The 56,323-nt window shown below is 68.7% G+C and carries 50 protein-coding genes (1 of these 50 running past the window's edge); 23 read left to right on the top strand and 27 right to left on the bottom strand.

All coding sequences use genetic code 11. The features are described 5' to 3' along the window. Nucleotides 1-165: 165 nt before the first annotated feature. The 5 genes from B7D75_RS15110 (at nt 166) to nahK (ending at nt 9,600) form a co-directional block, all read left to right on the top strand. Complete coding sequence (locus B7D75_RS15110) at nt 166-1,884, top strand: phosphoethanolamine transferase (protein WP_034082976.1); 1,719 nt, start codon at nt 166-168, stop codon at nt 1,882-1,884. Between the two features lie 76 nt (nt 1,885-1,960). Next, nucleotides 1,961-4,291: a pyrroloquinoline quinone biosynthesis protein PqqF gene (gene pqqF, locus B7D75_RS15105; RefSeq protein WP_107114179.1), complete on the top strand. Its 2,331-nt coding sequence runs from the start codon at nt 1,961-1,963 to the stop codon at nt 4,289-4,291. Between the two features lie 267 nt (nt 4,292-4,558). Further along, nucleotides 4,559-5,758 carry a porin gene (locus B7D75_RS15100; RefSeq protein ID WP_012076055.1) on the top strand — a complete coding sequence of 400 codons (1,200 nt, stop codon included), beginning with the start codon at nt 4,559-4,561 and terminating at the stop codon, nt 5,756-5,758. 103 nt (nt 5,759-5,861) lie between these two features. Next, complete coding sequence (nosP, locus tag B7D75_RS15095) at nt 5,862-7,025, top strand: nitric oxide-sensing protein NosP (RefSeq protein ID WP_058135047.1); 1,164 nt, start codon at nt 5,862-5,864, stop codon at nt 7,023-7,025. Next, nucleotides 6,955-9,600 carry a hybrid sensor histidine kinase/response regulator NahK/ErcS' gene (nahK, locus tag B7D75_RS15090; protein ID WP_107114178.1) on the top strand — a complete coding sequence of 882 codons (2,646 nt, stop codon included), beginning with the start codon at nt 6,955-6,957 and terminating at the stop codon, nt 9,598-9,600. Before nosP ends, nahK begins: the two co-directional genes overlap by 71 nt. Before the next feature lies 1 nt (nt 9,601). Here nahK and B7D75_RS15085 read toward each other — a convergent pair whose 3' ends face one another. Next, nucleotides 9,602-10,462 carry a DMT family transporter gene (locus B7D75_RS15085; RefSeq protein WP_012076053.1) on the bottom strand — a complete coding sequence of 287 codons (861 nt, stop codon included), beginning with the start codon at nt 10,460-10,462 and terminating at the stop codon, nt 9,602-9,604. A 9-nt stretch (nt 10,463-10,471) separates the two neighbouring features. Further along, nucleotides 10,472-11,137 (bottom strand): response regulator AgmR, encoded by a 666-nt coding sequence (agmR, locus tag B7D75_RS15080; RefSeq protein ID WP_012076052.1) that lies wholly within the window; start codon nt 11,135-11,137, stop codon nt 10,472-10,474. Between the two features lie 517 nt (nt 11,138-11,654). Here agmR and B7D75_RS29590 point away from each other — a divergent pair. Next, nucleotides 11,655-11,795 carry a hypothetical protein gene (locus B7D75_RS29590; protein WP_012076050.1) on the top strand — a complete coding sequence of 47 codons (141 nt, stop codon included), beginning with the start codon at nt 11,655-11,657 and terminating at the stop codon, nt 11,793-11,795. A gap of 139 nt (nt 11,796-11,934) precedes the next feature. Beyond that, nucleotides 11,935-12,612: a response regulator transcription factor gene (locus B7D75_RS15075; RefSeq protein ID WP_012076049.1), complete on the top strand. Its 678-nt coding sequence runs from the start codon at nt 11,935-11,937 to the stop codon at nt 12,610-12,612. A 26-nt stretch (nt 12,613-12,638) separates the two neighbouring features. Here the strand turns inward: B7D75_RS15075 and B7D75_RS15070 are convergent, their stop codons facing one another. Together B7D75_RS15070 and exaA are read right to left on the bottom strand one after the other, a co-directional pair. After that, nucleotides 12,639-13,292: a pentapeptide repeat-containing protein gene (locus B7D75_RS15070; RefSeq protein ID WP_058135048.1), complete on the bottom strand. Its 654-nt coding sequence runs from the start codon at nt 13,290-13,292 to the stop codon at nt 12,639-12,641. 53 nt (nt 13,293-13,345) lie between these two features. After that, complete coding sequence (exaA, locus tag B7D75_RS15065) at nt 13,346-15,217, bottom strand: quinoprotein ethanol dehydrogenase (RefSeq protein WP_034082971.1); 1,872 nt, start codon at nt 15,215-15,217, stop codon at nt 13,346-13,348. A 312-nt stretch (nt 15,218-15,529) separates the two neighbouring features. On the opposite strand from exaA, the gene pedF reads away from it, so the two are divergent. From pedF to B7D75_RS15015, 10 genes are all read left to right on the top strand, one after another. Then, a complete protein-coding gene (gene pedF / locus B7D75_RS15060; protein ID WP_003088533.1) occupies nt 15,530-15,967 on the top strand; it encodes a cytochrome c-550 PedF in 438 nt (145 codons plus the stop codon). Between the two features lie 85 nt (nt 15,968-16,052). Continuing rightward, nucleotides 16,053-17,573 (top strand): acetaldehyde dehydrogenase ExaC, encoded by a 1,521-nt coding sequence (gene exaC, locus B7D75_RS15055; protein WP_107114177.1) that lies wholly within the window; start codon nt 16,053-16,055, stop codon nt 17,571-17,573. Nucleotides 17,574-17,935: 362 nt separating this feature from the next. After that, the gene (gene pqqA, locus B7D75_RS15050; RefSeq protein WP_003106462.1) at nt 17,936-18,007 is read left to right on the top strand and encodes a pyrroloquinoline quinone precursor peptide PqqA; all 72 of its coding nucleotides are present in this window, start codon (nt 17,936-17,938) and stop codon (nt 18,005-18,007) included. A gap of 52 nt (nt 18,008-18,059) precedes the next feature. Next, entirely contained in the window at nt 18,060-18,974 is a 915-nt protein-coding gene (pqqB, locus tag B7D75_RS15045) for a pyrroloquinoline quinone biosynthesis protein PqqB (protein ID WP_034080578.1), read from the top strand. A 10-nt stretch (nt 18,975-18,984) separates the two neighbouring features. Further along, nucleotides 18,985-19,737, top strand: a complete 753-nt coding sequence (gene pqqC / locus B7D75_RS15040; RefSeq protein WP_003157535.1) for a pyrroloquinoline-quinone synthase PqqC — start codon at nt 18,985-18,987, stop codon at nt 19,735-19,737. Beyond that, complete coding sequence (gene pqqD / locus B7D75_RS15035; RefSeq protein ID WP_034080575.1) at nt 19,734-20,012, top strand: pyrroloquinoline quinone biosynthesis peptide chaperone PqqD; 279 nt, start codon at nt 19,734-19,736, stop codon at nt 20,010-20,012. Before pqqC ends, pqqD begins: the two co-directional genes overlap by 4 nt. Then, on the top strand, nt 19,984-21,129 hold the full coding sequence (pqqE, locus tag B7D75_RS15030; RefSeq protein WP_034000044.1) for a pyrroloquinoline quinone biosynthesis protein PqqE: 1,146 nt from the start codon (nt 19,984-19,986) through the stop codon (nt 21,127-21,129). Before pqqD ends, pqqE begins: the two co-directional genes overlap by 29 nt. 4 nt (nt 21,130-21,133) lie before the next feature. Beyond that, nucleotides 21,134-22,960 carry a S9 family peptidase gene (locus B7D75_RS15025; protein WP_107114176.1) on the top strand — a complete coding sequence of 609 codons (1,827 nt, stop codon included), beginning with the start codon at nt 21,134-21,136 and terminating at the stop codon, nt 22,958-22,960. 86 nt (nt 22,961-23,046) lie between these two features. Then, nucleotides 23,047-24,210 carry an alcohol dehydrogenase-like regulatory protein ErcA gene (ercA, locus tag B7D75_RS15020; protein ID WP_107114175.1) on the top strand — a complete coding sequence of 388 codons (1,164 nt, stop codon included), beginning with the start codon at nt 23,047-23,049 and terminating at the stop codon, nt 24,208-24,210. Then, entirely contained in the window at nt 24,194-25,927 is a 1,734-nt protein-coding gene (locus tag B7D75_RS15015) for a hybrid sensor histidine kinase/response regulator (protein ID WP_107114174.1), read from the top strand. Before ercA ends, B7D75_RS15015 begins: the two co-directional genes overlap by 17 nt. Here the strand turns inward: B7D75_RS15015 and B7D75_RS15010 are convergent. The 6 genes from B7D75_RS15010 to B7D75_RS14985 form a co-directional block, all read right to left on the bottom strand. Next, nucleotides 25,924-27,132, bottom strand: a complete 1,209-nt coding sequence (locus tag B7D75_RS15010; protein ID WP_043101122.1) for an MFS transporter — start codon at nt 27,130-27,132, stop codon at nt 25,924-25,926. The two genes, B7D75_RS15015 and B7D75_RS15010, sit on opposite strands and share 4 nt — an antisense overlap. Before the next feature lie 124 nt (nt 27,133-27,256). Further along, the gene (locus B7D75_RS15005) at nt 27,257-27,820 is read right to left on the bottom strand and encodes a putative glycolipid-binding domain-containing protein (RefSeq protein ID WP_034080571.1); all 564 of its coding nucleotides are present in this window, start codon (nt 27,818-27,820) and stop codon (nt 27,257-27,259) included. After that, a complete protein-coding gene (locus B7D75_RS15000; RefSeq protein ID WP_034080568.1) occupies nt 27,817-28,173 on the bottom strand; it encodes an MmcQ/YjbR family DNA-binding protein in 357 nt (118 codons plus the stop codon). The genes B7D75_RS15005 and B7D75_RS15000 overlap by 4 nt, the downstream gene beginning before the upstream one ends. A gap of 18 nt (nt 28,174-28,191) precedes the next feature. Next, nucleotides 28,192-28,470, bottom strand: coding sequence for a peptidylprolyl isomerase (locus B7D75_RS14995; protein ID WP_012076038.1), 279 nt, complete (start codon nt 28,468-28,470; stop codon nt 28,192-28,194). Between the two features lie 57 nt (nt 28,471-28,527). Then, nucleotides 28,528-30,483, bottom strand: a complete 1,956-nt coding sequence (locus tag B7D75_RS14990; protein WP_107114674.1) for an acetoacetate--CoA ligase — start codon at nt 30,481-30,483, stop codon at nt 28,528-28,530. A 67-nt stretch (nt 30,484-30,550) separates the two neighbouring features. Further along, nucleotides 30,551-31,471 carry a LysR family transcriptional regulator gene (locus tag B7D75_RS14985; protein ID WP_034080565.1) on the bottom strand — a complete coding sequence of 307 codons (921 nt, stop codon included), beginning with the start codon at nt 31,469-31,471 and terminating at the stop codon, nt 30,551-30,553. A 130-nt stretch (nt 31,472-31,601) separates the two neighbouring features. Here B7D75_RS14985 and B7D75_RS14980 point away from each other — a divergent pair, with 130 nt between their 5' ends. The 4 genes from B7D75_RS14980 to B7D75_RS14965 all read left to right on the top strand — a co-directional run bounded on the left by B7D75_RS14980 (nt 31,602) and on the right by B7D75_RS14965 (nt 35,910). After that, nucleotides 31,602-32,300 carry a CoA transferase subunit A gene (locus B7D75_RS14980; RefSeq protein ID WP_003088566.1) on the top strand — a complete coding sequence of 233 codons (699 nt, stop codon included), beginning with the start codon at nt 31,602-31,604 and terminating at the stop codon, nt 32,298-32,300. Between the two features lie 34 nt (nt 32,301-32,334). Beyond that, entirely contained in the window at nt 32,335-32,991 is a 657-nt protein-coding gene (locus tag B7D75_RS14975) for a CoA transferase subunit B (RefSeq protein WP_107114173.1), read from the top strand. A 98-nt stretch (nt 32,992-33,089) separates the two neighbouring features. Beyond that, on the top strand, nt 33,090-34,271 hold the full coding sequence (locus B7D75_RS14970; RefSeq protein ID WP_003121716.1) for an acetyl-CoA C-acetyltransferase: 1,182 nt from the start codon (nt 33,090-33,092) through the stop codon (nt 34,269-34,271). Nucleotides 34,272-34,485: 214 nt separating this feature from the next. Then, nucleotides 34,486-35,910, top strand: coding sequence for a short-chain fatty acid transporter (locus tag B7D75_RS14965; RefSeq protein ID WP_034080561.1), 1,425 nt, complete (start codon nt 34,486-34,488; stop codon nt 35,908-35,910). 199 nt (nt 35,911-36,109) lie between these two features. On the opposite strand, the gene B7D75_RS14960 is transcribed toward B7D75_RS14965, so the two are convergent. The 10 genes from B7D75_RS14960 to hmgA all read right to left on the bottom strand — a co-directional run bounded on the left by B7D75_RS14960 (nt 36,110) and on the right by hmgA (nt 46,685). Then, nucleotides 36,110-36,478, bottom strand: a complete 369-nt coding sequence (locus tag B7D75_RS14960) for a cupin domain-containing protein (protein WP_107114172.1) — start codon at nt 36,476-36,478, stop codon at nt 36,110-36,112. 31 nt (nt 36,479-36,509) lie between these two features. Further along, a complete protein-coding gene (locus B7D75_RS14955; RefSeq protein ID WP_107114171.1) occupies nt 36,510-37,043 on the bottom strand; it encodes a type 2 periplasmic-binding domain-containing protein in 534 nt (177 codons plus the stop codon). Nucleotides 37,044-37,073: 30 nt separating this feature from the next. Then, nucleotides 37,074-37,769: an RraA family protein gene (locus B7D75_RS14950; RefSeq protein WP_034080560.1), complete on the bottom strand. Its 696-nt coding sequence runs from the start codon at nt 37,767-37,769 to the stop codon at nt 37,074-37,076. Between the two features lie 272 nt (nt 37,770-38,041). Continuing rightward, nucleotides 38,042-38,812, bottom strand: coding sequence for a 3-hydroxybutyrate dehydrogenase (gene bdhA, locus B7D75_RS14945; protein WP_058175299.1), 771 nt, complete (start codon nt 38,810-38,812; stop codon nt 38,042-38,044). Nucleotides 38,813-38,845: 33 nt separating this feature from the next. Next, the gene (locus tag B7D75_RS14940) at nt 38,846-40,237 is read right to left on the bottom strand and encodes a GntP family permease (RefSeq protein WP_034080558.1); all 1,392 of its coding nucleotides are present in this window, start codon (nt 40,235-40,237) and stop codon (nt 38,846-38,848) included. Nucleotides 40,238-40,497: 260 nt separating this feature from the next. Then, a complete protein-coding gene (gene hbcR, locus B7D75_RS14935) occupies nt 40,498-41,943 on the bottom strand; it encodes a sigma-54-dependent transcriptional regulator HbcR (RefSeq protein ID WP_107114170.1) in 1,446 nt (481 codons plus the stop codon). Nucleotides 41,944-42,011: 68 nt separating this feature from the next. Beyond that, nucleotides 42,012-43,364 (bottom strand): MFS transporter, encoded by a 1,353-nt coding sequence (locus B7D75_RS14930; protein ID WP_058134817.1) that lies wholly within the window; start codon nt 43,362-43,364, stop codon nt 42,012-42,014. Nucleotides 43,365-43,448: 84 nt separating this feature from the next. Next, nucleotides 43,449-44,087 (bottom strand): maleylacetoacetate isomerase, encoded by a 639-nt coding sequence (gene maiA, locus B7D75_RS14925; RefSeq protein ID WP_107114169.1) that lies wholly within the window; start codon nt 44,085-44,087, stop codon nt 43,449-43,451. Continuing rightward, a complete protein-coding gene (gene fahA, locus B7D75_RS14920) occupies nt 44,084-45,382 on the bottom strand; it encodes a fumarylacetoacetase (protein ID WP_012076025.1) in 1,299 nt (432 codons plus the stop codon). The genes maiA and fahA overlap by 4 nt, the downstream gene beginning before the upstream one ends. A 4-nt stretch (nt 45,383-45,386) precedes the next feature. Next, nucleotides 45,387-46,685, bottom strand: coding sequence for a homogentisate 1,2-dioxygenase (gene hmgA, locus B7D75_RS14915; protein WP_058136216.1), 1,299 nt, complete (start codon nt 46,683-46,685; stop codon nt 45,387-45,389). Between the two features lie 160 nt (nt 46,686-46,845). Between hmgA and B7D75_RS14910 the strand changes: the two genes are divergently transcribed. Then, a complete protein-coding gene (locus B7D75_RS14910) occupies nt 46,846-47,649 on the top strand; it encodes an IclR family transcriptional regulator (protein ID WP_058146024.1) in 804 nt (267 codons plus the stop codon). A gap of 67 nt (nt 47,650-47,716) precedes the next feature. Here B7D75_RS14910 and liuE read toward each other — a convergent pair whose 3' ends face one another. The 6 genes from liuE to B7D75_RS14880 form a co-directional block, all read right to left on the bottom strand. After that, nucleotides 47,717-48,619, bottom strand: a complete 903-nt coding sequence (gene liuE, locus B7D75_RS14905) for a bifunctional 3-hydroxy-3-isohexenylglutaryl-CoA lyase/hydroxymethylglutaryl-CoA lyase (RefSeq protein ID WP_058175304.1) — start codon at nt 48,617-48,619, stop codon at nt 47,717-47,719. A gap of 20 nt (nt 48,620-48,639) precedes the next feature. Then, nucleotides 48,640-50,607 carry a methylcrotonyl-CoA carboxylase subunit alpha gene (liuD, locus tag B7D75_RS14900; protein ID WP_107114168.1) on the bottom strand — a complete coding sequence of 656 codons (1,968 nt, stop codon included), beginning with the start codon at nt 50,605-50,607 and terminating at the stop codon, nt 48,640-48,642. Next, complete coding sequence (locus tag B7D75_RS14895) at nt 50,604-51,401, bottom strand: gamma-carboxygeranoyl-CoA hydratase (protein ID WP_003088598.1); 798 nt, start codon at nt 51,399-51,401, stop codon at nt 50,604-50,606. The genes liuD and B7D75_RS14895 overlap by 4 nt, the downstream gene beginning before the upstream one ends. Nucleotides 51,402-51,414: 13 nt before the next feature. Next, the gene (gene liuB, locus B7D75_RS14890) at nt 51,415-53,022 is read right to left on the bottom strand and encodes a methylcrotonyl-CoA carboxylase subunit beta (protein ID WP_107114167.1); all 1,608 of its coding nucleotides are present in this window, start codon (nt 53,020-53,022) and stop codon (nt 51,415-51,417) included. A gap of 121 nt (nt 53,023-53,143) precedes the next feature. Beyond that, on the bottom strand, nt 53,144-54,307 hold the full coding sequence (gene liuA / locus B7D75_RS14885; protein ID WP_003152948.1) for an isovaleryl-CoA dehydrogenase: 1,164 nt from the start codon (nt 54,305-54,307) through the stop codon (nt 53,144-53,146). 48 nt (nt 54,308-54,355) lie between these two features. Next, nucleotides 54,356-54,760, bottom strand: a complete 405-nt coding sequence (locus B7D75_RS14880; protein WP_058130483.1) for a MerR family transcriptional regulator — start codon at nt 54,758-54,760, stop codon at nt 54,356-54,358. Nucleotides 54,761-54,948: 188 nt separating this feature from the next. Here B7D75_RS14880 and B7D75_RS14875 point away from each other — a divergent pair, with 188 nt between their 5' ends. Further along, nucleotides 54,949-55,878, top strand: a complete 930-nt coding sequence (locus B7D75_RS14875) for an SdiA-regulated domain-containing protein (RefSeq protein ID WP_003152950.1) — start codon at nt 54,949-54,951, stop codon at nt 55,876-55,878. A gap of 9 nt (nt 55,879-55,887) precedes the next feature. Here the strand turns inward: B7D75_RS14875 and oprA are convergent, their stop codons facing one another. After that, nucleotides 55,888-56,323: the final stretch of a multidrug efflux transporter outer membrane subunit OprA gene (gene oprA, locus B7D75_RS14870; RefSeq protein ID WP_012076019.1), read on the bottom strand. It continues 968 nt past the right edge of the window; only the last 436 of its 1,404 coding nucleotides appear in the window; the start codon falls outside the window, past its right edge; it ends in the stop codon at nt 55,888-55,890.

The raw sequence follows: 56,323 nt of genomic DNA, 5'->3' as shown, positions 1-56,323 counted from the left end.
AAAGCCACGGAATACGCGGGTTTCGGCGGAACGGAAGGGCCACGTTTTCTGTAGATATTCTTCACGAAAGATTGACGGATCGCCGAGCAGACTGCCGCCGTCGTCGAGTGCTGCCACGGGCGGCACCGCGCACTTCAACCCGGAAGTCAGTGAAGATCCATGCCCATGCCGAAAGCCCGCGCCGTTCGTCCCGAACTGCTGACCCTGCTGGTCAGCGTCGCCTTCCTGCTGTTCTACAACCTGCCGCTGTGGCAACGCCTGATGGCCATCACCCCGGCGGGCTGGCAGGGGCTGGGCATGATGCTGGCGGTCGGCCTGATGATCGCCGCGATCTTCAACCTGGCGCTGACCCTGCTGGCCTTCCGCTGGCTGCTCAAGCCGGCGCTGACCCTGCTGATCCTGGCCGCAGCCGGCACCACCTACTTCATGAGCCAGTACGGCGTGCTGATGGATGTCGGCATGCTGCGCAACGTCATGCAGACCAATCCGGCGGAAGTCGCCGACCTGCTTTCGCCGAAGCTCGCCGCCTACCTTCTGCTGCTAGGCGCGCTGCCGGTCTGGCTGCTGTGGCGCACGCCGGTGCGCTACCGGCCGTGGCCGCGCGAGCTGCTGAGCAAGCTGCTGGTGGCGCTCGGCTGCCTGGCGCTGCTCGGCGGGGTGGCGCTGGCCAACTACCAGGGGCTGTCCTCGCTGTTCCGCAACAACAAGGAACTGCGCCTGCAGGTCACCCCGAGCAACCTGGTCGGCGCCGCCATCAGCTACGCCAAGGGCCAGGCCCAGGCGGCCAGCCAGCCACTGCGGCCGATCGCCACCGATGCGCGGCGTGCCGCGCCCTGGCAGGGGCACCGGCGCAAGTCGCTGACCGTGCTGGTGGTGGGCGAAAGCGCGCGGGCGCAGAACTTCGCCCTGAACGGCTATGCACGGGATACCAATCCGCGCCTGAAGGCCGAGGAGGGCTTGATCAACTTCGCCAACGTGCATTCCTGCGGCACCGAGACCGCCGTATCGGTGCCCTGCATGTTCTCCAACCTCGGCCGCAGCGACTACAGCGACGCCCGCGCACGGACCCAGGAGGGCCTCCTCGATGTGTTGCAGCGCGCCGGCCTGCGGGTGCTCTGGCGCGACAACCAGTCCGGCTGCAAGGGCACCTGCGACCGGGTGGCCTTCCAGGACCTGAGCGACAGCAAGGACCCGGCGCTGTGCGCTGGCGGCGAGTGCCACGACGAGATCCTGCTGAGCGACCTGCAGGCCTTCATCGATGGGCTCGAGCAGGACACCGTGCTGGTCCTGCACCAGATGGGCAGCCACGGGCCGGCCTACTTCAAGCGCTATCCCAAGGAATACGAGAAGTTCACCCCGGTCTGCGCCAGCAACGACTTCAGCGCCTGCTCGCGGGACAGCATCATCAACGGCTACGACAACACCCTGCTGTACACCGACCACGTGCTGGCCAGCCTGATCGACCTGCTGCGCAAGAACGAAGACCGCATCGATACCGGCATGCTCTACCTGTCCGACCATGGCGAATCGCTCGGCGAGTACAACCTCTACCTGCATGGCACGCCCTACCTGCTGGCGCCGGACCAGCAGAAGCACGTCGGCATGCTGGCCTGGTTCTCGCCCGGCTACCAGAGCGCCTTCGGCCTCGACAGCGGCTGCCTGCGCCAGCGCAGCAACGAAGAGCTGTCCCAGGACAACCTGTTCCATTCCATGCTCGGCCTGCTGGAAGTGCGCACCGACGCCTACGACCCGGCGCTGGACCTGTTCGCCCCGTGCCGGGCGCCGGAGGTCCGGCAGGCGCTCAAGGCGGACGGCGGACAGGCGCTGTACTCCGGGGAAGCGTCTGGCCAGGAGCCGCCGGCGCGGCCACCGGCGGCTTCCTGACACGACCCGGCGAAAGGACTATTTCCTTCGCCTCGCGCAAGGGTAAGGTTCAGCCTCGGAACCCGCGAGGACGCCCATGGATCGCCATACCCAACGCCACCCCAGGAGCCGCGACTGCATGCTGCCCAATGGCCTGCGCCTGCACCTGGCGCATGACCCGGCGGCATCGCGCGCCGCTGCCTGGCTGCGGGTGGCGGCGGGCAGCCACGACGAGCCGACCGCGCATCCCGGCCTGGCGCACTTCCTCGAGCACCTGCTGTTCCTCGGCGGCGCGGCGTTTCCCGGCGACGAGCGCCTCATGCCGTGGTTGCAGGTGCGCGGCGGCCAGGTCAACGCCAGCACCCGGGGCAGGACCACCGACTATTTCTTCGAGGTGGCGGCGGAGCACCTCGGCGCCGGTCTGGCACGCCTGCTCGACATGCTCGTGCGACCGCTGCTGGATATCGACGCGCAACGGCGTGAGCGCGAAGTGCTGGAAGCCGAGTACCTGGCGCGCGCGGCCGACGAGCAGACCCTGATCGACGCGGCGCTGGCCCTCGGCCTGCCCGCCGGGCATCCCCTGCGGCGTTTCGTTGCCGGGCGCCGCGACAGCCTGGCGCTGGAGACCGATGCGTTCCAGCGGGCGCTGCGCGAATTCCATGCCGCCCACTATCACGCCGGCAATTGCCAGCTATGGCTGCAAGGGCCACAGGCACTGGACGAGTTGGAGAGGCTGGCGCGGCGTGCCTGCGCCGACCTGCCGGGTCGCTCGCCAGGCGCGAGTCCGTCGCCGCCGCCGTTGTCACCCTTCGCCGGCGCGGCGCTGGCGCTGCGCCTGCCGGGTCCGCCGCGGCTGGTGCTGGGCTTTGCCATCGACGCTTTGCGGGGGGCCGACGAACAGACCCTGCTGGCATTCGCCGAATTGCTCGGCGATCGCTCGCCGGGCGGGTTGCTGGCGGCACTCGGCGAACAGGGACTGGGCGAATCGGTGGCGCTGCGGGTGGTCCATCGGGACGCGCGACAGGCGCTCCTGGCGCTGACCTTCGAACTGTTCGACGGCAGCGCGGCGGCGGCGCTGGAGGAGACCTTTTTCGACTGGCTGCGCGCCCTGCGCGACGATGCCGCGAGCCTGCTGGCGGCGCGCCGGCCGTTGCTGGCGGAGCCCACTGCGCCGCTGGAGCGACTGCGCCAGCGCGTGCTTGGCCTGCCAGCGGAGATTCGCCCGGCCTGCCTGGATGCGCTGCGCGCCGAACGCTGCCTGCGGTTGCACCTGGACAGCGAACTCGACGGCGCCGAAGCGCGCTGGTCGGCGGGCTTCCGCCTGAGCGTGGCGCCCGTCGTCGCAGCGCCGCCGCTGGCAGCGCAGCGGCATGCCTGGCGCTTCGAACTGCCGCCGCCGCCGAGTGCCGCCGCCGAGGGCGCGCTGTTCCTGCGCTGGCGCTTTCCCGGCATACCCGCACGGTCACGCTTCCTGGCGCTGCGCCAGGCGTTGCGTCCGCTGTGCGGCCAGGCGCGCCTGCGGGGGGTGGAGATGGGCCTGGAAGCGCTCGGCGAAGACTGGACGCTGAGCCTGCTCGGAGCACGCGACCGCCTCGAGGCCGCCGTGCGACCGGCCCTGGCCCGGCTCCTCGCGGCGCCGGCCGACTGGCGCGCAAGCGGCGAGCGCCTGTCGTTCGCCGAGCGGCGCCGCAGCGCCACTGGCCTGCCGATCCGGCAACTGCTGGACGCCTTGCCCGGCGTACTCGGCGAGCCGCTGGCGGAGGTCGACGACGACTGGCGGCGGACGCGCTGGGACGGCCTGGTCATGCAGGCCGCGATGCCTGATCCACGATGGGTGCCCGGGCAGGCTGCCGGCAAGCGCCTTGAGCCTCTGCCAGCGATGCCCGGACGGCATCGCCGCGAGCTGGCCGTGGACGGTGAGTCGGCGTTGCTGCTGTTCTGTCCGCTGCCCGCGCCGGAGGTGCCGATGGAGGCGGCCTGGCGCCTGCTGGCGCGCCTGCACGAGCCGGCCTTCCAGCGGCGCCTGCGCGACGAGTTGCAACTGGGCTACGCGCTGTTCTGCGGCTTCCGTGAGGTCGGCGCACGGCGCGGCCTGCTGTTCGCCGCGCAATCTCCGCGTGCCTGCCCGGAACGCCTGCTGGAGCACACGGAGATCTTCCTCCAGCGTTCCGTCGAGGCGCTCGCACAACTGCCGGCGCAACGCCTGGCCGGCCTGCGCGATGCCCTCGCCGACGACCTGCGCCGGGCGCCGGGGACTTTTGCCGAGCGGGCGCGACACGCCTGGGCGGAGCATCTCGGCGGTGGCCAGGGCCGCTCCCGGCTGCTCGCCGAGGCCGCTCGCGGCCTGGGCGTCGACGATCTGCTTGCCGCCCAGGCCGCGCTGCTGGAGGCGCACGGCGGCTGGTGGGTGCTTTCCAGCCGACGCTGAAGCGAGTCGCGCCCGATCGCGAAGATAGCCTTGCCGGCTTCACTGCGGCGTTAGGACGAAAGCCGCGCTGCTTCGGTGGCGCTCCCCCCGCGACCATGGTTGCGCTACCGCCGGGGGGAGGGGGGACCCCACCTTGCGCAGCGCCACCGGCGCCCCCCGGGAAGCAGCGCCTATGCAGGCCCAAGGAAGCGTATGGCCGGGATTCCCCGGTTTCGATAATCGGCTCCGCCACGACCGGCCCGGTCGTTTCACCTCGCGGAGTGCGCCATGAACAAGAACAACACCGCCGTTCGCCGAATCCTGCCGCTGACCCTGGCCTCGCTGGGGGCTCTGGGCGGCCTGCAACCGGCCGTCGCCGACATCCTGCTCTATGACAAGGACGAGACGACCTTCTCCACCGATGGCTACTTCAACGCCTTCTACGTCAACAGCGACGTCGATCGCGAGGGCGAGACCTACGACCGCCGCCAGTCGCGGGTGAAGATGGGGTTCCTGCCGAACTATATCGGCTTCAACTTCGGCAGGAAGGTCGATGACCTGACCCTCGGCGGGCGGGCGTCGTTCTGGGTCACCATCAACGACAGCGAGACCGACGGCACCGACACCGCCATCGACGTCCGCCAGTTCTACGGCACCGTCGCCGGCGACTGGGGCGAGGTGCTGATCGGCAAGGACTTCGGCCTGTTCTCGCGCTCGAACATCTTCCTCGACGAACTGCTCGCAGGCTTCGGCAATCCCAGCGACACCCTCGGCCTGGTGGATGGCAAGGGCGTGTCCTTCGGCAACATCGGCACCGGCTACCCGTATCCGTTCCCCACCTCGCAGATCACCTACCGCAACAACAGCCTGCTGCCCGGCCTGCGCATCGCCGTGGGCATCCTCGACCCGATCGATTCCAACCAGATCGACAAGGACGCCAGCGACGGCCTGGACGACAAGGCCTACCAGGACAACCCGCGCTACGAGAGCGAGGTCAGCTACCAGTTCGACCTCGGCGGTACGCAGATCTACAGCTGGATCAACGGCGGCTACCAGACCTCGAAGAACACCAGCGACACGGTCGACAGCGTCACTTCCAAGGGTCTCGGCTACGGCGTGCAGGCGAAGTTCGGCGGTTTTTCCCTGACCGGCTCGGGGTTCACCGCCAAGGGCATCAACCCGTTCTTCACCAACAACGCCGGCGAGGCCGCGTTGCGCGAGGTGGACAGCCGCGGCGCGCTGTTGCAGGGCTCCTACAGCTGGGGCAGGAACCGCCTGGCGCTGTCCTATGGCAAGACCGTCGACGACGGCAACGGCCTGGGCTCGGCCGCCGACTACGAGAGCCGTGGCATCGCCTATTTCCGTACGATCAACGACAACCTCAAGCTGGTCGCTGAACTCAACCGCTACCGGATCGACGGCCGCGACGGCGCGGCGCTGGACGAGGACACCGACACCGTGGCCCTTGGCGCCGTGCTGAACTGGTGATCCCGCTACCTTCGGAGGACGGCGCCGCGACCCAAGTAGGATAGGGGCCGCGGCGCTCGCCTCCGTAGAATGTCGGCCAGGCAAACCGGAAGTGGACGCAGGCATGTACGACGGACACGGGGAAGGGGTCACCAGGGGCATGTCCAGCGCCCGCGACGTCGAGGCGGTGGCCCAGGACCTGGCGCGCCAGCTGATCCACCCGCACCTGGGCTTCGTGCTGTTCTTCTGTTCCGCCGAATACGACCTGCCGGCCCTCGCCGCGATGCTCGAACGCTACTTCGGCGGCATCGACCTGGTCGGCTGCACCACCGCCGGCGAGATCACCCCGCAAGGCTATGGCCGAGGTTGCGTCAGCGCGGTGGGCTTCGACCTGCGCAGCTTTGCCATCGCCAGCGTGCTGATCGACGAGATGGAGCGCTTCAGCCTGCTCGACGCCCAGCAGATGGTCGAGCGCCTGGTCGCCGATTGCCGCAGCGGCGGCCTGGCGCCGATCAAGGGCCACAGCTTCGCCCTGACCCTGCTCGACGGCCTGTCCAGTCGCGAGGAGGTGGTGCTCGCCGCGCTCAGCGCGGCCCTTGGGGCGATCCCGCACTTCGGCGGATCGGCCGGCGACGACAACCACCTGACCCATACCCACGTCTACCACCGGGGCCAGTTCCATACCGGCGCGGCGGTGGTGCTGCTGGTCAACACCTGGCTGGACTTCGAGGTCTTCACCACCCATCACGTGCTGCCGCGCGCCGAGAAGCTGGTGGTGACCCGCGCCGACAGCGGCAGCCGGCGCGTCCACGAACTCAACGCCGAACCGGCGGCACTGGAGTACGCGCGGCTGGTCGGAGTGGCGCCGGAGGCGCTGGACTTCGCCCTGTTCTCCGCCCATCCGCTGGCGGTGCGGGTCGACGACCGCTATTACGTGCGCTCGATCCAGCAGGCCAACGACGACCTCAGCCTGACCTTCTACTGCGCGGTGGAGAACGGCATCGTCCTCACCGCGATGAGCACCGGGCCGCTGCTGCCCAACCTGGAGGGGCAGTTCCGCCGGCTGCACGAACGCCTCGGACCGCCGTTGCTGACCATCGGTTGCGACTGCTTCCTGCGGCGCCTGGAGCTGGAGGTCGGCGGCGACACGGAAGCTACCGCCGCGTTTCTCCGCAGCCAGCAGGTGATCGGCTTCAACACCTACGGAGAGCAATTCAATGGCATGCATATCAACCAGACCTTCACCGGGGTCGCCATTGGCCGACCCCGCGGAGGTGTCCGTCGCTGAGCTGCAGGCGCGGGTCGTCGCCCTCGAGGAAGAGCGGCACAAGTTGCAGCGGATCAACCAGGCGCTGATCGGACGCATCGAGTCGAGCGCCGCGCAGAGCGACGATGCCTATGGCGCCTTCCAGTATTCCGTGGTGCTGGCCGAGCAGGTCCGTGAGCGCACCGACGCGCTGAGCCAGGCGATGGCCGAGCTGCGGGCCAGCAACCAGCTGCTCAGCGACGCCCGCCTGCGCGCCGAAACCGCCCACCAGCACCTGCTCGATGCCATCGAGAGCATTTCCGACGCCTTCGTCCTGTTCGACGGGCAACGCCGCATCGTCCTGTTCAACGAGCGCTTCCGCGCGCTCTGGGCCAATTCCCGCGCGCGCATCGGTCCCGGCATGCGCCAGGCCGAGCTGCGTCGGTTGGCGCGCAGCGGCGGGCTGATCGTCGAGGAGCAGCGCGGCGGCGACGAGCAGACCCTGTACCGCCTGCGCGACGAGCGCTGGCTGCGCATGAGCGAGCGGCCGACCCGCGACGGCGGGCTGGCGGTGCTCTACACCGACGTCACCGAGATCAAGCTCAGCGAAACCGCGCGTCGCGAGCAGGCTCTGGCGCAGAAGTCGCACCTGCTGCAGCGGGCGGTGGACAACCTGTCCCAGGGCGTGGCGATGGTCGGCGCCGACGGTACTCTGGAACTGTGGAACCGACGCTTCCTGGAACTCTGCGGTCTGGCCCCGATCGGCGGCCACCGGGCCTTCGCCGAAGTCATGGCGGAGAGCGAACTGCCGCTGATCACGCCGTGCAGCCGCGACGCCCAGGGCGCTCCGCGCGCGGTGCTGGAGCAGCGCCTGTTCGACGGCCGGGTGCTGGAGATCCGCACCCATGCCTTGCCCACCGGAGGCTTCGTCAACACCTTCACCGATATCACCGAACGCTATCGCCATGCCGAGACACTGCGCGCCAGCGAACGCTGGATCCGCCTGATCACCGACCAGGTGCCGGCGCTGATCGCCTATCTCAGCGACGAGCTGGTCTACGAATTCACCAACAAGGTCTACGAGCAGTGGTACCGCTGGCCGAGCGGCTCGATGCTCGGACGCAACCTGCGCGACGTGCACGGCGCCGAGCACTGCCGGCGCCTGGAGCCGTACTTCGAGCGGGCCCTGGCCGGCGAGAGCGTGACCTTCGAGATCGCCGAGACCGCGCTGTCCGGCCAGGAGCGTTACATGCAGCGTTCCTATGTGCCGAACCGCCAGGCCGACGGCAGGGTGGTCGGCCTGTTCGTGCTGGTCCGCGACATCACCGAGCGCCGGCGCACCGCCGAGGCGCTGCACCAGGCCTACCAGAACCTCGAGCAGCGGGTGCGCGAGCGCACCGCCGAGCTGACCAGCCTCAACGACCAGTTCAAGCGCGAGATCCACGAGCGCAGCCAGGTCGAGGCACGCCTGCGCGAGGCCAAGCGCGAGGCGGAACAGGCCAACCTGTCGAAGACCAAGTTCCTTGCCGCGGTCAGCCACGACCTGCTGCAGCCGCTGAACGCCGCGCGGCTGTTCACCAGCGCGTTGCAGGAGCGCGGTGGCGCCGGGCAGGGCAACGAGGCGCTGGTGAACAACATCAGTCATTCGCTGGAGGACGTGGAGAATCTGCTCGGCACGCTGGTGGACATCTCCAAGCTGGACGCCGGGGTGATCCGCCCGGATATCGCGCCGTTCGAGATCGGCGAGCTGCTCGGCAACCTGGCCGCGGAGTACCGCCAGGTGGCCGTCAGCGAGGGCCTGCGCCTGGAGTTCGTGGCCTGCGGGGCGCTGGTCCGCAGCGACCAGCAACTGCTCGCGCGGATCCTCCGCAACCTGCTGTCCAACGCCATCCGCTACACGCCCCGCGGGCGCGTGCTGCTTGGCTGTCGCCGGCAGCGCCAGAGCCTGTCTATCGAGGTCTGGGACACCGGGGTCGGCATCGCCGCCGACAAGCTCGGCGAGATCTTCCAGGAGTTCAAGCGCGGCGAGCTGCAGCGCTCGCAACAGGACCGCGGGCTCGGCCTGGGGCTGGCGATCGTCGACAAGATCGCCCGCATGCTCGGCCACCGGGTCCGGGTCGGCTCGCGGCCGGGCAAGGGCTCGTGCTTCGCCATCGAGGTGCCGCTGGCCCGCCACGCCCCGCGCGGCCGCGCCGAGCCGCCGGCCTGCGCGGACGACTTGCGCGAGCGCCTGCGCGGTTCGCGGGTGTGGGTGCTGGACAACGACGCGGCGATCTGCGCCGGCATGCGCTCGCTGCTCGAGGCCTGGGGCTGCCGGGTGGTGACGGCGTTGTCTGAGGAAGACCTGGCGCGCCAGGTCGACAACTACCACGCGGAGGCCGACCTGCTGATCGTCGACTATCACCTCGACGACCAGCGCAACGGCATCGACGCGGTCGCCGCGATCAATGCCCGGCGCGGTTCGCCACTGCCGGCGCTGATGATCACCGCCAACTACAGCAACGACCTCAAGCAGCAGGTCCGCGAGCTTGGCCATACCCTGATGCACAAGCCGGTACGGCCGATGAAGCTGAAGACCGCGCTCTGCCACCTGCTGGAGCGCGAAGGCGTGGTCTGATTCAGCCGCGTTCGCGCGCCGCGCGGCCCAGGCGCGGGAGGAGGATCAGGGCGATCCCGCCGAGCACCGCCAGGGTCGCCGGCGGCAGCCGTGGGCCGAGCGGCTCGCCGAGCAGCAGCGCGCCGCAGAGGGCGGCGAGCACCGGCACGCTGAGCTGCACCGAGGCTCCCTGGAGCGCCGTCAGCCCCGGCAGCGCGCTGTACCAGACGGCGTAGCCGAGGCCGGAGGCGAGGGCGCCTGAGAGCAGCGCATAGAGCAACCCGGGGCCGTCCAGCCGCAGTTGCCCGTGGAAGACCAGGAGCAGCAGGGCGGCGAAGGCGATGGCGCGGAGGAAATTGCCGGCGCTGACCGCCAGAGGGTCGCCGCCGCCCCGGCCGAGCAGGGTATAGAGCCCCCAGGCGAGGCCGGACAGCAGCATCAGCAGGGCGCCGCCCAGCGGCGGCGCGCTGGCTCCCGGCAGCAACAGGTAGAGCAGGCCGCCCAGTGCCAGCAGGAAACCGGCCAGTGCCTGCGTACCCGGCCGCTCGCCGCGCAGCAGCCCGGCCAGGAGCAGGCTGACCTGCACCGCGCCGAACAGCAGCAGCGCGCCGGTGCCGGCGTCCAGTTGTACATAGGCGTAGGAGAACGCCGCGGCGTAGACGAACAGCGCCGCCGCGCCGCGCCAGCCGCCGCGCGCGCCGGCCGGGGCGCGGCGCAGGCGCAGCAGCAAGAGCAGCATGAGCGCCCCGGAAACAAGGCGCAGGGCGGTGAAGCTGACCGCGTCGATGGCGGTGTCCTTCAGCGCCGCGCGGCAGAGCAGCGAATTGCCGGCGAAGGCCAGCATCGCCAGGATGGTGAGCAGCAGGGTGCGGCGGTCGGGCATGGGCGGGCCTCAGCGACGCAGGTAGGCGGCGAAGTCGATGTCGCTGGCGCTGAGGATGGCCTGCACGCGGTTGTGCACCCTGAGCTTGCGCAGGATCGCCGAGACGTGCGCCTTCACCGTGGTCTCGGCGATCTCCAGGTTGTAGGCGATCTGCTTGTTCGACTCACCCTTGGTCATTCGCTCCAGCACCAGCAACTGCTTGCGGGTCAGAGCCTGCAGCAGTTCCGGGGCGATCGCGTGCTCCTCGTGGCCGCAACGGCGCGGCGAGCTCTTCTGCGTGCGGATCACGTCCGAGGGCAGGTAGACGTTGCCGTTGAGGATCTGCTCGATGGCCTCGGTCATCTGCGCGCGCGGCGAGGACTTGGTGATGAAGCCCACCGCGCCGTAGGTGATGGCCTGCAGGACCACCTGCTTGTCCTGCTCGGCGGAAACGATCACCACGGGAATGGTCGGGGCCTCGTTGCGCAGGTTCATCAGGCCGTTGAGGCCGTGCATCCCGGGCATGTTCAGGTCGAGCAGGATCAGGTCGAGGTCGTCGTGGGCCTGGGTCAGGCCCAGGGCGCTGTCGAGGTCGGCGGTCTCCATGACTTCGCTGCCGGGAAACCCGTCGGCGATGACATTGTGGATGGCTTCGCGGAACAGCGGGTGATCGTCGGCGATCAGGATCTTGTACATGGCCAGGACCTCGTTATTGTCGTTATGGGCGGCGGGTGGCGGTTCAGCGCGAGGCTGGCGTTCGGCGGACGCCGCTGGCGTCACGGTAGCAGCCGCGGCGGCGATCGCCCAGCGCGGCGCCGCCCTGGCCTGGCGGGGCCAGGCGGCCCGGGATGAGGGATCGGCGAGGAGATCGACCGGGACGCTGGCGGGCGCGGCCGGACGGCGCCAGTGGCAGGCTGGACGGAGCGTGGGCAAGGCGAGGCATGGCGATTTCTCTGTAGTTCTTCTTGTAGCGGCCATTACAAGACAGGTGCGCTGCTTTGGAAATTCGACGTTGAGAGGGGCGAAGCGCTACCAAAGTAGTAGACGGCCACTCTTGCGCATGGCCCATGTCCTGGCATCGATGCCGGCCGCGTCCGCGCGGCGGCCGGAACCTGGGCGAAGGTAGCGCCCCGGCAGTACCAAGGTAGTAGCCTGTCGCGGCTGGCGGCGTCCTAGCATGCTTTGGCAATGACCATCCAAAGGAGGCGCCGCCATGCGCATCGCCGTCACCCTGGTGTTGCCCATCCTGCTGATCCTCAGCCTGCTCGGCTTCGATTTCCTCTACGCCCGGCATGTCCAGCCCGACACGCCTGGCGCCTGCTCGGCCGCACACGCCTGCCGGGCTGCGCCCTGAGGCACGGCATGCCGGCGCCACGCGCGGATCCGCCTGCGGTGGCGTGGCGGTTCCCTCGACCGGGCGGGTGCGACGATGGACGCGGCTGCGAGCTGCGCCTGCGACCGTCGCCGGGTGTGGCGACTGAAAGGAGGAAAGCATGAAGATCCTGCTGGTGGATGACCATCCCGTGGTCCGCGAAGGCCTCGCCGGATTGCTACGGGGCCTGCTGCCCGACGTGCAACTGAGCGAGGCCGGCGACGGCGAGCACGCCTTGCTGGCGGTGCAGCGCGAGATTCCCTCGCTGGTCATCGTCGACCTCGACCTGCCGGGAATCAGCGGCGTGGAGCTGACCCGCCGGCTGCGCCAGCGCCTGCCGCAGCTGCGCGTGCTGTTCTTCAGCCTGCACGACGAGCTGGCGCTGGTGCGCCAGGCGCTGGACGCCGGTGCCCGCGGCTACCTGACCAAGCGCGCGGCACCGGCGACGCTGCTGGAGGCGGTGCGCCGGGTGCTCGCCGGGCAGGTCTACATCGAGCAGGGCCTGGCCATCCGCCTGGCGTGCCAGCAGCGGAGCGAGGAGGGCGAGGCCATCCTGCGCGACTTGACCCGCCGCGAGTTCGAGATATTCCGCCTGCTCGCGCGCGGCCTGGCCATGCGTCAGGTCGCCGAGCAGCTGGGGGTGAGCGGCAAGACCGTGTCAAACCATGTCAGCCTGCTCAAGCAGAAGCTGCAGGTGAGCACCCAGGCGGAACTGGTGCACCGGGCCATCGACAGCGGCGTGCTGCGGCTGGGCCTGCCGCTGCCGCTCGCCGAGAAGGCTTGCGGCAGCGTCGGGTAGGGGCATCCTCGCTGCTGTCCGGCGCTTCACCGCCAGCCCGCGGGGCAATCCTTGCAACCCTGCATGTTGCTGCCCTGGAAGTTGCCGAAGCGCACCTTGCTGCCGCGCAGGTCGGCGTCCTCCAGATTGGCCTCGGCCAGCTTGACTTCCTGCAGGTTGGCGTCGCGCAGGTCGGCGCCCTTGAGATCGGCGCGGGACAGCCAGGTCATCTCCAGATCGGCGGCGCGCAGCGTGGCCTGGTGCAGGCGGCCGCCGCTGAGTCGGGCGAACTCCAGGTAGGCGGCGGTAAGGTCGGCGCCCTGCCACTGGGCGCCCTGGGCGAACAGGCCCCAGGCCTGGATCGCCACCGCCCTGGCGCCGGAGAGGTCGGCGCCGCGCAGGTTGGCCTGCTGCAGGCTGGCGCGGGTGAGGTCGGCGCCACGCAGGTCGGCTTTTTCCAGGTTGGCCAGGTCGAGCCTGGCGTGGCGCAGGTCGGCGCCGGAGAGATCGGCGCCGGCCAGATCGATGCGGCCGAGGTCGAGGTTGCGCAGGTCGGCACCGCGCAGGTCGACCCTGGCGCAGCGCGCGCCGGGCTCCAGGCGGCAGCCGGCGATGATGCGGACGCCGTCGTCGTCGATGTCGTCGGCGGCCTGGGCCAGGCCGGCGCCGAGCAGGGCGGCGCAGAGGAGGAAGGTCTTCATCGGGATACTCCGCGGGCGGGGAAAGCCGCGCCCCGCGGGGCGCGGCGCGGGGATCAGCGGCTGGCGGTGCGGTTGTCCCAGCTGGGCAGCTTGAATACCCAGAAGGAACCGCCCTGGGCCACCGGCCGGGTCAGGTCGGCCATGTCGCCGCCCCACAGCGGCACGGCGCCGCCGTAGCCGACGGTCACGCCGAGGTACTGCTCGCCGTCCTGTTCCCAGGTGATCGGCGGCGAGACGATGCCGCTGCCGGTCTGGAATTTCCACAGTTCCTTGCCGCTCTTCGCGTCGAAGGCCTTGAAGTAGCCGTCGCCGGTGCCGGTGAACACCAGGTTGCCGGCGGTGGCCAGCACCCCGGCCCAGAGCGGCAGGTGTTCCTTGTGTTCCCAGACCACCTTGCCGCTGACCGGGTCCATGGCGCGCAGGCTGCCGACGTGGTCGTCGTACATGCGCTTGATCCGGAAGCCCATGCCCAGGTAGGCGCTGCCCTTCGTATAGCTGACCTCCTCGGTCCAGTAGTCTTCCTTCCAGTGGTTGGCCGGCACGTAGAACAGCCCGGTGTCCTGGCTGTAGGCCATCGGGTTCCAGTTCTTGCCGCCGAGGAACGGCGGCGATACTTCCACCGCCTTGCCATGCTTCTGCCCCGGTTCCGGCAGCGGCGGGCGCTGGCCCTCACGCTCCACCGGGCGGCCGGTCTTCAGGTCGATGTGGCTGGCCCAGGTGATGTTGTCGACGAAGGGGAAGGCGTTCTGCAACTTGCCGTTGCTGCGGTCGACCACATAGAAGAAGCCGTTGCGGTCGGCGTGGGCGGTGGCCTTGACGATCTTGCCGTCCTTGGCCTTGTAGTCGAACAGCACCAGTTCGTTGTTGCCGGAGAAGTCCCAGGCGTCGTTGGGGGTGTGCTGGTAGAACCACTTCACCTCGCCGGTGCTCGGGTCGACCCCGACCTGGCCGGAAGTGTAGAGGCTGTCGTAGTCGTGCGGGTTGCCGCCCTTGGCGGTGCGCGCCCAGGTGTTCCACGGGCCGGGGTTGCCGGCGCCGACGATGATGGTGTTGGTCTCGGCGTCGAAGCTGGCGCTCTGCCAGGGAGCGCCGCCGCCGTGGCTCCAGGACTCGACCTTGCCGGTCGGCGAGTTGCGATCGTCCGGCCAGGATGGCGCCTTGACGTCGCCGGTGGCCGTGCTGTCCTTGCCGTTCAGGCGGCCCATGTGGCCTTCGACGAAGGGGCGCATCCAGATTTCCTCGCCGGTATCCGGATCGCGGGCGAACAGACGGCCGACCACGCCGAACTCGTCGCCCGAGCTGCCGTGGATCAGCAGGACCTTGCCGGTCTTGCCGTCCTTCACGATGGTCGGCGCGCCGGTCATGGTGTAGCCGGCGCCGTGGTCGGCGAACTTCTTCTTCCACACCACCTTGCCGGTGTTCTTGTTCAGCGCCACCACCGAGGCGTCGAGGGTGCCGAAGAACACCTTGTCGCCATAGATCGCGGCGCCGCGGTTGACCACGTCGCAGCACGGGCGGATGTCGTCGGGCAGGCGGTGGTTGTAGGTCCACAGGCGCTTGCCGGTCTTCGCGTCGAGGGCGAACAGCCGCGAGTAGGAGGCGGTCACGTAGATCACTCCGTCGCTGACGATGGCCTGGGACTCCTGGCCGCGCTGCTTCTCGTCGCCGAAGGAATACGACCAGGCCGGGGTCAGCTTGAACACGTTGTCGGCGTTGACCTGCTTGAGCGGGCTCCAGCGCTGGGCATGGGTGCCCATGCCGTACTGCAGCACGTCGCCGGTGCTCTTGTCGTCGTTGGCGATGTCCTCCCAGGTCACATCCTTGGCCAGCGCGGCGCCACCGCTGCCCAGGGCGACGGCGAAGGCGAGGCAGTGCAGGCTCGGGCGCAGGAGGCCGGCAGGGGCGGGTGAGGTTCTTGTTGTCATGATCGGGTTCCCGTTTGGAGTGAGGGTCGAGAAACGGCAGGCCGCTGCTCGGGCCGCGGCGGTTTCATGGTGGAAGCGGGGCGCGCCGGCGGGAACGGAAGATCGCCCGATTCGCCCGGGAAGACTTCCCGGCCGGGACATGACTTGGACTTGCTGCCAAAGCCCCCCGCGAGGCCTTCCGAGGCTCTACTGCGAAGGGAGTAGGCGAGGGCGCCCAAAGCAGGATTCGGCCGTGCGGCGGAGGCTCCTAGGATGGCGGCGAGCGCCGTTTGGCGCCCGTGCCTTGTCCTGTCTCCCCGGAGGAATGAAGTGATGAACAAGAACAACGCCTTGCGCGGCCTGCTGGTGCTGGCCGGTCTCAGCCTCTCGAGCCTGGCCCTGGCCCACGGCGACGTGACCCCCCAGGCGGTGGACACCAAGGGACTCGAGCCGCTGGGCAAGGAATGGCGCGACACCAACCCCTACCGCGAGCCCTACGCCAAGCACGACCTGGCCGTGGAGATCGGCGCCTCCGCCTACAACCAGAACTGCGCGCGCTGCCACGGCCTGGAAGCCAAGTCCGGTGGCATCGCCCCGGACCTGCGCCTGCTGGAGACCGGCGCCGAGGGCGACGAGTGGTTCAAGGAGCGGGTCATCAACGGCGCGGTGCGCGATGGCGCGGTGTACATGCCGAAGATGGCCGACTTCATCAGCCAGGAAGGCCTCTGGGCGATCCGCAGCTATCTGGAAAGCGTGCACGTCGACGAGTGACACGCCCGTCCCTTCGCCGCCGACCGCGGCGCCCTCGCCGAGTCCGCCGTGCCACGGCGGAACGACCACACAGGAGAGCTTCGTCATGATCTACGCAGCGCCCGGAACCCCCGGTGCCGTCGTTACCTTCAAGCCTCGCTACGGCAACTACATCGGCGGCGAGTTCGTGCCTCCGGTCAAGGGCCAGTACTTCACCAACACCTCGCCGGTGAACGGCCAGCCGATCGCCGAGTTCCCCCGCTCCACCGCCGAGGACATCGACAAGGCCCTCGACGCCGCCCACGCCGCCGCCGACGCCTGGGGCCGCACCTCGGTGCAGGAGCGCTCGAACATCCTGCTGAAGATCGCCGACCGCATCGAGCAGAACCTGGAACTGCTCGCCGTCACCGAGACCTGGGACAACGGCAAGGCCGTGCGCGAGACCCTCAACGCCGACATCCCCCTGGCCGCCGACCACTTCCGCTACTTCGCCGGCTGCATCCGCGCCCAGGAAGGCTCCGCCGCCGAGATCAACGACAGCACCGTGGCCTACCACATCCATGAGCCGCTGGGCGTGGTCGGGCAGATCATCCCGTGGAACTTCCCGCTGCTGATGGCCGCCTGGAAGCTGGCCCCGGCGCTGGCCGCCGGCAACTGCGTGGTGCTCAAGCCGGCCGAGCAGACCCCGCTGGGCATCTGCGTGCTGCTGGAACTCATCGGCGATCTGCTGCCGCCGGGCGTGCTCAACGTCGTCCAGGGCTTCGGCAGGGAGGCCGGCGAGGCCCTGGCCACCAGCAAGCGCATCGCCAAGATCGCCTTCACCGGTTCCACCCCGGTCGGCTCGCACATCCTCAAGTGCGCGGCGGAGAACATCATTCCCTCCACCGTCGAGCTGGGCGGCAAGAGCCCGAACATCTACTTCGAAGACATCATGCAGGCCGAGCCGGCGTTCATCGAGAAGGCCGCCGAGGGCCTGGTGCTGGCCTTCTTCAACCAGGGCGAGGTGTGCACCTGCCCGTCCCGCGCACTGGTCCAGGAGTCGATCTACCCGGCGTTCATGGAAGAAGTGCTGAAGAAGGTCAGGGCGATCAAGCGCGGCGACCCGCTGGACACCGAGACCATGGTCGGCGCCCAGGCCTCGCAGCAGCAGTACGAGAAGATCCTCTCCTACCTCGACATCGCCCAGCAGGAAGGCGCCGAAGTGCTCACCGGCGGCAGCGCCGAGAAGCTCGAAGGCAACCTGGCCAGCGGCTACTACATCCAGCCGACCCTGCTCAAGGGGCACAACGGCATGCGCGTGTTCCAGGAGGAAATCTTCGGCCCGGTGGTCGGCGTCACCACCTTCAAGGACGAGGCGGAAGCCCTGGCCATCGCCAACGACACCGAGTACGGCCTCGGCGCCGGCCTCTGGACCCGCGACATCAACCGCGCCTACCGCATGGGCCGGGGGATCAAGGCCGGCCGCGTGTGGACCAACTGCTACCACCTGTACCCGGCCCACGCCGCGTTCGGCGGCTACAAGAAGTCCGGCGTCGGCCGCGAGACGCACAAGATGATGCTCGACCACTACCAGCAGACCAAGAACCTGCTGGTGAGCTACGACATCGATCCGTTGGGCTTCTTCTGAGCGTTCCTCAGCCGCCGCGTGCCGCTCCGGCGCGCGGCTTTCGCCGACGCCCCCCGGGGCGCCCGCCGCCACGCCCGGCGTGGCTTCCCCAGGGCGGGTCCTGGCGCGACGCGGCCACGGCCGCGTTTTTTTTCGTTACACCGGCCGACCTTCGCAGCACCCCGCGTGGGCTAGGCTTTTTCGTGCGCCGGGGCAACCGTGGCGCGCGAGGGGGATCGGTCCGGGCGAACCTTGGCCAGGGTCGGCAGTCCCTACCAAATCAGGGGACGAACTCCTTCGAAAGTCTCATTCGAGGCGTTCCCCGCTGATGTTTAACTCGACCTGCCGGAATCGACCGGCACCACCCCAGGAGGATCGACCCCATGTGGACCAAGCCCAGCTTCACCGACCTGCGTCTCGGTTTCGAAGTGACCCTCTACTTCGCCAACCGCTGATCCATCCGGCCCCGGTCATCCGGGGCCTCCCTCCAGCCCGCGGGGCAGACCCATGCACATCCGTATTCTCGGTTCGGCCGCCGGCGGCGGCTTTCCCCAGTGGAACTGCAACTGCCGCAACTGTCGCGGGGTCCGCGACGGCAGCGTAGCGGCCCAGCCACGCACGCAATCCTCCATCGCCCTGTCGGACGACGGCGAGCGCTGGATCCTCTGCAACGCCTCGCCCGACATCCGCGCCCAGATCGCCGCCTTCCCGGCCCTGCAGCCGGCGCGTCGGCCGCGCGATACGGCGATCGGCGCGATCGTCCTGCTCGACAGCCAGATCGACCACACCACCGGCCTGCTCAGCCTGCGCGAAGGCTGCCCGCACGAAGTCTGGTGCACGCAGATGGTCCACCAGGACCTCAGCGAAGGCTTTCCGCTGTTCCGCATGCTTTCCCACTGGAACGGCGGCCTGCGCCACCGGCCGATCGCCCTCGATGGCGAGCCTTTCGCCATCCCGGCCTGTCCGCGCCTGCGCTTCACCGCGATCCCCCTGCGCAGCAGCGCGCCGCCGTATTCCCCGCATCGCGGCGACCCGCATCCGGGCGACAACATCGGCCTGTTCGTCGAGGACCTCGACAGCGCCGGCACGCTGTTCTACGCGCCGGGCCTCGGCGAGGTGGACGAGGCGCTGCTCGAATGGATGCGCCGCGCCGACTGCCTGCTGGTGGACGGCACGCTCTGGCGCGACGACGAGATGCTGGCCTGCGAGGTCGGCGACAAGCTCGGCCGGCAGATGGGCCACCTGGCGCAGAGCGGGCCGGGCGGCATGCTCGAGGTACTGGCGAAGGTGCCGGCCGCGCGCAAGGTGCTCATCCATATCAACAACACCAATCCCATCCTCGACACCGCTTCGGCCGAGCGCGCCGAACTGGATGCCAGTGGCATCGAAGTGGCCTGGGATGGCATGCACATCCAGCTGTAGGGGGACCGACATGAGCCGTGCCGCCATGGACCGCGCCGAATTCGAACGGGCGCTGCGCGACAAGGGGCGCTACTACCATATCCACCATCCGTTCCATGTCGCGATGTACGAGGGCCGTGCCAGTCGCGAACAGATCCAGGGCTGGGTGGCGAACCGCTTCTACTACCAGCTCAACATCCCGCTGAAGGACGCGGCGATCCTGGCCAACTGTCCCGACCGCGAGGTCCGCCGCGAGTGGGTCCAGCGCATCCTCGACCACGACGGCGCCCCCGGCGAGGCGGGGGGCATCGAGGCCTGGCTGCGCCTGGCGGAGGCGGTGGGCCTGGAGCGCGAGCAGGTGCTGTCCGAAGAACGGGTGCTGCCCGGCGTGCGCTTCGCCGTCGACGCCTACGTCAACTTCGCCCGTCGCGCCAGCTGGCAGGAGGCGGCGAGCAGTTCGCTGACCGAACTCTTCGCCCCGCAGATCCACCAGTCGCGGCTGGACAGCTGGCCGCGCCACTATCCGTGGATCGAGGCGGCCGGCTACGAGTATTTCCGCAGCCGCCTGGCCCAGGCCCGGCGTGACGTCGAGCACGGCCTGCGGATCACCCTGGAGCACTATCGGACCCGCGAGGCACAGGAACGCATGCTGGAGATCCTGCAATTCAAGCTGGACGTGCTGTGGAGCATGCTCGACGCGATGAGCATGGCCTACGAGCTGGAACGTCCGCCGTACCATACGGTGACCCGCGAGCGGGTCTGGCACCGGGGGCTGGCGCCATGAGCCTGCCATCGCTCGACAGCGTGCCGGTCCTGCGCCGGGGCTTCCGCTTCCAGTTCGAACCGGCCCAGGACTGCCATGTGCTGCTCTATCCCGAAGGGATGGTCAAGCTCAACGACAGCGCCGGGGAGATCCTCAAGCTGGTCGATGGCCGCCGCGACGTGGCGGCCATCGTCGCGGCGCTGCGCGAACGTTTTCCCGAAGTTCCCGGCATAGACGAAGACATCCTGGCGTTCCTCGAGGTGGCCCATGCGCAATTCTGGATCGAGCTGCAGTGAAAGCGTGGGGCCGCCGCTCTGGCTGCTGGCCGAGCTGACCTACCGCTGCCCGTTGCAGTGCCCGTACTGCTCGAACCCGCTGGAATTCGCCCGCGAGGGCGCCGAGCTGGGCACCGCGGAATGGATCGAGGTGTTCCGCCAGGCTCGCGAGCTGGGCGCCGCCCAGCTCGGTTTCTCCGGCGGCGAGCCGCTGCTGCGCCAGGACCTCGCCGAACTGATCGAGGCGGGGCGCGGCCTGGGCTTCTACACCAACCTGATCACCTCCGGCATCGGCCTCGACGAGGCACGCCTGGCGCGCTTCGCCGAGGCCGGGCTGGACCACGTGCAGATCAGCTTCCAGGCCGCCGACGAAGAGGTGAACAACCTGCTCGCCGGCTCGCGCAAGGCCTTCGCCCAGAAACTGGCGATGGCCCGCGCGGTGAAAGCCCATGGCTACCCGATGGTGCTCAACTTCGTCACCCACCGGCACAACATCGACAACATCGAGCGGATCATCCAGCTGTGCATCGAGCTGGAGGCCGACTACGTGGAACTGGCCACCTGCCAGTTCTACGGTTGGGCCGCGCTGAACCGCGCCGGGTTGCTGCCGACCCGCGCCCAACTGGAGCGCGCCGAGCGGATCACCGCCGAATACCGCCAGCGGCTGGCCGCCGAAGGCAATCCGTGCAAGCTGATCTTCGTCACCCCCGACTACTACGAGGAACGGCCGAAGGCCTGCATGGGCGGCTGGGCCAGCGTGTTCCTCGACATTACCCCGGACGGCACCGCGCTGCCGTGCCACAGCGCGCGGCAACTGCCGCTGAAGTTCCCCAACGTGCGCGAGCACAGCCTGCGCCACATCTGGTACGAGTCGTTCGGCTTCAACCGCTATCGCGGCGACGCCTGGATGCCCGAGCCGTGCCGCTCCTGCGAGGAAAAGGAGCGTGACCACGGCGGCTGCCGCTGCCAGGCGTTCCTCCTTACCGGCGACGCCGACGCCACCGACCCGGTCTGCGCCAAGTCGGCCCGCCACGACCTGATCCTCGACGCCCGGCGCCAGGCCGAGGAGGCGCCGTTGGGCCTGGACGCGCTGACCTGGCGCAATCAGCGCGCCTCGCGCCTGATCTGCAAGGCCTGAGGCAATGGTCGACTACGGCGACTGGCCGAGCGACTGGGGCGCCGAGCGCGCGGTGGCGGCCGGGCGCGATTTCAGCGAACTGAAGGCGGCCCATGGCGGGCTGGCCTGGGTGGAATTCGATCCGGCCAGCGCGCGCTCGCGCCTGTACCTGTGGCGCGACGGCGAGCTGGAGGAGCCCACCGCGCCGGACGGCTCGGTGCGCAGCCGGGTCTACGAGTACGGTGGCGGCGCCTGCTGCGTGACGCTCGACGGGCTGGCCTGGGTCGACGAAACCGACCAGCAGGTACGCCGTTGGCGAGCGGGCCGTGCAGCCCAAGTGCTGGGCGGCGGGGCGCAGTGTCGCTACGGCGACCTGGCCTACGTCGATGCCTGGGATGCCCTGCTGGCGGTGGAGGAGAGCCATGAGGCGGCCGGGGTGGTGCATCGCATCGTGCGCCTGGACGCCGATGGCGCGCGCCGGGTGCTGGTCGAGGGCGCCGATTTCTACGCCGCCCCGCGTGCCGCCGGCCAGGGGCGGCGGCTGGCCTGGATCGAATGGGACCGCCCGCACCAGCCCTGGACCGAGACCCGCCTGAGCCTGGCGGAGAGTGGGCGTACGCGCTGCCTGGCTGGAGCCGGTGGCGGCGAGTCGATCCAGCAGCCGCGCTTCGATCCCGACGGCCGCCTTTACTGGCTGAGCGACCGCGACGGCTGGTGGCGTCCCTGCGCCGAGGTAGCGTTGGCCGGCCGCTTCGCCGATGCCGACCACGCGGGCGCGCCCTGGCAACTGGGCGCTTGCAGCTACCTGCCGCTGGGAGAGGGAAGGCTGCTGCTCAGTCGCCTCGAGGCCGGCGGCGGGCAACTGTTCCTGCGCGAAGCGGACGGCAGCGAGCGGCGCCTGGCGGAAGACTGGAACCGGTTCGCCGGACTGGCCGCGGATGCCCGGGCGTTCTACTGCATCGCGGCGGCGGCCGATCGTCTGCCGGCGCTGCTGGCGATCCGCCGTGACGACCTGCGTGTCGAGGTGTTGCGCGGTGGCGAGCGGCCACTGGCGGAGGGCGAGCTGTCGCATGCGCAGGCCTTCGTCTATGCCCTGGGCAACGGCGAACACGGCCACGGTTTCTTCTATCCGCCGCGCAACGCCCGCCGCCGCGTCGATCCCGAACGGCCACCGCCGTTGCTGGTGTGGCTGCATGGCGGACCGACCTCGATGCATTCGCCGGCGTTCGATGCCGGCCTGCAGTTCTGGACCCAGCGCGGTTTCGCCGTGGCGGCGCTGAACTACCGTGGCAGCAGCGGCTACGGCCGCGCCTATCGGCAGCGCCTGCGCGGCCAATGGGGACGCCTGGAGGTGCGCGACATCGAGGCGGCGCTGGCGCAGCTGGCGACGGAGGGGCGGATCGACCGCGACCGGGTCTTCGTCCGTGGCGCCAGCGCCGGAGGCTACAGCGCGCTGCGCGCCCTGGCCTGCCTCGATGGCCTGCGCGGCGGCGCCAGTCTCTACGGGGTCAGCGATCCGTTGGCACTGGCGCGTTGCACCCACAAGTTCGAGGGCGACTACCTCGACTGGCTGATCGGCGACCCGCGGCGCCAGCGCCGCCGATACCTGGCGCGCAGTCCGGTGCGGCAGGCCGAGCGCATCCGCGCGCCGGTGGTGTTCTTCCAGGGCGGGCTCGACGCGGTGGTGGTGCCGGAGCAGACCGAGGCGATGGTCACCGGCCTGCGGCGCAGCGGCGTGCGCGTGGAGTGCCACCGCTATCCGCAGGAGCGCCACGGCTTCCGCCAGCCGGCCAATCGCGCCCATGCCCTGCTGGCGGAATGGCGCTTCTACCTGGGCCTGCTGGAGGATTGAAGGGACCCGCCAAGGTCGCATTGCAATAACCGACGAATACAGTAGGCTGCCGGCAATGTCCGATAACAATAAGAATGGTCTGTCAGATGAGCCACGACCTCAGCCAACTGCGTAAATTCGTCTCGCCCGAGATCATCTTCGGCGCCGGCTGCCGGCACAGCGTCGCCAACTACGCGAAGACCTTCGGTGCGCGCAAGGTCCTGCTGGTCTCCGACCCCGGTGTGCTCGCCGCCGGTTGGGTCGCCGACATCCAGGCGAGCCTGGAGGGGCAGGGCGTCGACTATTGCCTGTACACCGCGATCTCGCCCAACCCGCGCGTCGAGGAGGTGATGCTCGGCGCCGAGTTCTACCGCAGCCAGGGCTGCAACGTGATCGTCGCGGTGGGCGGCGGCAGCCCGATGGATTGCGCCAAGGGCATCGGCATCGTCGCCGCCCATGGCCGCAGCATCCTCGAGTTCGAAGGCGTCGACCGGCTGCGGGTGCCGAGCCCGCCGCTGATCCTGATCCCGACTACCGCCGGGACTTCGGCGGACGTCTCGCAGTTCGTGATCATTTCCAACCAGGACGAGCGCATGAAGTTTTCCGTGGTGAGCAAGGCGGTGGTGCCCGACGTCTCGCTGATCGACCCGGAAACCACGCTGACCATGGACCCCTTCCTCTCCGCCTGCACCGGCATCGATGCGCTGGTGCACGCCATCGAGGCGTTCGTCTCCACCGGCCACGGCCCGCTGACCGATCCCCACGCGCTGGAAGCGATGCGCCTGATCGACGGCAACCTGGTGCAGATGATCGCCAATCCCGGCGACATCGTCCTGCGCGAGAAGATCATGCTCGGCAGCATGCAGGCCGGGCTGGCCTTCTCCAATGCCATCCTCGGCGCGGTGCACGCCATGTCGCACAGCCTCGGCGGCTATCTCGACCTGCCGCACGGGCTGTGCAACGCGGCGCTGGTCGAACACGTGGTGGCATTCAACTACAGCGCCGCGCCGGAGCGCTTCAAGGTGATCGCCGAGACCTTCGGCATCGACTGCCGCGGCCTGACCCAGGCGCAGGTCCGCCAGCGCCTGGTGGACCACCTGATCGCCTTCAAGCGTGCCGTCGGCTTCCACGAGAGCCTCGCTCTGCACGGGGTCGGCAGTTCCGACATCCCCTTCCTTTCGCGCCATGCGATGCAGGACCCGTGCATCCTCACCAACCCGCGCGAATCGAGCCAGCGTGACGTCGAGGTGGTCTATGGCGAGGCCCTCTGAGCGACAGCAGGAGGCCCTGGCCGGATTGCTCGGCCTGGGCAGCCACTCCGCGCGCAAGAGCCACTACCCGGAGCTGCTGGCGCGCCTGGAGGAGCTGGAGGCGGAGCGCAACCGCTACAAGTGGCTGTTCGAACACGCCGTGCACGGCATCTTCCAGGCCAGCCTCGGCCACGGCCTGCGCGCCGCCAATCCGGCGTTGGCGCAGATGCTCGGCTACGACGATCCGCAACAGGTGCTCTGGTCGCTGGAGGACATGGCCGGGCAGTTGTTCGTCGGCGGTGAGGCCGAGATGCGGCGGATCCGCACGCTGCTGCGCGAGCGCGGCGGCCTGTTCGGCTACGAGACGCGCCTGTGGCGCAAGGATGGCAGCCATATCGAGGTGTTGATGAACCTGCTGCTCAGGCACGACGAAGAGGAACTGGTCGAAGGCTTCGTCGCCGACATCACCGAGCGGGTCCAGGCCCAGCAGCGCCTGCAGAGCATGAACGAGGAACTGGAGCGGCGGGTGGCCGGGCGTACCCGCGAGCTGGAAGAGCTCAATCGCCAGTTGCGCCAGGCGCGCGACGCCGCCGAGGCCGCCAACCACAGCAAGGACAAGTACCTCGCCGCCGCCAGCCACGACCTGCTGCAACCGCTCAATGCGGCGCGCCTGCTGGTCGATACCCTGCGCGAGCGTGGCCTGCCGGCCGCCGAGCTGCAACTGGTGGAGCGTACCCATCTGGCGCTGGAGGGCGCCGAGACGCTGCTCACCGACCTGCTGGAGATCGCCCGGCTCGACCAGAGCGCGATCCGTCCGGAGCTGGACGACTACTCCCTGGACGAATTGCTCGGGCCGCTGGTTTCCGAATTCGAGGAAGTCGCGCGGGCCTCCGACCTGGCGCTGCGCGCGCGGATTCCCCGGCTGGCGGTGCGCACCGACGCGCGCCTGCTGTCGCGGATCCTGCGCAACTTTCTCAGCAACGCCTGCCGCTACACCGAGCGTGGCGCCGTACTGCTGGGCGCGCGCCGGCGTGGCGGCAACGTGCGCCTGGAGGTCTGGGACAGTGGCCGGGGCATTCCCGCCGACCAGTTGCAGGCGATCTTCCTCGAGTTCAACCAACTGGACGTCGGCCGGGCTTCCGAGCGCCGTGGCGTCGGCCTGGGCCTGGCCATCGTCGACCGGATCGCCGGCATCCTCGGCTATCGCATCGAGGTACATTCGATTCCCGGCCGAGGCTCGCTGTTCGCCATCGAGGTGCCGGTGGTCCGCGAGCCATCGCGGCCAGCGCCCGGCGAGGCGCCGGCGCGGGTATCTGCCGGCGATCCGCTGCCGGGAAGGCGGCTGCTGGTGGTGGACAACGAGACCGAGATTCTCTTCAGCATGGCCGCGCTGCTCGGCCAGTGGGGCTGCGAAGTGCTCACCGCCAGCGACCTGGAAAGCGCCCGGCGGGTGCTCGGCGGACGCGCGCCCGACGTGATCCTCGCCGATTACCATCTCGATCACGGCGCCACCGGCTGCCAGTTGCTGGGCGCGTTGCGCGCGGACTACGGCGCCGCTATCCCGGCGGTGATGATCACCGCCGACCGCAGCGACGACTGCCGTCGCGCGCTGAATCGACTGGGCGTGCCGCTGCTGAACAAGCCGCTGAAGCCCGGCAAGCTGCGTGCCGCCCTAAGCGCCTTGCTCGGCGAGGCCCAGGGCGCTTCCCGCGGCGCCGGAGACGGTGGCAGGCCCTAGCCGGGCCGGCGGCTGCGCCGGTGCAGCGCGACGGCCAGGGCCAGCCCGCTGAGCGCGGCCAGGCAGGCGAAGAGGAAGATCGAGCGGAAGCCGAACAGGTTGGCGACGAAGCCCACCAGCGGCCCGGTGATGCCCAGCGACAGGTCGACGAACAGCGAGTAGGCACCCAGCGCCGCGCCGCGGTTGGAAGCCGGCACCAGGTTCACCGCTTCCACGCCGAAGGCCGGGAACACCAGGGAGAAGCCGAAGCCGGTGAGCGCCGCGCCGGCCAGGCCGATCCAGGGGTTCGGCGCGCTCCACAGCAACAGCAGGCCGAGGCTTTCGATGCCGAGGCAGACGATCGCCACGCGGAAGCCACCGAGCCGGTTGATGCTGTTGGCGAACAGCAGCCGGGCGCCGATGAAGCAGCCGCCGAAGGCGCTCAGGCAGAGCACCGCGTGGGCCCAGCCACGGCTGGCGTAGTAGAGGGTGATGAAGGTGGCGATGGTGCCGAAACCGATCGCGCCCAGCGCCAGGCCCATGCCGTGCGGGGTGACCCGGCCGAGCACATGGTGGAACGGCAGGCGTTCGCCGTGCACCAGCGGCGCCGGCAGCTTCGGCCAGGCCAGGGCGAAGCCGAGCAGCCCGAGCAGGACGATCGCCGCGCCCATGCTCCACAGTCCCAGCCATTGCACCAGCAATACCCCTAGCGGCGCGCCGAGGGCGATGGCGCCGTAGCTGGCGATGCCGTTCCAGGAAATCACCTTGGCGGTGTGCGGCGCGCCGACCCGGCCGATGCCCCAGCCGATCGCCGCCGAGCCGACCAGGCTTTCCGCCGCGCCGAGCACCAGGCGGCCGACCAGCAGGCTGGCCAGGCTCAGCGCCGGCCAGCCCTGCAACGCCACCGAGAGCAGCATGAACAGCCCGCTCGCGGCGCTGCCGGCCATGCCGTAGAGCACCGCGCGCTTCGGCCCGAGGCCGTCGATGACGCGCCCGGCGTAGGGCCGGGCGAGCAGGGTGGCGAGGTACTGCACGCTGATCACCAGGCCGGCCAGCACCGAGCCGTAGCCGAGGTCGTCGTGCACGTAGCCGGGCAGCACCGCCAGCGGAATGCCGATGGTCAGGTAGCCGATGAAGGTGAACAGCACCACCGAGACGATCTGCAGGGTGACGTTCTGCCGCGCGCTGTCTTGCGTCGGCGGGATGGGGGGGATATCGACGGACATGTGGGAAACGCGGTCGCAGTGGGTTGTCGCGGTTCGCCATGATGACCGTTGCCGATGACGAATGAAAGCAGGCTAACGGATTCGCCGGGCGATCAGCGGCGCGCGGCGCGTGGCGCAGGTACGTTCAGAGGCGCTGGAAGAGGCCCGGGTAGTCGATCACCAGCCCTTGTTCGTCGACCAGCAGCACCGCCTTGAATGCGCTGCCTTCGAGGTTCTCGTAAAGATAGTGGCCGGCGTCCAGGCGCGTGTAGGCCTGGCGCATGCTGCGCGGCTCCAGGGCCGGGGCCTCGATGTAGAGGACGCGGATTTCCGCGCGCTGGCCATCGGCCAGGCCCAGGCGACGGATCGGGAAGGTGTTGGTGAAGGGACTTGGCCAGAGGTCGATGTCCAGGCAGCCGTCGAACGCCGGCAGCGCTTCGCCGTCGCCGTCCTGCCAGTGGCCGCGGCCATCGGCGAGCAGGTGCAGCTTGCGCACCCCGGTCTCGCTTTCGACGTGGAACACCGCTTCGCGCAAATGCCAGCCGGCGTCCCAGCGCAGCCGGTAGTCCAACTGGTAGGGCAGTCCGCTGCGTTCGTCGGGTGCGCGCAACTGGCTTTCCGCCTGGTCGTGCTCCAGGCGCAGGGCCTCCCAGCTGGACGACGGCGAGCGCCACAGGCCAGCCCAGGTGTACAGGCGCTCGCTGCTCATGCGTCGAGTACCAGGCCGAGGCGCTGGCGCCTGGGCAGGCGCGCCACCACCAGCTGGTGGGAGCGGACCAGGGCCTCGCGCAGCTCGGCGGCTTTCATCGGGTAGGGACGCGCCATCACGACCCAGTGCGCCCGCGCCAGGTAGGGTGCCGGACGGATGCCGGGGCGGTCGACGTAGCCGAGGAACAGCTCGCTGCCGACCTTGAAGGCCAGGCCGCCGTCCTTGTCGACGAAGTCGAGGATGGCGAACATCTTGTTGCCGGCCACCGAGAACACCCGGTTCGACCCCCACTTGAGGTCTTCCCGGGCACCGGGCAGTTGCAGGCAGAAGGCGGCGATCTGGTCGGCGGTCATGGACGCTCCGGTGGCGGGTCAGTCGCGGAAATACACTTCCAGGAGATGGTAGCCGAACTGGCTCTTCAGCGGACCCTGGAGTACGCCCACGGGCTTTCTGAAGATCGCATTGTCGATCGGCCGGACCATCTGTCCCGGGCGCACCTCGCCGAGGTCGCCGCCACGCTTGCCGGACGGGCAGGTCGAATGCTTCCTGGCCAGCGTGGCGAAGTCCTCGCCCCTGGCCAGGCGCTGCTTCAGTTGCTCGGCCTCGGCGGCGGTCTTGACCAGGATGTGGCGGGCCATGGCGACAGGCATGGGATTACCTTCTGCGGGAAAACGGAACGCGCATTCTAGCCCAGGCCCGCCGTGGCTTCAGTCGCGCAGTTCGGCGCGGTCGCGGTAGAGCTCCAGCGCCTGCGGGTTGGCCAGGGCGTCGGTGTTCTTCACCGGGCGCCCGTGGACCACGTTGCGCACCGCCAGTTCGACGATCTTGCCGCTCAGGGTGCGCGGGATGTCGGCGACCTGGACGATCTTCGCCGGCACGTGGCGCGGCGTGGTATTCGCGCGGATGGTCTGGCGGATGCGTTCGCGCAGGGGCTCGTCGAGGTCGACGCCGTCGCGCAGGCGGACGAACAGTACCACCCGCACGTCGCCCCGCCAGTCCTGGCCGATGGCGATGGACTCGAGGACTTCCTCGACCTTCTCCACCTGGCGGTAGATCTCCGCGGTGCCGATGCGCACGCCGCCGGGGTTGAGTACCGCGTCGGAGCGGCCATGGATCACCAGTCCGCCGTGGGCGGTCTCCTCGGCGTAGTCGCCATGGGCCCAGACGCCGGGGAAGCTGCTGAAGTAGGCATCATGGAACCTGGCGCCGTCCGGGTCGTTCCAGAAGCCCAGCGGGATCGACGGAAAGTGCCGGGTGCAGACCAGTTCGCCCTTGCCGCTGGCGAGCCGGCGGCCGTCGTCGTCCCGGATTTCCACGGCCATGCCCAGCGCCTTGCATTGCAATTCTCCGCGCCATACCGGCAGCAGAGGATTGCCGATGGCGAAGCAGGAAACGATGTCGGTGCCGCCGGAGATCGACGACAGGCAGAGGTCGCTCTTCAGCTCGCGGTAGACGTAGTCGAAGCTTTCGTGGGCCAGCGGCGAGCCGGTGGAAAGCAGCGTCTTCAGGCTGTCCAGGCGATGGCTGTGGCGCGGGCGGGCGCCGGCCTTTTCCAGCGCTGCCAGGTACTTGGCGCTGGCGCCGAACACGCCGATGCCCTCGGCGTCGACAAGATCCATCAGGCGTTCCGGGCCGGGATGGAACGGCGAGCCGTCGTAGAGCACCAGGCTGGCGCCCACCGCCAGGCCGGAGACCAGCCAGTTCCACATCATCCAGCCGCAGGTGGTGTAGTAGAACAGCCGGTCGCCGTCGCCCAGGTCGGTGTGCAGGCCGTGCTCCTTGAGATGTTGCAGGAGCACGCCGCCGGTGGCGTGGACGATGCACTTGGGTACCCCGGTGGTGCCCGACGAATAGAGAATGTACAGCGGCTGCTCGAAGGGCACCGGGGTGAAGACCGGCTCGCCCTCGGCCTGGTAGAACCCGTCCCACAGCGCGACCTGCGCCTGGCAGCGGTAGTCCTGCGGCTGTGCCTGCGGACGGTCGTAGGGCACCACCAGCAGTTGCTCCAGGCCGGGTAGCCCGGCGAGCACCTCGTTGAGCCTGGCGGTCAGGTCCAGCGACTTGCCGGCGTAGCGGTAGCCGGCGCAGGCGATCAGCACCCGCGGTTCGATCTGGCCGAAGCGGTCGATCACGCCCTGGGTGCCGAAGTCCGGCGAGCAGCTCGACCAGGTCGCGCCGAGGCTGGCGGTGGCAAGCATGCCGACCACGGTCTGCCAGGTGTTCGGCATCAGCGCCGCGACCCGCTCGCCAGGACCGACGCCGAGCGCGGCGAGGCGCTTCTGCAGGCCGGCGACGTGACGGGCCAGCTCGGCGTGGCTGAGCACCTCGCGGCGGCCGTCTTCGCTCACCGCGATCAGCGCCGGGGCGTCATCGCGGCGGCGCAGCAGGTGTTCGGCGAAATTCAGCGTGGCGCCGGGGAACCAGCGCGCCGAGGGCATCTGCGCGCCTTCCTCGAGCACCGCGCGCGGCGGTTGCCGGAAGCGCACCTCGAAGAAGTCGACGATGGCCTGCCAGAACGCCTCGCGGCGCTCCACGCTCCAGGCGTGCAGCGCCGGGTAGTCGGCCAGGGCGAGGGCGTGGCGCTGGTTGACGAAGCGCCGGAAAGCCTCCATGCGGCTGGCGGCGATACGTTCGGCGGAAGGCGTCCAGAGCGGTGCGGGCATGGCGTGTCCGTCCTTCTTGTCGTTCTTACCCATGCGCCAAGCATAACCGCCCGCGGCGGCGCCTGCCTCAATCGCCGGACTGGTCTTCGGGCAGCGCCAGCGAGCGCCAGTCGGTGCCATGCAGCAGCACGTCGCTGAGGGCCTGGGCGGCGGTGGACAGCTTGTGCTCGCTCAGCCGCAGCAGGCCGACCCGTCGCTGCACCTGCGGCGCGTAGAGCGGCAGGCAGCGCGCGCCGAGTTCCTGCATCTGCTGGATGCACAGGGTCGGCACGGCGCTGACACCGAGGCCCTGGGCGACCATCCGCCCGACCGTGACCAGTTGGTGGCTCTCGAACGCCACCGGCAGGCGGCCGTGCTCGGCGGCCACGCTTTCTTCCAGAAGCAGGCGCACCGCCGAGGGACGCTGCAGGGTGATGAAGGGCTCGCCGAGCAGTTCGTGCCAACTGATCCGCTCCCGCCCGACCAGCGGCGAGCCGGCCGGCACCACGGCGACGAAGCGGTCGTTGTAGAACGGGGTGAATTCGAGGTTTTCCAGGGACTCCGGCTCGAAGGCGATGCCCAGCTCGACGCGCCGGTTGCGGACCATCTCCAGCACCTGCTCGTTGATCACGTCGTGCACCGCCACGTTGACCCGCGGGTGGCGCTCGCGAAAGGTCTTCAATACCAGCGGCAGCAGGTTGCCGGCGAAGGAGGGCATGGCGGCGATGGAGACCTTGCCCAGTTGCAGGGTGAAGTGCTGGCGCAGCAATTCCTCGGTGTTGTCCCAGTCGGCCATCAGGCGCTGCGCCAACGGCAGCAGGGCCTCGCCCTCGGGGGTGAGGCTGACGCTGCGGGTGGTACGTTCCAGCAGCGCACCGCCGAGGCTTTCCTCCAGGCTCTTGATCGCCAGGCTCAGGGCCGGCTGGGAGAGGTGCAGGCGCTCGCCGGCCTGGGCGAAGCTGAGGCTCTGCGCCACGGCGAGGAAGGCGCGCAACTGCTTGACGGTCATTTATTTGTTTTTCTCATCAATGGATTGGAAAAACAAACTTAACAAATCAGTCCGCAGCGGAGAAGCTCTGTGCGACCCGGCAGTCGGACTGCCGCACGCACAATCACAAGAGCCGGAGAGGCACAGCAGCATGAGCGGACTCGACAAGCGAGTAGGCAGTTACGAAGAGGCCCTCGAAGGCCTGACCGACGGTATGACCGTCCTCGCCGGGGGCTTCGGCCTCTGCGGGATCCCCGAGAACCTGATCGCGGAAATCCGCCGGCGCGGGGTCAGGGACCTCACGGTGGTCTCGAACAACTGCGGCGTCGATGGCTTCGGCCTCGGGGTGCTGCTGGAGGACCGGCAGATCCGCAAGATGATCGCGTCCTACGTCGGCGAGAACGCCCTGTTCGAGCAGCAACTGCTCAGCGGCGAGCTGGAGGTCGAACTGACCCCCCAGGGCTCGCTGGCCGAGAAGATCCGCGCCGGCGGCGCCGGCATCCCGGCCTTCTTCACCGCCACCGGCTACGGCACCCCGGTCGCCGAGGGCAAGGAGGCGCGCGAGTTCAATGGCCGCCACTACATCCTCGAACCGGCCATCACCGGCGACTTCGCCATCGTCAAGGGCTGGAAGGCCGACCATTTCGGCAACGTCGTCTATCGCCACACCGCGCAGAACTTCAACCCGCTGGTCGCCACCGCCGGGCGCATCACGGTGGTCGAGGTGGAGGAGATCGTCGAACCCGGCGAACTGGACCCGACGCAGATCCACACCCCCGGCATCTACGTCGACCGGATCATCCAGGGCCGGTTCGAGAAACGCATCGAGAAACGCACGCTGCGCGCCTGACGGCGGCCGCTACAACGACAAGAGGTTTCCCCAGATGGCACTTACCCGCGAACAGATGGCGCAGCGCGTGGCGCGCGAATTGAAGGGCGGCTACTACGTCAACCTCGGCATCGGCATCCCGACCCTGGTGGCCAACTACGTGCCGGAGGGCATCGACGTGATGCTCCAGTCGGAGAACGGCCTGCTCGGCATGGGCGCGTTTCCCACCGAGGCGGAGATCGACGCGGACATGATCAACGCCGGCAAGCAGACCGTGACCGCCCGCGTCGGCGCGTCGATCTTCGACTCGGCGCAGTCCTTCGCCATGATCCGTGGCGGCCACGTCGATCTCACCGTGCTCGGCGCCTTCGAGGTGGACGTGCGCGGCAACATCGCTTCCTGGATGATCCCCGGCAAGCTGGTCAAGGGCATGGGCGGCGCCATGGACCTGGTGGCCGGCGCGGAGAACATCATCGTCACCATGACCCATGCCTCCAAGGACGGCGAGTCCAAGCTGCTGCCGTACTGCACCCTGCCGCTGACCGGTTGCGGCTGCATCCGCAAGGTGCTCACCGACCTGGCCTACCTGGAGATCGAGGACGGCGCCTTCATCCTCCGCGAGCGCGCCCCCGGGGTCAGCGTCGAGGAGATCGTGGCGAAGACCGCCGGCAAGCTGATCGTCCCCGAGCACGTGCCGGAAATGAGCTTCTGAGTCCCCGGCCCAGAGGGCGTAGGATAGGGCAGCGATCCACCCCTACGTCCACCCGCAGCGATTCGGCCCGGCCACGGGCGAATCCAGGAGAACCATCCATGCAAGACGTCGTCATCGTCGCCGCCACCCGCACCGCCGTCGGCAGCTTCCAGGGCTCGCTGGCCGGCATTCCCGCCCCCGAGCTGGGCGCCGCCGTGATCCGCCGCCTGCTCGAACAGACCGGTCTCGATGCCGGCCAGGTCGACGAAGTGATCCTCGGCCAGGTGCTCACCGCCGGGTCCGGGCAGAACCCGGCGCGCCAGGCGGCGATCAAGGCCGGCCTGCCGGTCGGCGTACCGGCCATGACCCTGAACAAGGTCTGCGGCTCCGGCCTCAAGGCCCTGCACCTGGGCGCCCAGGCGATCCGCTGCGGCGACGCCGAGGTGATCGTCGCCGGCGGCCAGGAGAACATGAGCCTGGCGCCCTACGTCATGCCCGGCGCCCGCACCGGCCTGCGCATGGGCCATGCGAAGCTGGTCGACAGCATGATCGAGGACGGCCTGTGGGACGCCTTCAACGACTACCACATGGGCATCACCGCCGAGAACCTGGCGGAGAAGTATGGCCTGACCCGCGAGGAGCAGGACGCCTTCGCCGCCGCTTCGCAGCAGAAGGCCATCGCCGCCATCGAGGGCGGGCGCTTCCGCGACGAGATCACGCCGATCCAGGTCCCGCAGCGCAAGGGCGAGCCGCTGAGCTTCGACACCGACGAGCAGCCGCGCGCCGGCACCACCGTCGAGGCCCTGGCCAAGCTCAAGCCGGCCTTCAGGAAGGACGGCAGCGTCACCGCCGGCAACGCCTCCAGCCTCAACGACGGCGCCGCCGCGGTGTTGCTGATGAGCGCGGCCAAGGCCAAGGCCCTGGGGCTGCCGGTGCTGGCGCGGATCGCCAGCTACGCCAGCGCCGGGGTCGACCCGGCGATCATGGGCATCGGCCCGGTCTCCGCCACCCGGCGCGCGCTGGACAAGGCCGGCTGGAGCCTGGAGCAACTGGACCTGATCGAGGCCAACGAAGCCTTCGCCGCGCAGTCCCTGGCGGTGGGCCGGGAACTGGGCTGGGATGCCGCCCGGGTCAACGTCAACGGCGGCGCCATCGCCCTTGGCCACCCGATCGGCGCGTCCGGCTGCCGGGTGCTGGTGACCCTGCTGCACGAGATGATCCGTCGCGACGCGAAGAAGGGCCTCGCCACCCTGTGCATCGGCGGCGGCCAGGGCGTCGCCCTGACCCTGGCCCGCGACTGATCCATCGACCGGCCGCTCGCGGCGTGATCGCGCCATGTCCTTTCGCGGGGGCATGGCGCGCTCGTGTCCAGGGAACGAGCGGCGGACGGCCTTGGCCGTCCGACCGGCGCCGCACCGTTCCGTTCCCCGGAACGGTCGGGCGCCCAGGGAGCCGTACCGCACACACAGGCGGCCCCGTTGCCGCCGAATAACAATAAAACCGAGAGAATCCGCGATGACCGCTATCCTTCCCATCCAAGAAAGCCGCTCCGCGCGCTTCGCCATGCGTTGCTCGAGCTGGGCCGAGCGCTGGTTTCCCGACTCCTGGGTGTTCGCCGCCCTGGCCATCCTTATCGTCAGCCTGGCCGCGCTGGCCATGGGCGCCGGCCCGACCGCCACGGCGAAGGCCTTCGGCGACGGTTTCTGGAGCCTGATCCCGTTCACCATGCAGATGGCCTTCGTGGTCATCGGCGGCTACGTGGTAGCCAGCTCAGGCCCCGCCTCGCGTCTCATCGATCTGCTCGCGCGAGTGCCGAAGAATGGCCGCTCGGCGGTCTGCTGGGTGGCGCTGGTGTCGATGCTCGCCTCGCTGCTCAACTGGGGCCTCAGCCTGGTCTTCGGCGGCCTGCTGGTACGCGCCCTGGCGCGCCGCGAAGAGTTGCGCATGGACTACCGCGCCGCCGGCGCCGCCGCCTACCTCGGCCTCGGCGCGGTGTGGGCGCTGGGCCTGTCGTCATCGGCCGCGCAGTTGCAGGCCAACCCGGCCAGCCTGCCGCCTTCGATCCTGGCGATCACCGGGGTGATCCCGTTCACCGAGACCATCTTCCTCTGGCAGTCAGGAGTCATGCTGCTGGCATTGGTCCTGGTCTCGCTGGTGATCGCCTACATGACCGCGCCGAGCGCCGCCAGCGCCCGCGACGCCAAGGCCTGCGGGGTCGACGTGAGCTTCACGGCACCGGCGAAACTGGCGCCGACCCGGCCCGGCGAGTGGCTGGAGCACAGCCCGCTGCTGATCATCCTGCTGGTGCTGCTGGCCGGCGGCTGGCTGGCCCACGAGTTCTCGACCAAGCCGGCGATCCTGGCGATCTCCGGGCTGAACACCTATAACCTGCTGTTCCTGATGCTCGGCGCGCTGCTGCACTGGCGCCCGCGCAGCTTCCTCGATGCGGTGGCGCGCGCGGTGCCGACCACCACCGGGGTGCTGATCCAGTTCCCGCTGTACGGCTCGATCGCGGCGATCATGACGACGGTCAACGGCAGCGACGGCGAGACCCTGGCCCACCATATCTCGACCTTCTTCGTGCAGATCGCCTCCCACGATACCTATGCGCTGCTGATGGGCGTGTACTCGGCGGTGCTGGGCTTCTTCATTCCTTCGGGCGGCGGCAAGTGGATCATCGAGGCGCCGTACGTGATGCAGGTGGCCAACGAACTGCAATACCACCTCGGCTGGGCGGTACAGATCTACAATGCCGCCGAGGCGCTGCCGAACCTGATCAACCCGTTCTACATGCTGCCGTTGCTCGGCGTGCTGGGGCTGAAGGCGCGCGACCTGATCGGCTTCTCGTTCGTCCAGCTGCTGGTGCACATCCCGTTGGTGCTGGTGCTGCTCTGGGCCCTGGGCAGCACCCTGGCCTACATTCCGCCGGTGATGCCGTAGCGTATCGGTGGAACAACGGCGGATAACGCCTGCGGCGTTATGCGCCCTACGCCGGGGCACGGAGCCGGGGCCGTAGGGCGAATGACCGCAACGCGGCTATCCGCCGAACCAGCCGGGCAATGGCGGATAACGCCTGGGACGGTAAACGCCCACGGAGGGATGACTGGCGTGGAGGACAGCTATCGCCGCAGGCGCCGGATCAGGTTTCGGCGACCACGTCCCAGGCGACCTTGCGAAAGTCCAGTTGCTGGTAGTCCTCCCGCACCGGCGAGTAGATCTCGAGTATCTCGCAGGCTTCGAGCGCCAGGGCTTCATGCTCGACATTCGAGGCGATCACCGCGCATTGACCGTCGCCGAGCACATGGGTCACGTCGCCGACCCGCAGTTTCAGCCGGCCCTTGATGATGATGGGGCAGGCTTCGTGCACATGCCGGTGGCAGGGGATCACCGCGCCCTTTTCCAGGTTCCAGAAAGCTATGGTGCAGTGCGCGGTGTGGATGAAGCCGGCACGGGCGCTGCCGTCGGCATTGATCGCATGCTTCTTCAGGTTTTCGATGATCTTTTCCATGGGAATCATTGGCTCCATGAGTCCGGAATCGTCAGGCTACCGGCGTCGCGGTTTTCAGGTGGATACTGAAACCCATCGGTACCGGACCGAAGTTCTCCACGATATGCAGCTCGTTATTCTGCGCCGCCTCGATGGTGGTGATGCAGCCATCTATATTTCCCAGGGCACATTGGCGAGCGGCCTCACTGTTCGAAGTGCACAGGACAAGTTCGGCGGAAGTTGCAGGCTCCCCTAACTTTGCCAGCAGACTGGTGGGCGCTGGATGGGAGCCGATTCGTTTTACCGTGGTATTTCCGTTTCGCGCGAAGACCGTGTCATAGGTATCCATGAGATGGTGGTCGACAAGTTTCAAGCGATCGAGGTGGCGAAATACGATTTCATGCAGCCTGGGATAAACGATACAGCCCATCAGGATTCCCGGTTCTTGTGAACCGAGCAAATCATCCAGGGCTTCTTCGAGGGTGGCGCGAAGTTCGATCTGGCCATTCCAGCCACTCTTGGCCATATATTGCCGGGCGGCTTTTTCACAGTTGGTCCCGCTGGGACCCAGCGTATAGATATTCATCCTTGGTTCTTCCCTGTGGTGTTTACCGGGTCAGATGCGGTTGCGTTCCTCCACGAGGCTGGCCAGGCTCCTGTGGTCATGCCCGTTACGCAGGGTGGCGAGGATTTCTCCCTCGATCCGCTCGATTTCGAGGGCCTTTTCGTAGAGTTCGCCGAGTAGCGGGGCAGGGAACACCACGGTGCCGTTGTCGTCCGAGACCACCACGTCGCCGCTCGTCACGCGGCTGCCTTCGATCATGCAGCTTTCCCCCGTGCTCCTGACGCGGTAGGCGCCCTGGGTATCGACCGGGGTGAAGTTGCTGGCCAGGACGGGGGTCGTCAGGGCCCTTACTTCCGCCGCATCGCGGACGGAGCCACCGAGGACGATGCCTTCGAAACCCAGCTTGGCGAAATAGGTGCAACTCAGGCCCCCCGCCAGCGCGGCGTCGGTCGTCAGCGCGCCGGCTCCGGCGACGTAGACCAGGTCCCTGGCCGAACTCAGGTCCGGGACGAGGAAGTCCTTCACCTGTTCCCAGGTGGAAGGTTGCGCACGGGTGATGTCGCCGGTCTTCCTGACCCGCTCCCATTCCACCGTATAGGCATGCCCTATGAAATAATGTCGTTGCGTGTTTCTTGAAACGATATTTCGACAGAGAACTTCGCCGACACCATAAGCATCCAGGAGGTCGGCGAAAGTCGAAGTGCTGATTGGCTGCTGTCTTATTTCAATGAAAAGTTCATGGCTCACATCGATGCTCCTTCAGGAAAGTTTCGTCCGTGTTGCAGATTCCCCTTCTTCAGGGGGAACTCGATGTGAGGGCTTTTTTAATTTGACGCCAGAAAAGAGTCAAACGCTAGTTCCTAATATGGAATATAGCGTTTCGCTATTGTTCGGAATTCATTCCGAGTCATGGAGATGAATTCATTTGGAGAAAGGCGTCCCCGGAATCGCGATCGGCCCGGAGTTTCATGTTCCGGGCCTGTCCCTGTTCCAGTTGGCGGGCGCGGCGCCGGCGAGTCCTATTGCGCCACCCAGCCGCCATCCATGTTCCAGGCCGCGCCGCGCACCTGGTCGGCGGCTTCGCTGCAAAGGAACAGCGTCAATCCGCCGAGTTGCCCGGGGGTGACGAAGGCCCGCGAGGGTTGTTTTTCCGCCAGCAGGTCGTGTTGCGCCTGTTCGGCCGAGACGCCCTCGGCGATGCGCGCGTCGATCTGCTTCTGCACCAGCGGGGTCAGTACCCAGCCGGGGCAAATGGCGTTGCAGGTCACCGGCGTGCGCGCCGTTTCCAGCGCCACGCTCTTGGTCAGGCCGAGCACGCCGTGCTTGGCGGCGACGTAGGCGCTCTTTCCGGCCGAGGCGACCAGGCCGTGGGTCGAGGCGATGTTGACGATCCGCCCCCAGCCGCGCGCGAGCATGCCCGGCAGGGCCAGGCGGGTGGTATGGAACACCGAGGACAGGTTGATCGCGACGATCGCGTCCCAGCGTTCCGTGGGGAACTCCTGCACCGGCGCCACGTACTGGATGCCGGCGTTGTTGACCAGGATGTCGACGCCGCCGAAGGTCCGCTCGGCGAAGGCCATCAGTTCGCCGATCTGCTCCGGGCTGGAGAGGTCGGCCGGGTGGTGCTCGGCGCGCACGCCGCGGGCGCGGACCTGCGCCAGCGCCGCGTCGACCTCGCCGAAGCCGTTGAGGAGCAGGTCGGCGCCGGCCTCTGCCAGGCTCAGGGCGATGCCCAGGCCGATGCCGCTGGTGGAGCCGGTGACCAGGGCGGTCTTGCCTTTCAGGGTCATGCTGTTTCTCCCGCTGGATGAAAAAAGGGCGGATCAGACCAGGCCGGTGGCGTAGAACAGTCCGATGACGAAGAACACCGCCAGGGTCTTGATCAGGGTAATACCGAAAATGTCCCTGTACGCCTCCCGATGGGTCAGGCCGGTAACCGCCAGGAGGGTGATCACCGCGCCGTTGTGCGGCAGGGTATCCATCCCGCCGCTGGCCATGGCGGCGACCCTATGGAGGACTTCCAGGGGGATCTGCGCGGCATTGGCGGCGGCGATGAAGGTGTCGGACATCGCCGCCAGGGCGATGCTCATGCCGCCCGACGCGGAGCCGGTGATGCCGGCCAGCAGGGTGACGGTGATCGCTTCGTTGACCAGCGGATTGGGAATGCTCCTGAGCGCGTCGGCCAGCACCAGGAAGCCCGGCAGCGAGGCGATTACCGCGCCGAAGCCGTACTCCGAGGCGGTGTTCATCGCCGCCAGCAGCGAGCCGGCCACCGCGCTGCGGGTGCCTTCGGCGAGGCGGCTGCGGATCGCCGCGAAGCCGCTCGCCAGCACCAGCAGGATGCCCAGCAGCAGGGCCGCCTGCACCGCCCAGATCGCGGTGAGCTTGCCGACCTCGGTCTGCAGCGGCGTGGCCATTCCGGCCAGTTGCAGGGTATGGACCTGGCCGTACCACTGCGGGATCCAGTGGGTGAACAGCAGGTTGGCGACCCCTACCAGCACCAGCGGTGAGAGCGCCAGCCAGGGATTGGGCAGGCGCAGGTCATCGGCGGTCTCCGGCTCGTTGCGCAGGTCGCTGCCGTAGCCTTCGCCGTTGCGCCGCGCCTTGTTCGCCTGGCGTCGCAGGTAGAGCATGCCCACGGCGAAGACGAACAGCGCGCCGAGGGTGCCGAGCCAGGGCGCGGCCCAGGCGTGGGTGCCGAAGAAGGTCGAGGGGATGATGTTCTGGATCTGCGGGGTGCCGGGCAGCGCGTCCATGGTGAAGGAAAACGCGCCGAGGGCGATGGTCGCCGGGATCAACCGCTTGGGGATGTCGCTCTGGCGGAACATCTCCGCGGCGAACGGGTAGACCGCGAACACCACCACGAACAGCGAGACGCCGCCGTAGGTGAGCAGCGCGCAGACTAGCACTATCGCCAGCATCGCCTGGCGGGTGCCGAGCAGGCGGATCGCCGCGGCGACGATGGAGCGGGAGAAGCCGGCCAGCTCGATCAGCTTGCCGAACACCGCGCCAAGCAGGAAAACCGGGAAGTAGAGCTTGATGAAACCGACCATCTTCTCCATGAACACCCCGGTGAAGGTCGGCGCGACCGCGCCGGGATCGGTGAGCAGCACGGCGCCGAGGGCGGCGAGGGGGGCGAACAGGATGACGCTGTAGCCCCGGTAGGCGGCCAGCATCAGCAGGCCCAGGGCGGCAAGGGCGATGATCACGCTCATCGGGCATATCTCCACGGCGCTGCGGGCGCGCTCCGCATGGGGAAGGGCGCTCCGGGCCTGTTTCTTGTTGTCGAACGGTGCGGGCACCGGCGTGACGGCCTGGAACGGGGCAGGGCCGTCGGAAAGCCCGGTAGCGATAACCGTGCCAGGCCACAAGGTCGCGGTTTTCGCGGGCTGCGGCGAGGCGAAGGGGCGTGCGGGGAAGAGTCTTGTCTCCAGATGGAGACGGGTTCGAGCCGAGGTGCGGGGCTATGCTGGTTTCAGTTCGTCTCGATTTCGAGACGAGTCCCGTTATCGAGACGGATGCCCAGCGCCACGATCTTCTTGTACAGGGTCGAGCGACCCAGGCCCAGGCGTTTCGCCGCTTCCACCACATTGCCGGCACTCTGCGCCAGGGCACGTGCGATCAGCTCGCGCTCGAAGGTTTCGCGGGCCCGTTGGAAATCGCCGACCGGCACCTCGTCCCCGGGCTGCGCAAGTTCAGGCAACGGCTGCAGGGGACCGAGCGCCGCGCCGAGGGCGGCGGCGTCCAGCAACGGCTGGTCGGCCAGCAGCAGCGCGCGTTCCAGCACGTTGCGCAGTTCGCGGACGTTGCCCGGCCAGGCATGCCGGGCGAGCAGCGCCAGGGCGTCGCCGCCGAGTTCGTGGAGACGGCCATGGTCGAGGCTGTCGAGGATCGACTCGCAGAGCGCCGGGAGGTCGTCCAGGCGCTGGCGCAACGGCGGGATCTCGATCGGCAGGACGTTCAGCCGGTAGTAGAGATCAGCGCGGAAACGGCCTTCGCGCATCGCCTGCTGGAGGTCGATGGAGGTGGCGGCGACCAGGCGGATGTCGCTGCGGATCACTTCGTTGGAACCCACCGCTTCGAATTCTTTCTCCTGTAGCACGCGCAACAGCTTGCCTTGCAACGCCAGCGGCATGTCGCCGATCTCGTCGAGGAACAACGTGCCGCCCTGGGCCACCTGCAACTTGCCAGGTCGACCCTTGCGCTCGGCACCGGTGAAGGCCCCGGGTGCGGTACCGAAGAATTCGGCCTCCAGCAGGCTTTCCGGGATCGCCGCGGCGTTCACGCTGACGAAGGCCTTGTGCGCCCGCGGCGAAGCGCTGTGGATGGCGTGGGCGAGCAGTTCCTTGCCGGTGCCGGTCTCGCCGAGCAGCAGCACCGGCGCTTCGCTGGCCGCGCCATGGCGGGCGCGGCGCTTGACTTCCAGGCTGGCCGGACTGGTGCCGACGAAGTGGCTGAAGCTGTACTTGGCCTGGCGCGCCTGCAATTGCGAGCGGGTCGAGGCCAGTTCGCGCTGCATGCTCAGGTAGCGGGTCACCAGCGGCGACAGCGAGCGCAGTTCGTCGAGCAGGGCGAAGCCGATGGCGCCGATCACCTCGCCGGCGTCGTCGTGGATCGGCAGGCGCATCACCACCAAGGGGTCCTTCGCGCTGTCCATCATGTCCAGCAGGATCGGCTTGCCGCTGCGCACCACCTCGCGCAGCAGGCTGCCGGGAATCACGCTCTCGCAGGGCCGGCCGATGGCCTGCGCCGGCTCGGCGAGGCCGAAGCGCTGCGCGTAGCGCTGGTTGATCCAGACGATGCGCGCCTCGCGGTCGACGATCACCGTGCCTTCGCTGGAGCCTTCGACGATCTCGAACAGCGAGCGGATCGCCTGCTGGCGTACGCGCTGGTAATCCTGGAGGCTATCGGCAGCGGTCATCGGCGGCTCCTGCGGCGGGCGGCGAAACGGGCCGCCACTGTAGCCGGGAAGCCGCTCTCGGTGAAGGCTCAGGATTCCTCGACGGCCAGCGCGGCGGTGTTTTCCCGCTGCGCCTGGGCGGCGGGCGAGCGGACCTGGAGGATCAGCAGCGCGGCGAGCCCGGCGGGTATCGCCGCAAGGATGAAGATATTCTCCACGGATATGTGCATGCCCAGCAGCAGGCTGCCGAACAGCGGGCCGAGGATCGAACCGAAGCGGCCCACGCCCAGCGCCCAGCCGGTGCCGGTGGCGCGTACCTGGGCCGGGTAGAAGTTGCTGGCGAAGGCGTTCAGGGTCAGCTGCCCGCCGATGATGCAGAAGCCGGCGGCGAAGACGAACGCCAGCAGCCAGCGCGGCTGGTCGTGGTTGAGGCCGAGGAGCAGGGTGCACAGCGCGGCGCCGGCGAGAATCGCCGCCAGCAGGCGCACCTTGCTGCGCAGGCGGTCGGCGAGCCAGGCCAGGAGCATCGCGCCGAGGGTGCCGGCGAAGAGGAACATCGAGGTCGCCAGGTTCGCCGCATTGCGTGTCAGGCCGCTTTCCTGGAGCAGCGAGGGCAGCCAGCTGACCATGAAGTAGAGCAGGATCAGGCTGACGAAGAAGGTCGCCCAGAGCAGCAGGGTCGGGCGCGCATAGCCGTGGCGGAACAGCTCCAGCACGCTCAGGCGCGCCGCCGGCTCGGCGTCGGCCTGTGCCGGCGGCGGCTGCCAGCCCGGCGCCATGCGCTCGCTGAGCTGGCGCAGGCGGATATAGGGCGGCGCGTCGCGCAGCAGGCGCGGCAGCGACTCCGGCAGGAACAGCCAGAGGAACGGAAACAGCAGCAACGGGGTGACGCCGCCGGCGAGGAACACCGCCTGCCAGCCGAAGCCGTCCATGAAGGCGGCCGCGACGAAACCGCCGGCGGCGCCGCCGAAGGAGAAACCGCAGGCCGCCAGGGTGACCATCAGGGTACGCAGGCGCGGTGGCGAGTACTCGGCCATCAGCGCCATGGCGCTGGGCATTGCCCCGCCCATTCCGATGCCGCAGACGAAGCGCGCCAGCATCAGGCTTTCCAGGGAACCGGCGAAGACCATCAGGACGGTCAGGCTGGCGTAGATCAGCACGCAGCAGAGCAGCACCCGACGGATGCCGAAGCGGTCCGCCAGCGGCGTCACCAGCAGCGAACCGACGGTCAGGCCGAACAGGTTGGCGCTGAACACCGGGCCGAACGCGGCCTTGTCCAGGCCCCATTCCTGGGCCAGGGTCGGCACCACGTAGCCGAGCACCTGGGCATCGTAGCCATCGGTGACCAGCAACAGGGCGAGGAGCAGCAGCAACAGCCACTGGTAGCGGGACACGGGGCGCGCGTCGAGCGCCGCGCGAAAGCTGGCGATCTGGTTCTGCATCGCAAGGTACCTGAGGTTCTTATTGGTGATGGGGCGTCCGGCGGACGCCCCCCTTTATCTTCAGGAGCGGGACTCTGCGGTCGCTCAGGCGGCCGGGGTGTCCGGCTGGTTGGCCGGATGGGCCTGGCGGAACGCCGGATGAGCGGCGGCCAGGGCGGCGACCCGGCGGATCCGTGGCCAGGCGTCCAATGCCACGCCGAAGCGCTCGGCGGCGTAGAGCTGCGGGACCAGGTAGACGTCGGCCAGGCCCGGCCGGTCGCCGAAGCACCAGCCCTGGTCGCCGATCAGTTGCTCGACGGCGGCGAGGCCCTGGCCGACCCAGTGGCCGATCCACTGCCGGACCTGCTCTTCGTCGTGGCCCCACTGGCGCAGCAGGTTGAGCACGCTGGCGTTGTGCAACGGGTGGATGTCGCAGCCGACCAGCGCCGCGACCCCGCGCTCGTGGGCGCGGCGCAGCGGATCGCTGGAGAACAGGGCGGGTTGCGGGTAGCGCTCCTCGAGGTATTCGATGATCGCCGGCGACTGGATCAGCAGATCGCCCTCGTCGACCTGCAGGGCCGGTACGCGGCCCTGTGGGTTGAGCGCCAGGTAGGCGGGTTGGCGGTGTTCGCCGCCGTCGCGGAGCAGGTTGACCGGCAGCGACTGGTAGTCCAGCCCCTTCAGCGCCAGGGCGATGCGCACCCGGTAGGAGGAGGTGGAACGGTAATAGGTATAGAGCTTCATCCGCGCGCCCCCGGATGGGCCGCGAGCACCTTGCCGCGACATTCGCCGAAGCCGATCGAGACCTGCCCCTCGCGTTTGCAGCGGGCGCGCAGGATGACCTCGTCGCCGTCCTCGAGGAAGCGCCGGGTCTCGCCGGAGGCCAGCTGCACCGGCTGCTTGCCGCCAGCGGTGATCTCCAGCAACGAGCCGAACTGGCCGGGCTCGGCGCCGGACAGGGTGCCGGAGCCGAACAGGTCGCCGGGCTGCAACTGGCAGCCGTTGACGCTGTGGTGGGCGACCATCTGCGCCACCGTCCAGTACATGCTCAGGCTGTTGCTCAGGGTCAGGCGCTGCGGCGGCAGGCCTTTCTCGCGCAGGCCCTCGGTGAGCAGCAGGACCTCCAGTTCGATGTCGAAGGCGCCGTGGGCCTGGTCGTTGTCGTCGTAGAGATACGGCAGCGGCCGCGGGTCGCCTTCGGGGCGCGCTGGCTGGGCGCGGCGGAACGGTTCCAGGGCCTCGGCGGTGACCACCCAGGGCGAGACGCTGGTGATGAAGCTCTTCGACAGGAACGGGCCGAGCGGTTGGTATTCCCAGGCCTGGATGTCGCGCGCCGACCAGTCGTTGAGCAGGCAGAAGCCGGCGATGTGCTCGGCGGCGCGGGAAACCGGGATGGCTTCGCCCGGGGCGTTGCCCTGGCCGATCCAGATGCCCAGCTCCAGTTCGTAGTCCAGCCGCGCGCAGGGGCCGAACACCGGCTCGCTGGCGCCGGCCGGCAGGGTCTGGCCGTTGGGCCGGCGCACTTCGCTGCCGGAGACGCGCACGGTCGAGGCGCGGCCGTGGTAGCCGATGGGCACGTGCTTGTAGTTGGGCAGCAGCGGGTTGTCCGGGCGGAACAGCTTGCCGACGTTCTCGGCATGGCGGATGCCGACGTAGAAGTCGGTGTAGTCGCCGATCCTGGCCGGCAGGTGCATTTGGCATTCGGCGGCCGGATGGAGCAGCTCCGGGCGCTCCGCGGCACCTTCGCCGAGCAGCTCCAGCAGGCGCTGGCGCAGCGCCACGCGGGCCGGCTTGCCGAGGGCGAAGAAAGCGTTCAGCGCACCGCCACGGGTGGCTTCGGCGGCTTCGCCGGCGGCACCCTCGAACAGGCCGGCGGCCAGAGCCGCCTCCAGGTCGAGGATCGAGTCGCCGATGGCCACGCCGCAACGCGGGCTCAGGCCGGCACGGCTGAAGATGCCCAGCGGCAGGTTCTGCAGGGGAAAGTCGGCATGCCCATTGGCGGAGGCGACCCAGCTACGAGTGGGGGTTGGCTGGTTCATGGGGTTATCTCCGTTGCGGGTTGAAGGTGGATACGAGCGACGCCCAGCAGGCATCGTAGTCATTCTGCAGGGCCGGCGTCTCGAGGGCGGCACGGCTCGGCCGGAGGACCTGGCTGGTCTCGAACATGAAGGCCATGGTCTGGTCGATCCTGTGCGGCCTGAGGTCGGCGGCGATGGCCTTGTCGCAGCTTTCCGCGTCGGGGCCGTGGGCGCTCATGCAACTGTGCAGCGAGGCGCCGCCGGGCACGAAGCCGCCGGCCTTGGCGTCATAGGCGCCCTGGATCAGGCCCATGAATTCGTTCATCAGGTTGCGGTGGAACCATGGCGGACGGAAGGTGTTCTCGGCCACCATCCAGCGCGGCGGGAAGATCACGAAGTCGATGTTGGCCAGGCCGTGGACGCTGGTGGGGGAGGTCAGCACGGTGAAGATCGACGGGTCCGGGTGGTCGAAGCTGACCGTGCCGATGGTGTTGAAGCGGCGCAGGTCGTACTTGTAGGGCACGTTGTTGCCGTGCCAGGCGACCACGTCCAGCGGCGAATGGTCGAGCTCGCAGGCCCACAGCTCGCCGAGGTATTTCTGCACCAATTGCAGCGGCTGGCGGCTGTCCTCGTAGCGCGCCACCGGGGCCAGGAAATCGCGCGGATTGGCCAGGCCGTTGCTGCCGATCGGCCCGAGGTCGGGTAGGCGCAGCGGCGCGCCGTGGTTCTCGGCGATATAGCCGCGCGCCTCGCCGTCGAGCAGCTCGACGCGGAACTTCATCCCGCGCGGGATCACCGCGATCTCCAGCGGCTCGACCTGCAGCGCGCCGAGTTCGGTGCACAGGCGCAGGCGGCCCAGCTGCGGGACCAGCAGCAGTTCGCCATCGGCGTCGTAGAAGCAACGCTCCATCGAGCGGTTGGCCAGGTATTGGTAGATGCTCACGCCGGCCGGCTTGTCGCCGGGCGCGTTGGCGGCCATGCGCAGCAGGCCGTCGAGGAAGTCGGTGGGTTGCTCGGGCAATGCCAGCGGGTCCCAGCGCAGGCGGTTGGGAGTCGGCGCATCCAGCTCGGCACCGGCGATCTGTCGTTCCAGGCGGCGGAACGGTGGGTGCTTGGCCGACGGCGTGATGCGGTACAGCCAGGTGCGCCGGGCCTCGCTGCGAGCCATGGTGAAAGCGGTGCCGGAGAGCAGTTCGGCGTACAGGCCGTAGGGCGCTTTCTGCGGGGAGTTCTGGCCGAGCGGCAGGGCGCCGGGGAGCGCTTCGCTGCTGAATTCGTTGCCGAAGCCCGATTGATAGGCGAGGGCAGTGGAGTCGAGGTTCATCTGAGGCCTCCGGGGAAGTGGGGCAGCTTGCCGCCGATCCGCCGGGGACCTGGCACGCTGGCTGCGTTATTTTTATCGTAATTCAATTACGCATAACGTAATTTGAGCGGAAAGCAGCGTCAAGCTATAACGTCGGCCCCGCCCGCAGGAACCCGCGTCCATGGAAAAGAACAGCAGTCCCGCCGAAACCTCCGGCAAGCAGAAGGTCCGCTCCGCCGAAGTCGGCACCGATATCCTCAAGGCCCTCGCCGAACTGTCGCCGGCGACCTCGCTGTCGCGCCTGGCGGAGCATGTGGGCATGCCGGCGAGCAAGGTCCATCGCTACCTGCAGGCGTTGATCGCCAGCGGCTTCGCGGTCCAGGACGCCTCCACCAACCATTACTCGCTGGGGCGCGAGGCGCTGCGCGTGGGCCTGGCGGCGCTGGACAGCATGGACGTGCTGAAGAGCGCCGCCGCGCCGCTGGCCGAACTGCGCGACCAGCTCAACGAGACCTGTTTCCTCGCCGTCTGGGGCAACCGTGGCGCCACCGTGGTGCAGGTGGAACAGGCGGTGCGCGCGGTGACGGTGGTCACCCAGGTCGGCTCGGTGCTGCCGCTGCTCGGCTCGTCCACCGGGCTGGTGTTCGCCGCCTTCCTGCCGGAACTGGAGGTGGCTGAATTGCGCGACGAGGAACTGGCCGGCCGCGACGACCATCCGTTGGCTGCGCCCCCGGCCTATGAGGCGCTGCTGGAAGGCATCCGCGCGCGCGGCCTGCATGCGATCCACGGCCTGCTGATGCCTGGCGTGGAAGCGCTCTCGGCGCCGGTGTTCGACGCCCGCGGGCGGGTGGCGGCGGTACTCACGGTGGTCGGCCCGGCGAGCATCTTCCAGGCCGAGGAACAGGGGCCGGCGGCGGAACGGCTGCTGGCGACGACCCGGGCTATCAGTTGGCGGATGGGGTATGACGGCCCGCAGGGTGGATGACGCAGTGTCCGAGCCTGGGCGTGACGTCGGGTAGGGCGGATTACCGCTCGCGGTTATCCGCCGCTTCTCAGGCCTTGGCCAGCAAAGCCTTCGCCGCCCGCGAGCCGTTGCTCCTGCCGAGCACCGCGCAGATGCGCTGGCCGGCGTCGACCAGGGCGTGCATGTCCACCCCGGTCTCGATCCCCAGGCCGTTCAGCAGGTAGAGCACGTCTTCGCTGGCGACGTTGCCGGTGGCGCCCTTGGCATAGGGACAGCCGCCGAGGCCGGCCACCGAGCTGTCGAATACCGCGACGCCTTCCAGCAGGCTGGCGTAGATGTTCGCCAGGGCCTGCCCGTAGGTGTCGTGGAAGTGCCCGGCGAGGCGCTCGCGGGGAACCTCGCCGGCCACCGCCTCGATCAGCCGGCGGGTGGCGCCGGCGGTGCCGATGCCGATGGTATCGCCCAGGGACACCTCGTAGCAGCCCATCTGCTGGAGCTCGCGGGCGACCCAGGCGACCTGGCGCGGATCGACATCGCCGTCGTAGGGACAGCCGAGCACGCAGGAAATGTAGCCGCGCACCCGCACCTGGTGCTGGTGCGCCGCCTCCAGCACCGGTACGAAGCGCTCCAGGCTGTCCTTGATCGAGCAGTTGATGTTGCGCTGGGAGAAGGCCTCCGACGCGGCGGCGAACACCGCCACTTCCTTCACCCCCGACTCCAGGGCCGCCTCGAAGCCCTTCAGGTTCGGCGCCAGCGCCGCGTAGGTCACGCCGGGACGCTGGCGGATACCGGCGAACACCTCGGCCGAGCCGGCCATCTGCGGCACCCACTTGGGCGAGACGAAGCTGCCCACCTCGATGTAATCCAGGCCGGCGGCGCTCAGGTCATCGACCAGGCGGATCTTGTCGGCTACCTCGATCGGCTGTTTCTCGTTCTGCAGTCCGTCGCGCGGACCGACTTCCACCAGGCGGACCTTCTTCGGCAGGTTCATGCTGTTCCTCGTCTTGGCTGTCAGGCCTGGTTCTCGTCCAGCTCCACCAGCGGCGTGCCTTCCTCGACCAGTTCGCCCTCGCTGCAATACAGCGCCTTCACCACCCCGGCGTGGGGCGCGCGGATGCTGTGTTCCATTTTCATCGCCTCCAGCACCACCAGGGCGGCGCCGGCGTCGACCGTCTGGCCGGGCTCGACCAGGACCCGCACGATACTGCCGTTCATCGGCGCGCTCAAACCGCCCTGGTGGGCATGAGCGGCCTCGGCCTCGGCGATCGGGTCGACGGCTTCGATGGTCAGCAGTTCGCCAGCCCATTCGAGGAACAGCCGGGAACCGCGGCGCAAAGCCGTCGAGCGACGGGTGACGCCATCCACCAGGCTGACCAGGTCGTCGCCATCGAGGCGGTACTGGCTGGGGCTGGCGTGGCGCAGGCGGACGCAACGGCGTTCGTCGCGGCAGCGCAGCACCAGGTCCGACTCCCGCGCCAGGGCGCTGCGCCAGCCGTCGTTGCGGCTCCACGGCGAATGCGGGTCGTCGTCGCGGCGGTAGCCGGCTTCGCTCTGCAACCAGGCTTCGGCGGCGGCCTGCCAGAAATGCTCCGGCAACGGCTCTGGCGCCGGCAGCAGGTCGGCTTCGTGGCGGGCGATGAAACCGGTGTCCAGTTCGGCGGCGGCGAATGCCGGATGGCCGAGGATGCGGCGGAGGAACGCCAGGTTGCTGCGCACGCCGCCGACCGAGGTTTCCGCCAGCATCGCCAGCAGGCGCTGGCGGGCTTCCTCGCGGGTTTCGCCCCAGGCGATCAGCTTGGCCAGCATCGGGTCGTAGAACGGCGAGACCTCGTCGCCTTCGCGTACTCCGCTGTCGATCCGCCGGCCGGGGCCGGCGGCCGCTTCGCGGTATAGCGCCAGGCGGCCGCTGGCGGGGAGGAAGCCGCCCTCGGGGTCTTCCGCGTAGAGCCGTACTTCGATGGCGTGGCCGTTCAGCGGCACCTGTTCCTGCGTCAGCGGCAGCGCCTCGCCGCGAGCGACGCGGATCTGCCAGGCGACCAGGTCGAGGCCGGTGATGGCCTCGGTGACCGGGTGCTCGACCTGCAGGCGGGTGTTCATTTCCATGAAGAAGAACTGGCCACGTTCGTCGAGGAGGAATTCGACGGTACCGGCGCCGACGTAGCCGATCGCCTGCGCCGCGCGTACCGCGGCCTCGCCCATGGCCCGGCGCAGTTCCGCGCCGAGACCGGGGGCGGGGGCTTCCTCGACGACCTTCTGGTGGCGGCGCTGGATCGAACAGTCGCGTTCGTTGAGGTACAGGCAGTGGCCGTGGCGGTCGGCGAACACCTGGATCTCCACGTGGCGCGGCTTGAGCAGGTATTTCTCCACCAGCATCCGCGCGTCGCCGAAGGCGGCCTTGGCCTCGCGCTGTGCGGAGGAGAGGGCCTCGGCCAGCTCGGCCTCGCGCTCCACCACCTTCATGCCCTTGCCGCCGCCGCCAGCGGCGGCCTTGAGCAGCACCGGGTAGCCGACCCGCCCGGCTTCCCGGCGGAAGGTCTCGAGGTCCTGGGCTTCGCCGTGGTAGCCGGGCACCAGCGGCACCCCGGCGTCTTCCATCAACGCCTTGGCCGCCGACTTGCTGCCCATGGCGTCGATGGCCGCCGCCGGCGGCCCGAGGAAGAGCAGGCCGGCTTCCTCGCAGGCGCGGGCGAAGCCGGCGTTCTCCGAGAGGAAGCCGTAGCCGGGATGGATCGCCTGGGCTCCGCTGGCGAGAGCGGCGGCGATGATCCGGTCGCCGCGCAGGTAGCTGTCGGCGGGCTTGGCGCCGCCCAGGTCGACGGCGATGTCGGCTTCGGCGACGTGGCGGGCGTGGCGGTCGATCTCGCTGTGCACGGCGACGCTGCCGATGCCGAGGGCGCGCGCGCTGCGCATCACCCGGCAGGCGATCTCGCCGCGGTTGGCGACCAGGATGCGCTGGATGCTGCGGTAGTCCGGGCTCATGCGTCGTTTCTCCAGGCGGGCGTGCGTTTCTCCAGGAAGGCGCGCAGGCCTTCCTGGCCTTCCGGGCTGATGCGGATGCGGGCGATGGCCGCTTCGGTGTAGCGGCGTAGCGCCGGGCTCAGTTCGGCGGCCTCGACCTCATGGTAGAGCGCCTTGCAGGCCACCAGGGCGCGCGGGCTGTTTTGCAGCAGGTTGGCGATCCAGGCCTCGGCCTGGCTTTCCAGTTCGGCGGCGGGACAGCTTTCGCTGAGCAGGCCAAGTTCGCTGGCGCGGCGTCCGTCGAAGCGCTCGGCGGTCAGCGAATAGCGTCGCGCGGCGCGCTGGCCGATGGCCTTGACCACGAACGGGGCGATGGTCGCCGGGATCAGGCCGATGCGTACCTCGGACAGGCAGAAGGTCGCGTCGTCGCTGCCGATGGCCATGTCGCAGCAACTGACCAGGCCGACCCCGCCGCCGAATACCGCGCCCTGGACCACCGCCAGGGTCGGCTTGGGCAGGTTGTAGAGGTGGGTCATGAGTTCGGCGATACGCTGGGCGTCGGCCAGGTTGCCCTGGTAGTCGAGGTCCACCGACTGCTGCATCCAGGCCAGGTCGGCACCGCCGCAGAAGTGCCGGCCACGGCCGCGCAGCACCAGCAGGCGGACCTGCGGGTCGCTGCCGACGCGATCGATGGCCTGCAACAGTTCGTCGATCACGACGGCATTGAAGGCATTGTTCTTTTCCGCCCGGTCCAGCCACAGGGTGGCTACGCCGCGCGGGTCGATCTCAAGCTGGATGGTCTGGAATTCGCTCATGCTGGTCTGCTCGTCACATGCGGAACACGCCGAAGGCGGTCGGCTCGATGGGGGCGTTGAGGGCGGCGGAAAGCGCCAGGGCGAGTACCTCGCGGGTCTGCGCCGGATCGATCACGCCGTCGTCCCACAGTCGCGCGCTGGAGTAGTAGGGATGGCCCTGATGCTCGTACTGCTCGAGGATCGGCGCCTTGATCTTCGCCTCCTCTTCGACGCCGAGCTGCTGGCCGGCGCGCTCGGCCTGCTCGCGCTTGACCTGGGCGAGCACCCCGGCGGCCTGTTCGCCGCCCATCACGCCGATCCTCGCGTTCGGCCACATCCACAGGAAGCGCGGGTCGTAGGCGCGCCCGCACATGCCGTAGTTGCCGGCGCCGAAGCTGCCGCCGATCAGCACGGTGAACTTCGGCACCCGCGCGCAGGCCACCGCGGTCACCAGCTTGGCGCCGTGCTTGGCGATGCCGCCGGCCTCGTACTTCTGGCCGACCATGAAACCGGTGATGTTCTGCAGGAACAGCAGCGGGATGCCGCGCTGGCAGGCCAGTTCGATGAAGTGCGCGCCTTTCTGCGCAGCCTCGGCGAAGAGGATGCCGTTGTTGGCCAGGATCGCGATCGGATAGCCGTGCAGGTGGGCGAAGCCGCAGACCAGGGTGGTGCCGAACAGCGCCTTGAACTCGTCGAACTCGGAGCCGTCCACCAGCCGCGCGATCACTTCGCGCACGTCGTAGGGCTGCTTGCTGTCGGCGGGAATCACCCCGTACAGCTCCTCGGCGGGGTACAGCGGCGCACGCGGCGCACGGCATTGCAGCCGGCCCTGCTTGCGCCAGTTGAGGTTGGCGACGCAGCGGCGGGCGATGGCCAGGGCATGGTCGTCGTCCTCGGCGTAATGGTCGGCGACCCCGGAGACCTTGCAGTGCACGTCGGCGCCGCCAAGTTCCTCGGCGCTGACCACCTCGCCGGTGGCGGCCTTCACCAGCGGCGGCCCGGCGAGGAAGATGGTGGCCTGTTCGCGCACCATCACGGTTTCGTCGCACATCGCCGGTACGTAGGCCCCGCCGGCGGTGCAGGAGCCCATCACCACGGCGATCTGCGGGATGCCACGGGCACTCAGGTTGGCCTGGTTGAAGAAGATCCGGCCGAAGTGCTCGCGATCGGGGAACACCTCGTCCTGGCGCGGCAGGTTGGCGCCGCCGGAGTCCACCAGATAGATGCACGGCAGGCGGTTCTCCAGGGCAATGGCCTGGGCGCGCAGGTGCTTCTTCACGGTCAGCGGGTAGTAGGTGCCGCCTTTCACCGTGGCGTCGTTGCCGACGATCATGCATTCCACCCCTTCGACCCGGCCGATGCCGGCGACGATGCCGGCGGCGGCGACGTCTTCGCCGTAGACTTGGTGGGCGGCGAGCGCGGAAAGCTCGAGGAACGGCGAGCCGGGGTCGAGCAGGCGGTTGATGCGTTCGCGCACCAGCAGCTTGCCGCGCGCGCTGTGCCGGGCCTGGGCGGCGCTACCGCCGCCTTCGTGGATGCGGCCGAGGAGGGTGCGCAGGTCGTTGACCTGTTCCAGCATGGTCGCGGCGTTGGCCGCGAACTCGGCGGAGCGTGGGTTGATCTGGGTGTGCAGGATGGCCATGGCGGCGGCTCCGTGTCGAGGTGGCCGGAACCGGCTTGCGCCGGTTCCCGGCCTGGCGATGCGCCTGTCGATGCAGTGGAATGCCTTCTCCCTTCCGGGAAAGGGCCGCGGAAGCCAGGCTTCAGCGGGTTTCGTTGAACAGCTCGCGGCCGATCAGCATGCGGCGGATCTCGCTGGTGCCGGCGCCGATCTCGTAGAGCTTGGCGTCGCGCAGCAGGCGGCCGGTGGAAAACTCGTTGATGTAGCCGTTGCCGCCGAGGATCTGGATCGCGTCCAGGGCCATCTGGGTGGCGCGCTCGGCGCTGTAGAGGATCACTCCGGCGGCATCCTTGCGGGTGGTCTCGCCGCGGTCGCAGGCGGCGGCCACCGCGTACAGGTAGGCGCGGCTGGCGTTGAGACTGGTGTACATGTCGGCGACCTTGCCCTGGACCAGTTGAAACTCGCCGATGCTCTGGCCGAACTGGCGGCGGTCGTGGATATAGGGCACCACCACGTCCATGCAGGCCTGCATGATTCCCACCGGGCCGCCGGAAAGCACCACGCGTTCGTAGTCGAGGCCGCTCATCAGCACCTTGACCCCGCCGTTGACCGCACCGAGGACGTTTTCCTCGGGCACCTCGACGTCCTGGAAGATCAGCTCGCAGGTGTTCGAGCCGCGCATGCCCAGCTTGTCCAGCTTCGGCCCGCGGCTGAAGCCTTTCCAGTCGCGTTCGACGATGAACGCGGTGATCCCGTGCGCGCCCTTGTCCATGTCGGTCTTGGCGTAGATCACGTAGGTATGGGCGTCGGGACCGTTGGTGATCCACATCTTGCTGCCGTTGAGAACGAAGCGATCGCCGACGCGGTCGGCGCGCAGCTTCATCGACACCACGTCGGAGCCGGCGTTGGGTTCGCTCATCGCCAGCGCGCCGATATGCTCGCCGGAGACCAGTGCCGGCAGGTAGCGGGCCTTCTGTTCGGCGTTGCCGTTGCGCTTGATCTGGTTGACGCAGAGGTTGGAGTGCGCGCCATAGGACAGCGCCACCGAGGCCGAGGCCCGGCTGATCTCCTCCATGACCACGGCGTGGGCCAGGTAGCCCAGCGCCGAACCGCCGTACTCCTCGTCGACGGTGATGCCGAGCAGGCCCATCTCGCCGAACTTGCGCCACATGTCCATGGGGAACTGGTTGTCCTGGTCGATCTGCGCGGCGCGCGGCTGCAACTCGGCGGCGGCGAAGCCGCGAACCTGGTCGCGGAGCATGTCGATGGTTTCGCCGAGGGCGAAGTTGAGGCTGGGGTAGGTCATGCTTTCACCTGTAATTGTGCTTGTCCGGTTTAAAGCTTCGGATGAAGTTTAAGAAGTAACCTTCTGTTTAATATCGGTTTTCACCAGGGCGGCGCGGCAGCGCTCTTCGGCGGTGTCGAGTTCCAGCTGCATCTGTTCGATATCCAGCAACTGCTGTTCCAGCTGGGCGCGGCGCTCGGCGATCTTTTCCAGCATGGTGTTCAACTGTTTCTGGTTGCCGCTGCTCGGGTCCGGGTCGTAGAGCTCGATCAGCTCGCGGCACTCGGCGAGGGAAAAGCCGATGCGCTTGCCGCGCAGGATCAGCTTCAGGCTGACCTTGTCGCGCGGCGAGTAGATACGTTCCAGGCCGCGCCGCTCGGGAGAGAGCATGCCTTGCTCCTCATAGAAGCGGATGGCGCGGGTGGTGATGTCCAGCTCGCGGGCGAGATCGGAAATGGTGTAGGTGGTGGACATGCGCGGGGCACCTGCTCGTTTACCTTTACGTTAACGTAAAGATGTGCCGGTTTTCTGTCAACGGCCCGCGCCGGGAAAAATGACAAGCATGAAAGATGCTTGTCAGAAAGATTTAACCTGCTCCTCATGAAAGGACACGGATGGCTCTGTTCTGCTTCACCGAACGCGTTTTTTCCGGAGGAGTCGTGATGAGTCGGCTGGTGTCCTACAGGGTGGTCCTGGCCTGCCTGCTCGCCGCATTGTCCGCGGCGCTCGTGGCGGCCCAGCAGCAGCGCACGTTCGAGCGTATCTGGTTCAAGCTGGAACAGCGCCATGGCGACGTCGCAGGGCGGGAGCGGGCGCTGGGTCTGGCCGACTTCCGGGTCGACATCGAGGCCCGTGTGCTCGGCGCCGAAGCCAACGTCTCGGCGCTGTCCTTCGACCCGGACCGGCGCAGCCTGGTCAGCGTGACCAACCAGGACCCGCACTTCCTCGAACTGTCGTTGGACGGTGAGCTGTTGCGGCGTATTCCGCTGCGTGGTTTCCGGGACCCGGAGGCCATCGAATACGTCCGTCCCGGTGTCTACGTGGTGGCCGAGGAGCGCCGCCAGCGCCTGGTGGAAATCCATGTGGATGCCGGCGCGCGGGAGATCCATATCGACGACCCGCGCAACGCCCGCAAGCTCTCGCTGGGGCTGGAAAGCAAACGCAACAAGGGTTTCGAGGGGCTGGCCTACGACCCGTTGCGCCAGCGCCTGTTCGTGGCCCGGGAAAAGGCGCCGGTGGGTATCATCGAGGTCAACGGTTTCTTCAACGACCGCGGCGAGGCGCTCGACCTGAGCGTTGGCGGCGACCCGCGGCGCGATCGCGGGCTGTTCCTCACCGACCTCTCCAGCCTCTACTATCACAAGGCCAGCGATCACCTGCTGGTGCTCTCCGACGAGTCGCGCCTGGTCATCGAACTGGATCGCGCCGGGCGCCCGCTCGGAGGCCTGACCCTGCGCGCCGGCAACCACGGCCTGGCGGACGACGTGCCGCAGGCCGAGGGGCTGGCGATGGATGATCGGGGGAATCTGTACCTGGTCAGCGAACCCAACCTGTTCTACCGCTTCAGCCGTCCGTTGCGGGCGGGCCGCTAGGTGGGCGTCTCAGCCTTGCGACCAGCCGCCGCCGAGGGCGCGATAGAGGGCGACGCCATTGTTCAGGCGCAGGCCCCGCAGGTGGATCAGTTGCTGTTCCGAGTCGAACAGGCTGCGCTGGGCGTCGAGCATTTCCAGGTAATTGGCGACACCCTTGGCATAGCGCTTGCGTACCAGTTGCAGGCGTTCACGGTCGGCGTCGCGGACAGCGCGCTGCGCGCGCAGCTGGAGCTCCAGCTGGTCGCCGGCGCTGAGCGCGTCGGCGACCTCGCGGAAGGCGACCTGGATGCTTTCCTCGTAGCGGTTGACGGCGATGTCCTTGCGCACTTCGGCGAGGTCGAGATTGGCGCGGTTGCGTCCGCCGTCGAAGATCGGCAGGGTCATCTGCGGGCTGAAGGTCCAGACCCGGCTGCCGCCCCTGAACAGGCCGTGCAGGCCTGAACTG

This window comes from Pseudomonas paraeruginosa (genome assembly GCF_003025345.2).
In the GTDB taxonomy this organism is placed as follows: domain Bacteria; phylum Pseudomonadota; class Gammaproteobacteria; order Pseudomonadales; family Pseudomonadaceae; genus Pseudomonas; species Pseudomonas paraeruginosa.
Note: the sequence above shows the minus strand (reverse complement) of the source record. Positions and strands in the feature narration are given on the sequence as shown.

Bases quoted from the DNA above. Each gene is read 5' to 3' on its own strand.
- B7D75_RS15110 (WP_034082976.1), top strand. From the start codon at position 166: ATGCCGAAAGCCCGCGCCGTTCGTCCCGAACTGCTGACCCTGCTGGTC.
- pqqF (WP_107114179.1), top strand. From the start codon at position 1,961: ATGGATCGCCATACCCAACGCCACCCCAGGAGCCGCGACTGCATGCTG.
- B7D75_RS15100 (WP_012076055.1), top strand. From the start codon at position 4,559: ATGAACAAGAACAACACCGCCGTTCGCCGAATCCTGCCGCTGACCCTG.
- nosP (WP_058135047.1), top strand. From the start codon at position 5,862: ATGTACGACGGACACGGGGAAGGGGTCACCAGGGGCATGTCCAGCGCC.
- nahK (WP_107114178.1), top strand. From the start codon at position 6,955: ATGGCATGCATATCAACCAGACCTTCACCGGGGTCGCCATTGGCCGAC.
- B7D75_RS15085 (WP_012076053.1), bottom strand. From the start codon at position 10,462: ATGCCCGACCGCCGCACCCTGCTGCTCACCATCCTGGCGATGCTGGCC.
- agmR (WP_012076052.1), bottom strand. From the start codon at position 11,137: ATGTACAAGATCCTGATCGCCGACGATCACCCGCTGTTCCGCGAAGCC.
- B7D75_RS29590 (WP_012076050.1), top strand. From the start codon at position 11,655: ATGCGCATCGCCGTCACCCTGGTGTTGCCCATCCTGCTGATCCTCAGC.
- B7D75_RS15075 (WP_012076049.1), top strand. From the start codon at position 11,935: ATGAAGATCCTGCTGGTGGATGACCATCCCGTGGTCCGCGAAGGCCTC.
- B7D75_RS15070 (WP_058135048.1), bottom strand. From the start codon at position 13,292: ATGAAGACCTTCCTCCTCTGCGCCGCCCTGCTCGGCGCCGGCCTGGCC.
- exaA (WP_034082971.1), bottom strand. From the start codon at position 15,217: ATGACAACAAGAACCTCACCCGCCCCTGCCGGCCTCCTGCGCCCGAGC.
- pedF (WP_003088533.1), top strand. From the start codon at position 15,530: ATGAACAAGAACAACGCCTTGCGCGGCCTGCTGGTGCTGGCCGGTCTC.
- exaC (WP_107114177.1), top strand. From the start codon at position 16,053: ATGATCTACGCAGCGCCCGGAACCCCCGGTGCCGTCGTTACCTTCAAG.
- pqqB (WP_034080578.1), top strand. From the start codon at position 18,060: ATGCACATCCGTATTCTCGGTTCGGCCGCCGGCGGCGGCTTTCCCCAG.
- pqqC (WP_003157535.1), top strand. From the start codon at position 18,985: ATGAGCCGTGCCGCCATGGACCGCGCCGAATTCGAACGGGCGCTGCGC.
- pqqD (WP_034080575.1), top strand. From the start codon at position 19,734: ATGAGCCTGCCATCGCTCGACAGCGTGCCGGTCCTGCGCCGGGGCTTC.
- pqqE (WP_034000044.1), top strand. From the start codon at position 19,984: ATGCGCAATTCTGGATCGAGCTGCAGTGAAAGCGTGGGGCCGCCGCTC.
- B7D75_RS15025 (WP_107114176.1), top strand. From the start codon at position 21,134: ATGGTCGACTACGGCGACTGGCCGAGCGACTGGGGCGCCGAGCGCGCG.
- ercA (WP_107114175.1), top strand. From the start codon at position 23,047: ATGAGCCACGACCTCAGCCAACTGCGTAAATTCGTCTCGCCCGAGATC.
- B7D75_RS15015 (WP_107114174.1), top strand. From the start codon at position 24,194: ATGGCGAGGCCCTCTGAGCGACAGCAGGAGGCCCTGGCCGGATTGCTC.
- B7D75_RS15010 (WP_043101122.1), bottom strand. From the start codon at position 27,132: ATGTCCGTCGATATCCCCCCCATCCCGCCGACGCAAGACAGCGCGCGG.
- B7D75_RS15005 (WP_034080571.1), bottom strand. From the start codon at position 27,820: ATGAGCAGCGAGCGCCTGTACACCTGGGCTGGCCTGTGGCGCTCGCCG.
- B7D75_RS15000 (WP_034080568.1), bottom strand. From the start codon at position 28,173: ATGACCGCCGACCAGATCGCCGCCTTCTGCCTGCAACTGCCCGGTGCC.
- B7D75_RS14995 (WP_012076038.1), bottom strand. From the start codon at position 28,470: ATGCCTGTCGCCATGGCCCGCCACATCCTGGTCAAGACCGCCGCCGAG.
- B7D75_RS14990 (WP_107114674.1), bottom strand. From the start codon at position 30,483: ATGCCCGCACCGCTCTGGACGCCTTCCGCCGAACGTATCGCCGCCAGC.
- B7D75_RS14985 (WP_034080565.1), bottom strand. From the start codon at position 31,471: ATGACCGTCAAGCAGTTGCGCGCCTTCCTCGCCGTGGCGCAGAGCCTC.
- B7D75_RS14980 (WP_003088566.1), top strand. From the start codon at position 31,602: ATGAGCGGACTCGACAAGCGAGTAGGCAGTTACGAAGAGGCCCTCGAA.
- B7D75_RS14975 (WP_107114173.1), top strand. From the start codon at position 32,335: ATGGCACTTACCCGCGAACAGATGGCGCAGCGCGTGGCGCGCGAATTG.
- B7D75_RS14970 (WP_003121716.1), top strand. From the start codon at position 33,090: ATGCAAGACGTCGTCATCGTCGCCGCCACCCGCACCGCCGTCGGCAGC.
- B7D75_RS14965 (WP_034080561.1), top strand. From the start codon at position 34,486: ATGACCGCTATCCTTCCCATCCAAGAAAGCCGCTCCGCGCGCTTCGCC.
- B7D75_RS14960 (WP_107114172.1), bottom strand. From the start codon at position 36,478: ATGGAAAAGATCATCGAAAACCTGAAGAAGCATGCGATCAATGCCGAC.
- B7D75_RS14955 (WP_107114171.1), bottom strand. From the start codon at position 37,043: ATGAATATCTATACGCTGGGTCCCAGCGGGACCAACTGTGAAAAAGCC.
- bdhA (WP_058175299.1), bottom strand. From the start codon at position 38,812: ATGACCCTGAAAGGCAAGACCGCCCTGGTCACCGGCTCCACCAGCGGC.
- B7D75_RS14940 (WP_034080558.1), bottom strand. From the start codon at position 40,237: ATGAGCGTGATCATCGCCCTTGCCGCCCTGGGCCTGCTGATGCTGGCC.
- hbcR (WP_107114170.1), bottom strand. From the start codon at position 41,943: ATGACCGCTGCCGATAGCCTCCAGGATTACCAGCGCGTACGCCAGCAG.
- B7D75_RS14930 (WP_058134817.1), bottom strand. From the start codon at position 43,364: ATGCAGAACCAGATCGCCAGCTTTCGCGCGGCGCTCGACGCGCGCCCC.
- maiA (WP_107114169.1), bottom strand. From the start codon at position 44,087: ATGAAGCTCTATACCTATTACCGTTCCACCTCCTCCTACCGGGTGCGC.
- fahA (WP_012076025.1), bottom strand. From the start codon at position 45,382: ATGAACCAGCCAACCCCCACTCGTAGCTGGGTCGCCTCCGCCAATGGG.
- hmgA (WP_058136216.1), bottom strand. From the start codon at position 46,685: ATGAACCTCGACTCCACTGCCCTCGCCTATCAATCGGGCTTCGGCAAC.
- B7D75_RS14910 (WP_058146024.1), top strand. From the start codon at position 46,846: ATGGAAAAGAACAGCAGTCCCGCCGAAACCTCCGGCAAGCAGAAGGTC.
- liuE (WP_058175304.1), bottom strand. From the start codon at position 48,619: ATGAACCTGCCGAAGAAGGTCCGCCTGGTGGAAGTCGGTCCGCGCGAC.
- liuD (WP_107114168.1), bottom strand. From the start codon at position 50,607: ATGAGCCCGGACTACCGCAGCATCCAGCGCATCCTGGTCGCCAACCGC.
- B7D75_RS14895 (WP_003088598.1), bottom strand. From the start codon at position 51,401: ATGAGCGAATTCCAGACCATCCAGCTTGAGATCGACCCGCGCGGCGTA.
- liuB (WP_107114167.1), bottom strand. From the start codon at position 53,022: ATGGCCATCCTGCACACCCAGATCAACCCACGCTCCGCCGAGTTCGCG.
- liuA (WP_003152948.1), bottom strand. From the start codon at position 54,307: ATGACCTACCCCAGCCTCAACTTCGCCCTCGGCGAAACCATCGACATG.
- B7D75_RS14880 (WP_058130483.1), bottom strand. From the start codon at position 54,760: ATGTCCACCACCTACACCATTTCCGATCTCGCCCGCGAGCTGGACATC.
- B7D75_RS14875 (WP_003152950.1), top strand. From the start codon at position 54,949: ATGAGTCGGCTGGTGTCCTACAGGGTGGTCCTGGCCTGCCTGCTCGCC.